Origin of the sequence: Acinetobacter sp. B51(2017) (genome assembly GCF_003711395.1) — a bacterium.
Taxonomy (GTDB): Bacteria; Pseudomonadota; Gammaproteobacteria; order Pseudomonadales; family Moraxellaceae; genus Acinetobacter.
Window position 1 is genome coordinate 1 of record NZ_PJRJ01000024.1, and the last position, 42,156, is coordinate 42,156.

The window sequence follows — 42,156 nt, forward strand, 5'->3', positions numbered from 1 at the left end:
GATTGGCTTCACGAATCCATTTGTCTAAAGTTGAATAACCCACACCTAATTTCTGGGCGATTGCAGCTATAGGTTCGTGGGAGTTTGAAAGTGCATAATCAATCGCTTGCTGTTTAAATTCAGGACTAAAACGTTTAGCCATTTCTTGAATCTCCAAAGATTAAAGTTACGTTATCTTTAGAGGGACGTGCTGTCCATTATTTTGGCTAGGATCAGCTGGCCACTGCTAATATGATGAGTGCTTTAGAGCGTATGATTTTAGAACAGTTCCCTGAAGCCTTAATTAGCTTTGGCGAACTCAATGTCCCACATGCCTCACGCAATACCATTCCACCTTATATCACTTGGAGTATTGATATTCGTCACCCTAATGATCAAGTGTTATTAGAGATTGAAAGCATAGCGCGACAGATCATGCAACAACAAGTCGAGCAACGCGGTGCAAGTATTGAAGTAAGTCGATTATGGCTCAGTCCTGCCTATCAATTTGATCCGCATAGCATCGAAAATGTACGTAGTTCCGCGATTGAGCTGGGCCTCACGCAACAAAATATCACCAGTGGCGCAGGTCATGATGCCTATTTAATGTCTCTACACTGTCCAACCGCTATGATTTTCATTCCCTGTGAAGGTGGCTTAAGCCATAACGAAGCCGAAAATATCACCCCACAACAAGCCGAACACGGCGCTTGTGTATTATTTAACAGTATTTTAAAAGCCGACCAACAACAGCATTTAGCACGCGTCAGCTAAACCCTAACATCTAGGCACAAGTGCTCGCTTGGGCACTTGCCCCAAAGACCGCAATAACAAGTAAAATCGGAGCGGCATATGCACACTACCTCATCGACATCAGAAACTTTAAATACAGATCTTTCTCAACGACAAGCGCCCCCAGTATCACAACGTAAAATTATTTTAGCGGGGAGTGTTGGCAATGCGGTGGAATGGTTTGACTGGACCATTTATGCCACCTTTGCCGTATTTTTTTCCAAACAATTCTTTGCCACCACCAGTACCACCTCAGCCATGCTCGCCACCTTTGCGATTTTTGCAGTGGGCTTTTTTATGCGGCCCTTAGGCGGCATCGTGATTGGCATTTTCTCTGACCGTTTTGGCCGTAAGGCCTCGTTAAGCTTAACAATTATTATGATGGCCGTAGGTTCATTAATGATTGGTCTAGCCCCCACCTATGAAAGCATTGGTGTCTTGGCCCCGATTATTTTAGTGATTGCGCGTTTATTACAAGGCATGTCTTTAGGCGGTGAATTTGCCTCCGCTGCTACTTATTTATCAGAAATGGCACCGCCTAAACGCCGTGGCTTTTTCTCCAGCTTTTTATTTTTAAGTGCCGCGTTTGGGATTTTAATGGCCTCTGGTATGGCATGGTTACTCACCTCCGTCTTAAGCGATGCACAAATGCACGACTATGGCTGGCGTATTCCATTTATTTTAGGGGCTATTGGCGGCTTAGTCGGGATTTGGATTCGTCGCTCTGTGCCTGACAGCGCCATGGCACATAAAGAGTCTAAAGTTAAAAATCCACTGAAATTTTTAATTAAATATCATCCTAAATCTTTATTACGCGTGGTGGGTATTTCGATTCTGACCACCTTCTCGTTTTATGTGTTTGTAATTTATGTACCCACGTATGCCATTAACGTGTTAGGTACACCACCTACTGTCGCGTTTGCTGCCAATACCATCGGTTTGGTGATTTTCATGCTGTGTCAGCCTTTATTTGGCATGCTGTCGGATCGTTTTGGGCGTCGTCCGCAACTGATTGTATTTGCATTAGGCTATCTTATTTTCTTTTATCCTGTAATTAAAGGCATGGATGGCTCATTTAGCTCAATCTTAATGGCAGAATTATTTGGCTTGCTGCTCTATGGTTTATATACCGCGATTGGCCCTGCGCTGCTGTCTGAGCAATTTCCAACTCAAGTTCGTGCTGTGGGGATTGGTGCGCCATATAACATTATGAATGCTTTATTAGGCGGTACCACGCCTTATGTGCTGACTTGGCTACAAAGTATTGGCAAACAAGATTATTATTACTTTATTATCTTAGTCGGTGCGGCACTGACCTTAATCACCTTCTTAACCATGCCAGAAACCTCAGGTAAAAAGCTTGACGAAATCACTTAAATCTTGAATATTAATTCTCATCCAGCCCACGGGCTGGATTTTTTTGGAGCGTTTTTTGCTTTAAGCCATAAGAATTAAAATGAAGATCACATATGCATGCACAAGTCTTGGTAGATAAATGTAATTGGGCCTTACTGAGAATTTTTCGGGTCATTGTTCAAGCAGGCAGTTTAAATAAAGCTGCTATTCAACTCTGCGTCACACAATCAGCCTTAAGTCAAAGCCTCAAGCGCTTAGAACAGCAAGTTGGCAGCTGCTTAATCTTACGCCAAAAAGGTCAATTTCAGCTCACCGCGGTGGGCGAGATTGTCTTTGAAGCCAGTCTGATGATCTATAACCAATTGAATGAAATTGAACAACGTTTAAAACAGCAACAAAACACCTTATCGGGCACCATTCGATTATTGGTGCTGAGTCGGGTACAATCGGCGCGCTTTGATCGCGTGTTGCATGATTTTCACCAAAAATATCCCTTGGTGGATTTTCAAGTTGATGTACATAAAAGTCCTGATATTCAACAGCTATTGCTACAAAAAGTTCCAGCCCTAGGCTTAGCCTTAAGCCCTAAGCATTCTGCAAAAATGCATTATCAACTGTTAATTCGCCAACATTATGCGCTGTTTTGTGGCCAAGGGCATGCCTTATATAGGCAAGACATTGAGCACCTCGAACAGATTTGTAATCACGGTTTTATTTCTTTTCATCAAGATCAGCTCGATGATATTAACTCGCACTTACATGATATTCGTGACAAGATTTTGCAGCAAAATAAGCTTCTTGTGACCACCAATAATTTAGATGAAGTGATGCGCTTTATTAAAAATGGTTTTGGCTTTGGCTTATTGCCTAAACATATTGTGGCCGCTAGTCCGCAGCCACACGCATTTAAACAATTACCACCTTTTCCAGATGTCGGGATCGCACCGATTTATTTACAATGGCATAAAGAGCGTGAATTGTCTTTAATTGAGCAATATTTTGTCCAAGAGCTGCGCGTCACTTTTGCAAGTCATTAAATCTGCTTAACACACCAATCAACAAGGGGCTTTAAAACCCCTTGATGGAATCAACTATTTCAACTTGGCCGCTTAGAGTAATACATTGTCATACAAGGCACGTAATTCTTTTTTCAGCATTTTTCCAGTACCGCTTAAAGGAATACTCTCAACAAAAATCACGCGATCAGGAATTTGCCATTTGGCAATCTTGTCTTGATAATACGCCAGCACATCTGTCTCAGTTAAGTTGCTATTTTCAGTCTTAATGGCAATCAGCACTGGACGTTCATCCCATTTAGGATGAATAGCAGCAATGGCTGCGGCCATTTTAATTTCAGGATGACCCATGGCAATATTTTCCAGTTCCACTGAGGAAATCCATTCTCCTCCTGATTTAATCAAGTCTTTGGCACGGTCACTAATCTGCATATAACCGTCTTGATCAAGGCTCGCAATATCGCCCGTATCAAACCAACCATCTGCGGTTAATGCCGATTGCGTTTTGCCATAATATTGATCAATAATCCAATGGCCTTGAATTTGTAAATTCCCAACGCTGTGACCATCATGCGCGACCGCTTGTGTACCTTGCTCATCTTTACATAGCCGTAAACTCACCCCAAATGGTGGACGACCTTGTGACAAACGGATGGCTGCACGTTGTTGTTCGGAAAGTGAACTGTGTTTGGCTTTAAGCTGATTAGATGAACCCAATGGACTGGTTTCAGTCATACCCCAAGCATGAATGGTTTCACATGCAAATTTTTCTTTAAAGGTTTGAATCATACTTGGCGGACAAGCTGAGCCACCTACCACATTACGGTTCATACTGGCCAGTGTGCTGCCCATTGCTGTGGCTGCGGCAATTAACCCTTGCCAAATGGTTGGTACACCCAAGGCTAACGTCACTTGGCAATCATCAATCATATTCACCAAACTTTGCCCATCTAACTGTGGACCCGGCAAGACTAAACTGGCGCCAATTGCCGCTGCAGCATAAGGGATGCCCCAAGCATTCACATGGAACATCGGTACTACAGGCATAATCACATCGCGCGCAGACAGATTCATCGAATCTGGCAAGCTAATCGCATAGCTATGTAAGACGGTCGAACGATGGCTATATAGAACGCCTTTTGGATTTCCTGTGGTACCTGAGGTATAACACAATGAGCTGGCGGTATTTTCATCAAAGCGCGGCCATTGCAATTGACCGTCTTGTGCACTGATCAATTGATCATAAAAGTAGACATTCGGTAGCGCATCAACAATACTTTGATCCTCAGCATCTAAGCAAATAAAATGCTGCACTGTAGGAATTTTGTCGAGGACAGCTTGCACTAAAGGCAAAAATGTTTTGTCAAAAATCAACACCTGATCTTCGGCATCATTGACAATAAACTCGACCTGTTCGGGAAATAAGCGCGGGTTAATGGTGTGGCAAACTAAACCTGTGCCAGAAATGGCATACCATGCTTCTAAATGACGATGATTGTTCCATGCAATGGTCGCCACACGTTGCCCGTGTGTAATCCCTAAAGCTGCCAACGCCTGTGCAAAACGTTTTGCATTATGGGCGATCTCGCCCCAACATGTATGGGTGATGCTGTGATCAGTATTTTTAGAAATCACGGCAGTATCTGCATGATAACGTTCAGCGTGTTCAATCATGCTACTAATTAGCAAGGGTTGAAACATCATTCGTCCTAACATAGGCATGTCCTTATGGGTTTGCTCACTTGATCCATATTATTGTCGCTTTTTGCCAAAATTGAGGCATTAAAACGTGTATTTGCTCAAAATCATAGCAAATACTTTTTTAAAAGACTATCAATTGAAAACCATATAAAATATTGTTTTTAATATACTTTTAAATTAATTTTGGGTAAAAAAATAACAGTTAAAAGTATGTCAAAATGTGTCTATTTGCACTAAAACTAAGCATTTTTTGTTAGGCTAAGTTTCCATCATGCTGAATTTTTATTGAAATTTATTCTATTTTTCTGTTCAGCAGTTTATGTTGTGCTGTATTTTTTACCGTTATTGCGACCGCTGTTATGTCTTTTGCTGATCTCCCACCCCTAGTGTTAACCGCTTTTGGTTTTATTTTATGTTTAATCTGTGTGTGGTTGTTTTTGCGAATCCGTGCCTATGTGGCGGTTAAACTGGTGCCTTTTAAAAAGGGACAGCGTTATTGGTGCAAAGTCATTGCCGTTAGTGATGGCGATACGATCACCTGCCAGCGTCTAAATTTGCGTCGTTCACAAAGTAAAATGCGCTTTGCTTATATTGATGCACCCGAATCTAAACAAGCCTATGGCAGTGAAGCGGCCAAATTGGTACGCAGCCTGGTTCTAAATAAATGGGTTCGGGTCGAAATTACCGACAATGATCGCTATGGCCGTCAGGTAGGTTTGGTCTATCGTCGGGGTAAAAATATTAACCACGAATTGGTCAAACGCGGTGCAGCATGGGTATATGAAGACTATATTCGTGATCAAGCATTAAAAAAGCAATTGCTCAGTTTACAAGCCACGGCCAAAGCAAAAAAGCGTGGGCTTTGGCAAGCCGCACGCCCTGTCAATCCAAGTATTTATCGTAAAACTAACTAATTAAATCGCCAGCTCCAAAGGTGGTTGTAACATATGTTCTGCCGATAAAGCATGATTGAGCACTTCTTCGGAGAGTAAACCTTCTTCGCGTACCAAAGCCAAGACACTTTTTCCAGTGCGATGTGCCTGTTGCGCCAAACGAGTCGTGGTTTCATAACCCAAATATGGATTCAGCGCAGTGATAATCCCAATTGAATGTTCCACATTATAGCGGCATTGTGCTACGTTGGCCTCGATGCCTTGAATGCACAATTGATTGAACATCTGCATCGCACGGCTTAAAAGATCTAAAGACTCAAATAGTTTAAATGCAATCAAAGGTTCCATGGCATTGAGCTGAAATTGCCCTGCATCCGCTGCTAAAGTAATCGTTAGATCATTGGCTATCACTTGAAATGCAGCCATATTCATCGCTTCAGGAATAACGGGGTTGACCTTTCCCGGCATGATCGAGCTACCCGGTTGGCGTGGTTCTAAATAAATTTCATTTAGACCCGCGCGTGGCCCACTGCTAAGTAAACGTAAATCATTGGCAATTTTAGATAGCTTGGTGGCAGTCCGTTTTAAATAACCTGACAGCAGCACAAAATCACCCATATCTGAAGTTGCAGCAATTAAATCTGTCGAACTTTGAATGCTGTTTTGGCTAATGCGGCTTAATGCAGCAATTGCCAATTCTTGATAATGCGCAGGTGCATTAATACCTGTACCAATGGCGGTTCCGCCTAAATTCACCTGTAGTAAAATCGCAGGTAGACCATCTAACAGTTTTAAATCTTGCTGTAAAATTGCAGCAAAAGCATGAAATTCTTGCCCTAATGTCATAGGCACCGCATCTTGTAATTGAGTGCGCCCCATTTTTAGCACATCATGTAAAGTCAAAGCTTTGGCATTTAAGCCCTCAATTAAATTACTGAGCTGTACCCGATAATCCTGAAGCGCGTGCAACGCAGCCAAACGAATCGCGGTCGGATACACATCATTGGTCGATTGTGACATATTGACATCATTATTAGGATGCAAATATTGATATTGACCTTTCTGATGCCCCATATATTCAAGAGCAATATTACAAATCACCTCATTGGCATTCATGTTGGTTGATGTACCCGCCCCGCCTTGTAACATATCGAGTGGAAATTGCTCTAAAAATTTCCCCTCCAGTAATTGTTGACAGGCATACACAATCGCTTGGTATTTGTCTTCAGCTAATAACTTCAATTGGTAATTGGCTTCGGCTGCTGCCATCTTCACCATTGCAAGAGATTGAATAAAATAAGGATATTGATTTAATTTATTTTGAGTTAAATCAAAATTTTCGACTGCGCGTAAGGTTTGAATACCATAATAATATTGATTATCCACCGTTTTACTGCCGAGCAAATCTGTTTCTAATCGAGCACTTACTTGTGTCATAGCCATATACATCTAAAAAGAGATTAAACTCATGCTAATGCCAAATACAAAGCGCGTGCCAATGCATTTCTTGCTTGTTATATGCATTTTTTGCATACTGATTATAATGATGCAAAAACAATAAAATGACAGTGATATGGATCAACTATGAGCCTAGAAATTCGTTGGATTGAAGATTTAATTGCCATAGAACAAACAGGTTCTTTGTCGCGTGCGGCCAGTTTACGCTGTGTTAGCCAACCTGCCTTTAGCCGCCGCATTCAGCAACTCGAACAGCAACTCGGCTTTGTTATTTTAGAACGCGATGCTAAGCAACTTCATTTTACCGAGGCTGGTTTAGTGTTGGTGAACAGTGCTAAAACCATCGCTAAGCAACTCAGTGAAACCATGGCGTTACTGCATAATATGCAAAAAGAAAATAATTTAAATATCCGATTTTCGGTCGCACACTCGCTGACCTCACAATTCTTTTCGCATTTTTTACAGTTTTTTCCAAATAATATCAGTCATTTTAAAATAGAGATGCAAGCCACCAATGTCTTTGAAGGCATTCAATTGCTTAAACAAGGCCTGTGTGATTTTATGCTGTGTTATGCCGATGACAAGCTGCTACAAGGCATTAGTCAAGGTATATTACAGTCGATTCAACTGGGTAGCACCGATATTGTGCCCGTGTGCTTGCTCAATTCACAAGCTCAACCCAAATTTAATATTCATGCTCACTTTCCACTGATTAGTTATAGTCCCAAAGCTTATTTACACCACTTGGTAAGTCAAATTTTAAGCCAACATAGCTTACAAGCCCAGCTGCTGTATGAAACAGACAATGCTAATAATATTAAAGACTTAGTATTACAGGGTCGGGGGATTGCTTGGCTGCCGCGTCTGACTATCGAAGCTGAATTACAACAAGGCTTGCTACAAATCTGTGATGCTGCTTTAAGTTATCAAGCACAGCAAATTTTTCTTTTAAAATTAAATTTAACCCAACGTGAATCTATCGAACAACTTTGGCAACATTTGCATATACCCAGCCGCCATTAATAGATAATAAGATCGTATTTTTAGATTTATTTTATAAATTTTATCGTTTTTACTTATTTTAGTGACTTAGTTATATTTGTTCTATACCAGGTAGCCAGCATAGTGCTCAAACTTTGCTGGCCTACCGACCAAATACTTTTTTCTCCCAACCTTCCCTCAGGTTGGGATTTTTTTGTGCTGTATATAACAACCGTGTAGCTTAAGTTGGCTCATCAGCTGATGCAGCGTATCTAATAACAGCGGCTCTTGACCTTTGAGCATAACCAGTTGTGCTGCAATGGGTTGCTGCTGGGCAGCATAGCCTATTGGAAAGCTACACGCAGGAACATCTAAATAATTAAATGGTCGTGAATAGGGGCCGATGGCTTGACAGCTCGTATCTTCGGCATTTAAGACTGGCGCCAAACTGGGCACGATCGGCAGCAATAGGCAAGCATGTTGCGGAAGTGAAGCTGCAAACTCGGTATAAATCGCCTCACGTTGCGCAATGACCTGTTGATAATGTGCTGTTGAAATATGGGCACCACGTTGAATACGCCGACGTACTACTGTCCACATTGGGGTATTCTCATCTTCAGCCCAATGTCCATGCTGTTGATAACCTTCATAAGCAATGATGTCAGAGCACCATTCCGAGAGCTGCTGAAAATTCAAATTGGCAGGCGGCTGCCATGGGACTAAGGCATAACCCTGTGCATGTAGTTGCTGTAAGTGATGTTGCCAAACTGCATGTACTTCAGGCTGTAACGGCTCAGGAAAATGCTGTTCCTGCAAATAAAATAAGGTCGTCTGCTGTGTTGTTGCGGCTAGGACAGGCGATTTTGGTTGCATTAAACGATACAGTTCATGTAAATCTGCAGTCGATTTTGCCATTAAACCCACACTGTCTAAGGAAGGGGCTAGAGGTACGTTGCCTTGCCCTCGCAGTCGCTCATGACTAGGTTTAAAGCCTAAAATCCCATTGAGCGCGGCAGGCACACGCACTGAGCCTCCCGTGTCGCCACCTATCGCCAACGGTGCTAGTCCCGCAGCAAGGGCAACAGCACAGCCAGAAGAAGAGCCACCTGGCGCTCGTTGGACCTCATCACTCAAGGGATAATACGGATTGCATGGCGTGCCTTGCATTGGATTTTGTCCAGATAAACCAAAAGCCAACTCGGTCATTTTGGCGCGTGCAATAACGACTAAGCCTAATGCTTCCAACTGGCAAATAATCGCCGCGTCTTGTTGTTCAAGTTGATTCAGATAGCGCGTGCCTGCCCAAGTAATTTCCCCTGCCACGGCAAAACTGTCTTTGACAATAATGGGCACCCCATGTAGCGAACTTAAATACACCCCCTGAGCAGCCAATTGATCCAAATGCGCCGCATAGTGCAAAGCACGCTCGCTTAAAACTTGGCTAATACAATTAAGTTCAGTATGCTCTTGAATACGCTGTAAAAAATATTGGCTCAGTTCAACAGCAGTGCTTTGGCCTGTTCGAATGGCTTGGCCTAAATCTAAGGCAGATAAATCAGAATAGTGCTTCATAAAAGACGGTAGTTTATTTTTTATCACAGCATACCGCCTTTTAGGTAGAAAAATATAGACCTTTTACATTTTTTAAAAGGCAGAACGATCGTAATTAATTGCTTCTAAATCATATACTTGATAGATACAATCAAATAAAGCTTTAATATCCTCGCTTTCATCCATACAACGTGTAGCCATAAAGATGGGGCTGACCGCATTTTCATCTAAGATGGGAATATAGTGTAAATGGGTAAGCTGTAACGTGCGCGCACTTTCTGGCACAATACACACCCCTTCACCTGCAGCCACCAAACCCAGTGCCAATTGAATCTCACGCACTTCACGGAATTTTTTAGGTTCTAAACTATATTCGGAAAATAAGTTGATAATTTGGCTAGAAAAATTAGGTTTAGGCTGCGCAGGATATAAGAACATCACTTCATCGACTAAGTCAGCCAAATACACCCCTTGTTTTTGCTGCGCTAAAAAATGGCTAGCATGAACTGCAAGCATTAAGCGTTCTTTACGCAGCAATACCCGACGAATCGCAGGATCAGATACCCGTAAGCGTCCAAAACCGACATCAATCCGACCTTCTTTTAAGGCAGGAATCTGATGGGTAGTAGTCATTTCAATCAACTCAATTTTAAGCTGTGGGTACCTTTGACGATATAGATATACAATACGTGATAATAAGCCATACAACAAAGAGCCAACAAAACCTATACGCACAGTACGTTCCACCATACCCACACGTTTGGTCATGGATTTAATTTCTTCGGCATTCGCCAATAATTTTACCGCATGCTGGTAAAAGAATTCTCCAGCTTCAGTCAGTTGCAGCGGGCGACTACCCCGTTCAAATAGCAATACCCCAAACTCATTTTCTAAATTCTGAATTTGCCGACTCAATGGCGGTTGAGCAATAAACAACTTTTCTGCCGCCTTGGTAAAACTTTGTTCTTCAGCCACAGTGACAAAGTATTTAAGATGGCGTAATTCCATAAGCCTTATCCATTTGAATTTAAAAAAAAAGCCTATTAAGGCTAAGCTAATTCTTTATAAAGTCCCATTAGCAAATGGTCGCACGCTTGTATAGATCGGCATACTCAAACATAAAAAAAAGGCTCCCCGAGGGGAACCTTCAAGGTGAGCACAAAAATTAATGCTCAAGGGGTTCTTTTAAAGTTGGCTTAACTTACCATTTCACTTCTACGCGACGGTTTTCTTCTAAGCATTTTAACAATTCTGGGCTCTTTTGAGCGCCTTCACAACGTTTAAATTGTTCAGTTGAACCTAAACCACCAAGTTTAATTTTCGCACCATCAACACCGTATTCTTGTAACAATTGAGTCACAGTAATCGCGCGTTTTTCAGATAGGCGTTTGTTATATGCAACGTTACCAAAACGGTCAGCATAACCTGCCACATAAACCACAGCAGGTTGATCTGCTAAGATTTGCTTCGCAAGTACACGTACGTCATCTACACCACCCACAATATTGCCTGCGTCTGAACGGTCAAAGTTAAACACCACATTTACGTGTTGTTTTGGTTCAGGCAATACAGTTTTCTCAACCACAACTGGTACATTGTTCACGATGGTTTGAGTTTTTACTGTATCAAGTGCAGCACAGCCTGCGCCTTTCCAATAATGGCTCTTCGCAATGTAATCGCCATCTTGCTTATCAAAATCTACACGTAATTGACAGATTTTGTAGTCTTGCGTGCCCGGTTGACGTAGAGCAAGTACATAGTTCCATGTACGTACGTTAAATAAGCCTTCTGAGAAGTTTGGATGACCAAAGATATGACGAATTTGATCTTTAGTTAAACCATTGCTCATTTGCAAAGCTTCGACAGCTTCATAACGGTGTACTTGGTCTAAGTAACTTTCTTTAATTTCAGGAAAATCGACTGCTTCTGCAGTGTTATTTGCTGTATAACCAGGGTAAACATGTACATCAGAACTTACTTCAGCGTTTGCTACACCAAAAGCAGTCATTAGGCCAACAAGTAATGCACTCTTTTTTAATAGATTCATGATGATTTCTCTTAATTTTGTAAACTGTATGCAATGTCGTTTGGGGAAGTTGATTAATCCCAAAGGGATTAATCAATGATTCCGCTTACACCAAGACGTACGCTTGGATCGCCTTCTGTACCCGCTGCAACACCACCAGTTAACGACCAGCGACCGTTATCTGCTGTTTTACGTAAAGTTACACCCAATGCTGCTTGACCATTGTGGTAAGCTGTTGCTGCTGCATATGTGTATTTACCTGGTACGTAAGGTGCTGTTTCTAAAGCCATTGCTGCTGCAATACCTGCACTCATACGGTCTTCAACGTCATCAATACGGTTATTGAACGATTGTTGAAGGTTGGTTACACGGTCACCTAAATCAATATCTGCTTGATTTAGAGCGCCCAATGCCTCGCCTACATTGTTATAAGAACCACCATTCACATTATATGTTGGTGCTTGAATTGAACCATCTGGGTTCACAGCTGCACCACCACCAAAGATATTGATTGTGCCTTTTAACTGATCTACATTGACAGCATCAGTACCTGCAGTACCTGCTGCAAGGTTATGGATTTGGTTACCACCAACGCTGACATTACCTTGTTGAATCGTAATTGCGTCGTTACCTTTACCTGCACCAATGGTTAAGCTACCTGCATCACCAGTTAAGTTAAGTTGATCATTGATATCAACCGTTACTTTCGCGCCATTTGGTGTAGTTTCAGTGGTTACAGTCGTGTTACCTGATGGACCTGCTACAAATTCAACAGTGTCATTTGGATTTACTTTTTCAGATACTGTGTTACCCGCTGCATCTGTACCAGTTAAATTCCAACCAGAGTTTGCAATAGATTCATCGATGTTTTTGTTGATGGTATTTTCTAAGCCACCCAGTTCATCTTTTAACTGACCTAAGTTGACCGCTTGATCATCTTGAGTTGCTGTACCTACATTATTAATCTGGTTACCAGCAAAGTTCACATTACCTTCTTGAATGGTAATATCGCCTACAGTTAAACCATTAGCGTCAACTACAGTATCACCTACAGTTAAACCGTTACCATTGAGTAGTGTGTCACCAATCGTCACTGAACCATCTTCACCTAAATTAAGGTTTGGATTAAGTTCAACTTTAACGTTGCTGCCTTCGTTGCTCACTTGGATATTACCGATATCATCGCCCGAGAAATCAACGGTTGTACTTGGTTTGATTTTTTCACCCTCAGCTGCAGCGACACCACCAGTAGTTAGCGTCCAACCAGAATCACCTACTGCTTTACCAATTTCGTCTTTTAATTGCGAAACGTTAACAGCATCGTCATCTGCAACACCAGCAGCAACGCCACCTAGCACATTACCACCAAAGTTTACATTACCTTGGTTAATGATAATTGGGTTATAATTTTTGCCACCTACTGTAGCACCAGCCAGTGTTAAACCTGCGTCATTAAGCAATGTATTACCAATCGTTAATGAACCATCTGCTGATAAATCAACGTCTTTGTCTAGTTCAACGGCAATAATAGTTTCAGAACCAACAACATTACCATCAGCATCAACTACGTCTTTTGAAGTTTGTGATACAGAGATGTTGTCATCGCCATTAAACTGTACAGAGCTGTTGTTCGCTGCTTTGTCACCGTTTACCGCATTTTCAGTTGTACCCGTTACATTACCAGCAGCATCTTTATCCTGAGTGATAACGTTCCAACCTGCAGATTGTAATTGGCTTACGTTTACAGCATCAGTTGGTGCCGTACCTGCCGCAATATTTTCTAGCTTGTTGCCACCAAGGTTGACGTTACCTTGTTGAATCACGATCGGTTGTTGACCTTGACCTGCACCAATGGTTAAACCGCCTTTATCAGTCAGTGCGATTTTATCAGCAAGCGCAAATTCAATTGAACTGCCATCTTGTTTTGCAACTAAGTTATTGTTTTCCTTAGTTACGGTAATATCAATTGTGTCGCCTGCTTGGATTTGCTCATCCGCAGCACCGCTTGCATTTGAAGAGGTTAAAGTAAAGCCTTGGTTTAATACGTCAATCGCATCACCAACAGTAGTTACAACTTGGTTACCAGTACCTACAGTGTAGCTAGGCGCTTTGATGGTACCGTCTGGATTAACAGTTGCACCACCACCTAAAGTATCAACAGCATCTTTTAACTGGCTAACGTTAACGCCATCAGTAAGCTCTGTACCTGCTGCAACATCTTTTAATTGGTTACCACCAAAGCTTACATTACCTTGTTGGATTGTAATTGCGCCGTTACCTGCTTGATAAACAGGATTACCATCTGCGTCTGTAACAGGATTACCATCTTGATCAACTACAGGTTGAGCTGGTGTCGCAGCAATGGTTAAACCACCTTTGTCAGTTAGAGCAATTTTATCAGCTAAATCAACAGTAACTGTCGCTTTGTCTACCAATACAGGTTGACCATTTGCGTCTAAAACCACTTGACCATTTTCATCGGTCAATTCAACTTTTTGTACTGTAGTATTGACTGTGACGTTATTAGAAGGACCTGCTTTGTGTTCAACTTGATCATCTGGGTTGATTTTTGCTGTCGTTACAGGTTGATTGTTCGCATCGGTAACAACATTACCATCAACATCTAATACAGTTGCATTCCCAAGACCCCAACCTGAACCTTTTAATTGGTCGACGTTTACCGCATCTGTACCTGCAACACCCGGTGCTACACCTGAGATTACATTACCGCCAAAGTTTACATTACCTTGGTTGATGGTGATTGGACCATTTCCTTGAGGTACACCAGCAATCGTTAAGCCACCGTTTTCAGTTAACTCAATTTGATCAGCCACTTCAACAGTAAGTTGTGTACCAATTGGCTTGCCAGTCGCATCTGTCAATACAGTTTGGCTAACTTCGGCATTTTTGCCACCTACAAAGTCAACAACATTGGTTTCACCACCAATGGTAGAGGCATTGGCAACATCACCACCTGTTGCAAGTTTCCAAGCTGAAGCTGCTGCTGCATCTACTGTAAGAACAGGATTGCCATCTTCACCAATAGTAACTTTTGCGCCTTGAATATTAAATGTATCGCCTAACTGAACTTGAGCTGATAAAGGACCTTTTTGTGTAACAGGATTTCCAGCTGCATCAAGTTGAACTTTACCATCAGCATCAAATACATACACGTCTCCAATAACTGGCTTACCATCTTGATCTACAGTAACAAAGTTAATTGGTTTAGCAGCATCGGCTTGTGCTTGTTTTGCTTCAGACAATACATAGTAAAGCTGTGAACCATTCACTGCATCTGTACTTAATGCTGTAATACGGCCCGCACCTACGTGTTGAATTTGACGTTCTGCTCCTTTAGCACCCACACTTACTGCACCGGCAGAATTTGTTGTGTGCATACCTTGGAAGACAATGCTAGGATCAATACTTTCTTCTTTAACTAAATTGCCTGCAGGGTCTCGATATTGGTAATCTACTTTAGAAACTACGTCTTGAGTATATACATTGGCTAAGGTAGATTGATTACCTAAAATGACGCTATTAACTAAAGTATTTACAGTACTTACTCTAGATCCTAGTACAAATGTATTTTCACCTCGTACAGTATTGGCAAAGCCTATACTTACAGAACCTGAGCCCGTGCTTTCAACTTTGCTTCCAGAACCTATGGCAATACTTTTTTCTGCCAATGCACTACCATTAATACCAATAGTTTGATTCTTAGCGGCTGTTACATTTTGACCGATTGCAATACTGCCCTCACCAGTTGCTTTAGCAGATGCGCCAATTGCTGTAGAATTTTTTCCAGCTTGGCTAGATGCACCAATTGTTGTTGCATTATCACCTTCTGCTTGAGCAGAAAAACCTAAACTTGTACTAGATTCCCCATTAGAATTAGCACTTTCACCAATCGCTATAGATTGTTTCTTTGAAGCATAAGCTGATGAACCAATTGCTATTGTCGATTCCTCAACTGCCTGCGCACTAGCCCCAATCGCAATATTACCACTAATTAAAGCCCGTGATTCTTTGCCAATAGAAACAGCATCAATGTCTAATGCTTGTGCACCCTCACCAATTGCTACAGCACCTTGCTGTTTTGCCTGCGCATCTGAGTTACCAGATGAAGAACCAATTGCTATAGAACCTGCTCCACTAACAGCACCATAACCATTGGTATAAGCGATTGCGCCTGTACTTGCTACAGCAGCAGCACCTACAACCACTGTTGCAACTGCATTTGCCGCTGCTTTCTTGAGTTTATTTGAACCTTTCTTTTGACCCGCTGCTGTTTCTGATACTGCAACCCATACCCCTAGAGATGCATTCCAAACAGTCTTAAATACTTTATTCATGTAAACCCCTGTTACCTTGTTTTTTAATGTAAATGGTCTGTAACCATTTTGGGGTAAATTCTACAAGTAAATGTTAATTGTGTCACTATTTCATAAACTTATACTTATTAATTATATTTTTTTGTTAAAAAAACTAAATAAAGTCTCATTTTTGTAAAAAAAAGTAGCCTATACCTATGCAAATATAATTGTTTATAGATATTTGTTAAGATTAATTTAATATTAAAAGTAATCAACGCCAGTATTTTGCATTAAAAATCGCTTAATAAATATCCTCTTTTTAAAATTCACTCTATTAAATTGTGTTTTTTTGTAAATGAAAGATGCTGATTTTAGATAGAAAATACCGATTTTTTGTTAAAATTCGCCCCAAATCATATTTTATGTGATGTTTATGTAAATTTTACTAATGTTTTATATTCTTATAAAAAAGATCAAATATTAGAGATTTAAAAACACTAATCACATTAAATTTACTTTTTTTAAGTGTAATTAGCTCTGTAACTATTTTAATCTGTTGCAATCACCTTGCTATGACAATGGATAAAACTCGAGCTACTGTATTACATAAGGCCAGATGCGCGTGCTCTAGCCTGTTGCTCAACCTAATAAGTCAATCAAGGTAGCTTGAGTAAAAGATAAGAGTAGATATTGGCAAATACTGCAATTGACGCTACTGTGTAGCTCATCGAGCGAATTAATACTGTACAAAAATAGGCTTTGATTTTGGAAGTTGGCAGCTTGGGCATGTAACGCTTGAAATCACGTTTTTAAACTCGGCTGTGTCGAGCTCAGATGGTATTGTAATATAGATAAACTATCGCGATGCATTCAACAAAATGGATAAATCGCCACACCATTTATTTCGACGTAAGCAACTTTGGCATGTAGCACCAGCATTTGGGAAATCGAGTGATTGCGGTGACTATTAATCCATACCTGTTTGCCCTGTGATTTAAAGCATTGATGCAATTTAATCAGTTGGATTTGATCATCGAAGTTTTGTAGCAATTTATTGATATCGTTCATCCGCCGCGCCTGACCACCAGCTAAAATGACCATATCAGTTGGGGGATGATTTAGATTTTGGATATTCATCGTGTTTTCTCGATATGACCAGCCACAATAAATTGCAGCTTAAGCGCTCAAATTTAAGGCAAACTTTCGCCTTCGCCTTTAATGAGTTAAATAGCAACGAGAAGGTGTTGTGCTCTGGTTAATTTTTTGTTGTTATGATCAGCTGGGCTACAGCAGGACTTACTCAAAATAAATAGTCTCTTGAGGCTCACTTCATAATCTTATTCAACATCCTTCCTAAATAAGCTCTCTATTTTTAATAAATAAAAGTTTTTGATTTCAATTGGTTAATTCAAAATTAAAGTAGTTAATTAAACTTGATCACTTCATGATGATGTAAGCTATAACGTACATAATTGTGAGATAATGTCCTCTGTACGGATAAAATTATTTTTTTTAATCTAAATACATAAGGAACAGATGGTTCTAGAACATAAAACAACAATGATAAGTTCTCAGATCTCATCTCGCTGACTAGCGTTATATCTCATACAGCCTCAATATGAAAAAGCCTAACTTAATGTTGGGCTTTTTTAAGTCTATCCATTCACTATAATCATTGTATAGCGACTTGATTTTGATCTGACCCACTCCATGTCGCAAGTATAAATCCAATTAAGCCGATTATTTCCATCTATAAACTCGCATAGACGGCTGAAAAAATTGCGCCTAAAATCCTCATAATCGGGCCATCTCAATAAGATGGTCTTTTTTATTGCTTATTTTTGCGCGAGATTTTTTCATGTTATCTCAACGTTTTGCGACTTGGTGCGGGATCAGCGCCATTTTAATGTGGGCAGCGATGCTCGGCTTAATTCGCCAAGTCACTGAACGTCTTGGGGCAGAATTGGGAATTACTTTAATTTATAGTTTAAGCACGCTGTTATTGTTGGCTATTTTTGGTTTACCTAATTTTAAACGCATGTCTAAAACTTATTTGCTCGTTGGCAGCACCTTATTTGTGGTGTATGAAATGTGCTATTCCTTTGCGATTGGTTATGCACAAACTGCCCAACAAGCGATTGAAGTGAGTGTGGTGAATTATTTATGGCCGAGTTTAACCATGCTGGCTTTGGTCGCTTTTAAACAGCTCAAATTTCATTGGATGCTCTTAGTGGGCATGAGTATTTCAATTTCAGGATTAGTCTACATTCAGCTTGGTGGTGAAGGCCTTAGCTTCGATCAGATATTTGCCAATGCAATGAGTAATCCATTGAGTTATGGTTTAGCCTTTATTGGTGCCTTGCTGTGGTCAATTTACTGTGCTTTTACACGGCGCTACGGCACGCAAGAAAATCCAATTGCATTTTTCTTTTGTTTAGTCAGTTTGGCACTTTGGATTAAGTTATTGCTTATAGGTTATGATTTGAGCACCATTTCATGGTCAGGCAGTAACGTATTCTATCTGATTGCCGCTGCATTAAGTTTAGGCTTAGGTTATGGTGCCTGGAATGTTGGCATGTTGCACGGCAATGTGGCGACACTGGTCGCGAGCTCTTATTTTAGCCCAGTCATTGCTGCCTTTATTGCGATGCTGATTTTGGGGCAAAGCCTGAGCGTTACTTTTTGGCAAGGAGCATGCCTTGTCACTTTAGGTTCAATCCTATGTTGGCTGACCAGTAATTGGTCAGCGATTGCACCTAAATTGTTCAAAAGCGATATAACACCCCAAAAAGACCACATTTAAGCAGTCTGTTTAGGTGTACGGAGGTTAACGAATACATCTACTTTAAGCTTGAGTAAGGCTTGAAAAGGCTCAGTGGCTTGATTGAGTTGATTAATCTTCTCATAAAATTGCTAGGCCGGATGAGCCTGACATTTTACTAACCAACCTTTTATGCAATGTGTAGTCTTGTCTTGCATATAAAAAAGGCAGCTTATGCTGCCTTTTTATCAATATGTTTAAGATGATTTTTTTAATTCGGCTTTAATTTGATGATCAGAATTAAATACTGTATAGCTTAAACGCTGTGGATGATCTTCTGTCAAAGGCTGAACTTGTTGTAACGTCGTTAAACAACGCTCAGCTAAACGGATATATTCTTGTGTACCTTTAGATTTCCACGCAATTTCTTTGGCATCCAGTTCACGAATCACCCGCGCAGGACTCCCAACCACCAAGTGATTGGCTGGAATGTCTGCTTTGGCTTTAACTGTACTATTAGCACCAATAATACAGTTTTCAGCAATTGAGGCCTCATCTAAAATCACGCTATTCATGCCCACCAAGACATTTTTACCAATTTGGCAACCATGTAAAATGGCACCATGACCAATATGACCATATTCAGCCACTTGCGTCACACTATTGGGAAAACCATGAATCACACAATTGTCTTGTACATTGGCATTTTTTTGAATATGAATACGCCCAAAATCGGCACGCAAACAGGCATTAGGGCCAATATATACGCCTTCCTCAATGATCACATCACCAATTAAAACCGCAGTTGGATGAACATAAGCCTTTGGGCTGACTACAGGAATCACCCCGTCAATCGCATAACATGGCATCACTTTACTCCTTTAAAGTGGCAAGGTTTTAGTCAGCAATCAGCTCTTGCTTGAGACCACCAAAACGTTTGTAAAATTGTGGATGTACAGGCGGCATATTACCGTCTGCGGTACGCGCATGTTCTAAGAAAAACTCATCTGCTGCGGCATACACAGTCTGATAAATATTGCTACTTAAATTGCGCGCAGTTAATGCTAGCCAATCTAAGGGTAATAATTCTTCAGGTAAATGAGGATCTTTGAGCAAAATACGACGATATTGATGAATCAATAAGATCCGTACTTGAAACGCTTGTACAGGATCAATCTCATCTTCTGCTTCAAAATAGCTAAAGAAGGTACGAAAATCCTGAATAAATTTTTGATAACGCTGTTGTAGATTGTCAATCGGCCAATTGATCGCTACCATACGTTTGACGGTTGGATACGATTCTTGCCACAAAGCTAAGGTTTCCGCCTTAAATAACACCACTTGATCGGTCATATTCAGGCTGAGTAATAGATTTTGTAGTTTTAAATGATCACAGCCCGGATAAGCCATGACATTTGTCGCAATATTGGCAAAACCTAACCATTCGAGTTCGCGTTTTAACAGTACTTTATTTTCGAGTTCAACTGAGCTTAATAAGACCAAATCCCATTTTTGATCCCATTCACGCTGTTCAAAACTATAAATTTTTTGATCAGCCATCACGAAGCGCTGGCGGCTGCTTTCAGTGATACGATAGTAGCTGGTTCGGCCAATTTTCTCAGAAATCAGCCAACCGTTTTGCACCAAGCGAAAGACTGCTGTGCGTATGGAACGTTCATTTAAACCAAAGACGTCCATCAATTGAATTAAGCTGGCAAGGCTCATCACCCCACCACGGTGATACACGCTATCACCAAAAACCGTCATAATCAGTGAGGTACCGCTGAGTGATTCATGAGCAATGAAATCATCAATCGCCTGTTTTAATTTATTATTGGTCACTGTGCATCTCGAATATCTTGGAGTGAATTATCTTACGATAAATCACCCCATTTGTTTAAGCCGACTTTCGGATATCGATCACACGTTGAGCTTTCCCCTCAGAACGTGGCAAACTTCCTTCCGGTAAAACCTCAACCGATATGCTAATACCGACCATCGTCTTGATTTGTGCCTTTAATTGCTGTGCCAGTTGATGTGCCATCACCTCATTGGTATCACGACGCATTTCGGTACGAATGTGCAAGGTATCAAGATGACCTTGTTTACAAATTTGAATTTGATAATTGGCTTCAAGTTGCGGGATATGCAAAATTTGCTCTTCAATTTGTGATGGGAATACATTCACCCCACGGATAATCATCATGTCATCACTGCGTCCCACAATTTTATCCATACGACGCATTGGACGCGCTGTACCTGGCAACAAACGGGTTAAATCGCGAGTACGATAACGAATCACTGGCATGCCTTCTTTGGTAATGGTGGTAAAAACTAACTCACCTAATTCACCATCTGGCAAGACTTCACCTGTTTCAGGGTTGATAATTTCTGGATAGAAATGGTCTTCCCAAATGGTTGGGCCATCTTTACTTTCTAAACATTCCATCGCCACACCCGGCCCCATCACCTCAGATAAGCCATAAATATCCAGTGCATTAATACCAAGACGCTCTTCAATTTCTTTACGCATTTCATTGGTCCAAGGCTCCGCACCAAATACACCTGTACGGATCGAGCAATCTTTGGCACTGCCAAATTTACGCTCTAAGGCTTCAATAATGTTTAAGCAATACGATGGCGTAACCATTAGCGCAGTCGGTTTAAAGTCATGAATGAGTTGTGCTTGTTTGTCGGTTTGCCCGCCAGACATCGGAATCACGGTCGCGCCTAAACGCTCAACGCCATAATGGGCACCTAAGCCACCAGTAAATAAACCATAACCATAAGAGACTTGAATGGTGTCTTTAGAGCTTAAACCTGCTGCACGTAGCGAGCGTGCCACCACATCCGACCAGATATTAATATCATTTTGGGTATAACCCACTACTGTCGGCTGACCTGTGGTACCCGATGAAGCATGCACACGTACAATCTGTTCTTGAGGTACACAAAACATGCCAAATGGATAGTTATCACGTAAATCTTGTTTGGTGGTAAACGGGAATTTGGCTAAATCTGCAAGGGTTTTTAAATCACTTGGATGCACACCTGCGGCATCAAATTTTTGTTTATAGACGGTACTATGATCATAAGCATGCTGTAAGGTTTTTTGCATACGTTGTAGTTGTAGACTGCGTAGTTCGTCAATAGACGCGCGTTCAATCGCTTCGATCGCATTCATATTCATGCTGTACTCCTTGTTGCCGTCATCCTGACAGCGCTTATTGTTATTACAATTTTTTGTTTACACGTTTTCTAAAATTAAAGCCACACCTTGACCGACGCCCACACACATACTGCACAGCGCATATTGACCATTACGGCGTTTAAGTTCTTTGGCAGCGGTAATCACTAAACGCGTACCACTCATACCCAGTGGATGACCCAGTGCAATCGCACCACCATTTGGATTAACCCGTGCATCGTCATCAGCCAGACCGAGTTCACGCGTTACGGCTAAAGCTTGTGCTGCAAAAGCCTCATTGAGCTCAATCACATCCATTTGATCTAAGCTTAAGCCCGTTTGTTTTAAGACTTTTTGAATCGCAGGCACAGGACCAATTCCCATATATTTGGCTTCGACCCCTGCACTGGCAATAGCCACTACGCGTGCAACTTTAGCTAAACCATGAGTTTGCGCAAATTCAGCATTGGCAAGTAGTACGCAAGCAGCACCGTCATTAACACCAGAAGCATTACCCGCAGTCACCGAGCCACCTTCTTTTTTAAATGGGGTTTTAAGTGCAGCTAAATCATCAAGTGTCGTGTCAGCACGCGGGTGCTCATCGTGTTCAACCAATAGTGTTTTCTTACGTTGTATAATTTCAACTGGCATAATTTCTTCAGCAAAAATATTGTTTTGCTGTGCCTTAGCCACTTTTTGCTGACTACGATAAGCAAATAAATCCTGATCTTGGCGGCTAATGTTGTATTTTGCTGCCACGTTTTCAGCAGTTTCTGGCATGCTGTCGGTGCCAAATTGCTGTTTAAATTTTGGATTGATAAAACGCCAGCCAATCGTGGTATCAAAAATTTCTGGGGTACGGCTAAAAGCAGCAGTGGGTTTCGATTGCACAAATGGCGCACGGCTCATGCTTTCTACACCACCAGCTAAAATAAATTGTGCTTCGCCAGCTTTAATAGCACGCGCACCTAAGCCCACCGCATCTAAGCCTGAAGCACACAAGCGATTAACGGTAATGGCAGGGACATCTTCACCTAAACCTGCCAATAAGCTTGCCATACGTGCCACATTGCGATTATCCTCACCTGCTTGGTTGGCACAACCTAAAATCACTTCATCGAGTTGTTGCCAAGGTAGATGCGGATGCTTGTTTTTTAAGTATTGGATCGGTAACGCTGCCAAGTCGTCGGTACGAATGCTGCTTAAGCCGCCAGCATAACGACCAATTGGGGTACGAATCATGTCACATACATATACATCTTGCATACTTTACATCCTGTTTTAGCCAGCTTGGCGATAATCCATTAATTTTTGTTGTTGTGCAGTTTCTAATGCCGCTTTCTTACGTAAATATAGACTTGGTCGATATTTTTCTTCTGCATAGATACGATACACATTTTCTAAAGTTTTTAAAATAGTGTTATATGAAATTTTTTCTGCCCATGCAAATGGTCCCATTGGGTAATTGACTCCATATTTCATTGCAGAATCAATGTCTTGTTCTGTCGCCACGCCATGTAATACCGTTTCACACGCTTCATTGACTAAACAAGCTATAGTACGTAAGCACAATAGACCTGCATGATCGTGCAACCAAACTGGTGTCACATTTATGCTTAAAAACAAGGCATTGACTTTGGCCAGATCAGTTTCATCACAAGCATAAGCGCTCAGTGCAATTGCTTTTGCTTTGTCCCAAGCATGATGCCAATCCATAAAGACACGTTTTTGACCATCCACCTGCAGTTGCAAACTTGAGCCATCCGTCAGCATAATTTGAATATCATCGACCACAATTGCATCTTGCTGGGCAGCACTGAACTCAAGCTTCAGGCTGCTCTGTTGTAAACGCGCAAGAAATTCGGGCTGTGCCAACCATGCGCCATGTACTTGAATCTGTTGCGGTGTAATACTTTGCAGCGCTATAGGCACATACTGCGGGCTCACTTCGGCTGCTTGATAGTTATAAAAGCCTTGACCAGTTTTACGCCCCAAGAACCCTGCATCGACTAATTCTTGTTGCACTAAAGAAGGACGATAGCGTGGTTCATCATAAAAGGCACGATACACACTTTGTGTGACAGAGAAATTAACGTCTTGCCCAATCAGGTCAGTCAACTGACATGGCCCCATAGCAAAACCACCACATTCACGTAAGACGTAATCGAGCACTTCTGGGCGGGTCACTTGTTCTTGCAAGGCACGTAGACCTTCGGCATAAAATGGACGTGCCACACGGTTGACAATAAAACCTGGGGTTGATTTAGCACTCACTGGCACTTTTTTCCATGCCAACATCAAACCATGCAAACTGCTCGCTAAAGTCGCTTCAGTTTGTAAACCGCAAATAATCTCCACCAATTTCATTACAGGTGCAGGATTAAAGAAATGCAAGCCAATCACACGCTCGGGCTGTGGCACTTTGGCTGCAATTGCAGTGATTGAGATGGATGAGGTATTCGAAGCAAGAATCGTATCTTCTGCACATACATTCGCCAACTGTGAAAATAAGGCTTGTTTGACCTCAAGTTTTTCTACAATCGCTTCAATCACCAGATCACGATCTGCCAATTGTTCAATGTGATCAACCACAACTAAATGAGCCAGCGTGGCATCATACTCAGCTTGGCTGATTTTGCCTTTGGCCACACGCGCAGCCAATTGCTGTCTTAAACCGTCTAATGCCGCTTGAGTACGTGTGGCATCGACATCATATAGATAAGTCGAATGACCATAGGTGGCTGCCAGTTGGGCTATACCAACCCCCATGGTCCCTGCGCCAATCACGGCGACTTTGGCTTGAGATAAGTCACGCATACTTAGCAGCCTTTATATTGCGGTGGACGTTTTTGCATAAAGGCTTGCACACCTTCACGGTAATCTTCTGAACGACCTGCCAAACGCTGTAAATCACGCTCTAAAATCAGTTGTTCGCTGAGATCATTGTCATAAGCGGCATGAATGGCTTTTTTAATTAACGATAAACCATAGGTCGGTTGCTTGGCTAAATGTTCCGCCAGTTTTTCTGCCTCGATCGTCAATTGATTATCGGCCACCACTTGCCAGATCATGCCGTATTCTTTGGCTTGTTGTGCAGATACTTTATCGCCCAATAACGCTAAACCCATCGCCTGTGCACGACCAACCAAACGCGGCAGGAACCATGTGCCACCTGAGTCTGGTACTAAACCTAAACGGCAAAAGGCTTGAATAAAGGATGCCGATTCTGCGGCAATAACAATATCGCATGCAAGCGCAATATTGGCGCCTGCACCCGCAGCCACACCATTGACTGCACAAATCACCGGTTTTGGCATTTCGGTAATGGTTTGAATCATTGGGTTATAATATTTTTCAATCGAGAGACCTAAATCAGGTGCAGCAGCATTTGGATCCACCACACGATCGTTTAAATCTTGACCAGCACAGAAACCACGCCCTGAACCCGACAACACTACTGCACGAATTTCTGGATCTTTAGCCCATACTTTTAAGGTTTTCGCCACTTCTTGATGCATCAGTTCATTAAAGCTATTCAGCTGCTGCGGACGGTTTAAAGTTAAGTAGCCGACGCCATTTTGTTGTTTGACAATAATTGTTTGATAGTCCATTACACACCTCTAAATTGCGGTTGGCGTTTTTCTAAAAATGCATGAATGCCTTCTTGGCGATCTTGGGTAGCTGCGAGCCAAACGAAATGTTGTCGTTCTAGTTTTAGACCTTGGCTTAAGCTCACTTCATGCACGGTTTTCAATGATTGTTTAATGACACGAATGGCAAGCGGTGCTTGCTTGGCAATTTTTTCTGCCAATTCAACTGCATATTGCACCGTTAAATCTTTTGGGCAAATTTGACTGGTGATGCCATGTTGTAAGGCAGTTTGCGCTGAGATTGGCGTACCGGTCATTGCCCAGCGCATAGTGAGCTGCTGACCCACTAAACGTGCTAGACGCTGCGTACCACCTGCTCCTGGCAACATGCCTAAGCTAATTTCAGGTAAGGCAAATTGCGCATTATCACCACAGAGAACAATGTCAGCATGTAATGCTAATTCAAATCCTGCACCAAAGGCATAACCATTCACCGCCATAATCAAAGGCTTAGAAAATTCGTCAATGAGTTTCCATAAGCTTGGACGTGGATCTTGTTGAATACTGACTACATCGAGTGTAGCCAATTCATTGAGATCGGCACCTGCAGCAAAACAACTGCTATTGCCCGTAAGGACAACTGTGCGAATCTCTGCGTTGTGTTCGGCTTCTTGCAGTGCATCCGCAATCGCCGTTAAAGTGGCATTATTCAGCGCATTACGTTTTTCAGGACGATTCAACTCAATCAGTAACACGCCTGCTTTGACGATTTGGGTTTTAATCAGCATAACCTGCTCCTTATTCATCAAAGCTTAAACGTACATCATCACTCAGTGGACGCGCTTGGCAGCTAAGTACATAGCCATTGTCAATTTCGTCTTGTTCAAGGCTGTAGTTAATCGCCATTTCGACTTCACCTTGCAGCACTTTACATTTACACGTTGCGCAGACTCCACCTTTACAAGCATATGGCAAGTCAGCACCAGCACGTAATGCCGCATCTAAGATACTGTCATCTTGTTTCGAGACTTCAACCACCAACTCACGACCATCTAAAATGACATGCACTTTTTCTTCGCTACGTAATTCGATTTGTTCTTTGCTGACTTTGGCTGCGCCAGTGTTAAAGCGTTCGGTATGAATCTTGTCACGCGCAATGCCATAACTTGGTAGAATCTCTTCGACCGCTTGCATCATCTCTTCTGGACCACAGGCAAAGCAATGATCAAAACGCTGATCGAGTAAATCCGCTTGAAAGAGCTGCTGTAATTTTTCTGCGTCAATACGGCCATTAAATAAAGCACTGTCATTCATTTCCCGCGAGAACACGTTAATCAGTTGAAAACGTTCTTTATAACGGTCTTTTAAATCCATAATTTGCTCAGCAAACATGGTTTGCTTCCAAGAACGATTGCCGTAAACCAAAGTAAATTCGGCGTGTTGTTCACGTTGTAACACCGATTTAACAATCGACAAGATAGGGGTAATGCCACTGCCCGCAGCAAAACCTAAATAACGCTGACCACCGACTTTCGCTGCTTTTTGGAAAAATACCCCTTGTGGTGGCATGACTTCGAGTACATCACCAGCTTTGACTTGTTCATTGGCCCAAGTTGAAAACACACCTTCAGGGATTTTTTTAATGGCAATACTGATGTCTTCATCTTGACCATAACTACAAATCGAGTAACAACGACGCAGCTCTTCGCCTTGATGCACATGACGGATGGTTAAATGCTGCCCCGGTTGATACTGGAATTGCTCGGCTAAATGGTCTTGTAAATCAAATGCAATACAAATAGCGCTATCGGTTTGTGGGGTCACTGATTTGACCACTAAAGGTACGAATTGGCTCATAAAAATCTCCCTATTTTTTAACTTTGACTGTGCTTGTTATTGGATGTATTTAAATGTTAGATACATTTAAAGTAGTCAAAGGGTTCTAAGCAGCTTTGGCAACGATATAAGGCTTTGCATGCTGTCGAACTAAATTCACTAAGTAATTGGGTGTCATGGCTCTGACAATGTGGACATTCAATGCCATCAGTTAATGCCATATGACTACCACAGCTATGTGCGTCCCCGCCTGGCGGTGCAATACCATAGGCTTTTAGTTTGGTTTTACCGCTGTCGCTCATCCAGTCGGTGCTCCATGCTTCAGACAAATCCACTACCACATTCACTGGGCTAAAGCCCGCGCCATGTAACGCTTCACTAATTTGTTGTTTTAATAAGTCTGTTGCAGGACAACCACTATAAGTCGGTGTCAGACGGACGACAATTTCCTCATCGGCATTGAGCTCAATGCCACGTACCATGCCTAAGTCTAAAATAGACAATACGGGTATTTCTGGGTCGGCCACGTTGGCTAAAATGTCCCAGCATTGGTCGGTACAATGTTTAATTAAATTCATCCGTCTCACTCCCTGTGATTGATGCTTACCACACCATATTTGGATAACTACGTTGCATGTATTGCAATTCTGCCAAGATATAACCTAAATGTTCGGTATGTAGACCTTGTTTAGCCCCTGTGCGATAAGCACCCAGCGCAGGTACAGTTAACTCAAAACGTTCTATGTCATTGAGCACAGTTTCGGTCCATAAGGTTTTTAACGCTGCCATATCTGGCAGTACATCTGCTTCAATTAAGGCTTGCTCATCTTCGGTGACGCTAAATAGTTCTTCGGTAAAGCGCCATAATTCATTTAACGCTGCTTGCGTTTTCTCATGTGCAAGCTCAGTACCTAAGCTTAAACGCGCCATCCATGTACTTGAAAAACGTACATGATATTTAGCTTCTTTGAGTGATTTCACCGCAAATGCTGCTAATTCTGGCTGTGGGCTTGCTGTTAAGGCATTGAATAAAATGCGGTGATAATGATCCATTAACCATTGACGTACCATGGTTTGGGCAAAGTCACCATTGGGTTGTTCAGTCAGCAATAAATTGCGATAGTCTCGCTCGTGGCGGAAATACGCCAATTGATCTTCATCTCGGCCTAAACCTTCTAGTTCACCTGCTAAGGTTAAGGCATTACGTGCTTGACCCAAGAGATCTAAACCAATATTCGCCAGTGCAATATCTAGCTCAAGTTCAGGGGCATGACCACACCACTGGGCCAAACGATGCGATAAAATCAGTTGACTGTCGCCAACATGTAATAAAAATTGTGCTAATCCAGCATTATTCATCATCATTCTCCCTTACATGTGCTCAATGCCATCTGGGATGGTATAAAAAGTTGGATGACGATAAACCTTATCTGAAGATGGGTCAAAAAACTCTGCTTTTTCATCAGGTTGAGATGAGGTAATCAGTTCAGATTTTACCACCCAAATGCTAATCCCTTCATTACGACGGGTATAGACATCACGCGCATTTTGCAATGCAACTTCGTCATCTGATGCACGTAAGCTGCCCACATGGCGGTGGCTTAAACCTTGTTTGCTACGTACAAATACTTCGTATAATGACCAGTTATTTTTATTGTCCATGATTCACTTCCCTATTGATCTTATTTAAGCAACTTTTTGTTCGGCATCTTTTTGCTGTTGTTTTTTTGCATAGACTGCAGCAGTTTCACGCACCCAAGCCCCACCTTCCCAAGCTTGTTTACGTGCTTGAATTCTTTCATGGTTACATGGGCCTTTGCCTGCCAATACCGCAAAAAACTCATCCCAATTCACTTCACCAAATGTATATTGGCCTTTTTCTTCATCCCATTTCAGGTCAGGATCAGGCACAGTCAAGCCAAGCTGTAACACTTGGGGTACAGTGTTATCCACAAATTTTTGGCGTAAATCATCATTGCTAAAACGCTTGATTTTCCAAGCCAGACTTTGTGCGCTGTTTGGTGAATTGTCATCATTTGGACCAAACATCATCAACGCTGGCCACCAGAAACGATTGACTGCATCTTGTGCCATTTGTTTTTGTTCAGGGGTACCTGCTGCCAATGCCATCATGGCTTCAAAACCTTGGCGTTGATGGAAACTTTCTTCTTTACAAATGCGTACCATGGCACGTGCATATGGTCCATACGAGGTACGACATAGCGCCACTTGGTTGACAATTGCCGCACCATCAACCAACCAACCAATCGCAGCGACATCTGCCCACGTTAAAGTTGGGTAGTTGAAAATTGATGAATATTTCATTTTGCCTGCAATCAGCTTATCCATCATGTCATCACGATCAGCACCTAAGGTTTCGGCTGCGCTATATAGGTATAAACCATGTCCTGCTTCATCTTGTACCTTAGCCAAGAGCACTGCTTTACGTTTTAAGCTTGGTGCACGGGTAATCCAGTTACCTTCAGGCAACATACCCACCACTTCTGAATGACCATGTTGACCAATTTGACGGATCAGGGTTTTTCGGTAGGCATCTGGCATCCAATCTTTGGGCTCGATGGAAACGTCCTGTTGTATTTTTTGTTCAAATAATGCGGCTGCAGTTGTCATGTTATTTTCCTCACTTATCCTAAGTGTGCTGCAATTAAGTTAAAACGATACATATTTAAAATCAATACATTTTTATTAGTATCATAAATTTATTGTAAATCAAATTAAATAAACTACTGTTTTTATTTAATTTTATTTTTTTATTTTTTTCAAAAAATACAATTTTATAAAAAACATGATTGACTTTTAGTTATTTAAGCAGCAAATTAGCACACAATAATTCAAACAAAACCATGGAATATAGGATAAGGAGTCAGTCATATGCTTGATCTTGAACAACAACAAGACACGCCCGCTACACATGAAAGCCAAGAGTCAATTAAAGTTTTAAGTTCGTTGGTCTATGGTGAACAGTACACCTCTACACAAAACCTACGCCCGGTGTATCATGCCATTAGCGGTCAACTGATCTATGAAGTCAGCAGCCATGGCATTGATACGCAAAAAATTGTGCAATATGCCAAGCAAAAAGGTCGTGCTTTAGCAACTCTCACCTTCCATGAACGTGCCAATGCCTTAAAAAATATCGCGCAATATTTAATGGAACGTAAGGAAGACTACTACCAGTTGGCTTATGCCACAGGTGTAACCCGTAAAGATGCTTGGATCGACATTGAAGGCGGAATTGGTACCTTATTTGCCTATTCAAGTTTAGTACGCCGTGAACTCAGCGATGAAAAAATTTGGGTAGAAGATGCTTGGTTACCGTTATCAAAACAAGGCAACTTTGGTGCAAAACACATTTTAACCCCGAAAGCGGGTGTGGCCGTGCATATTGATGCTTTTAACTTCCCAATTTGGGGCATGCTCGAAAAAATTGCGCCAACCCTCTTGGCAGGTGTCCCGTGTATTGTTAAGCCTGCAACTGAAGGTGCTGAGCTAACACATGCTGTGGTGCGTGACATTTTAGCCAGCAATTTGTTACCTGAAGGTGCTCTACAGCTGATTTGTGGTCAAACTTATGATTTATTTGAGCATTTAGGCCCACAAGATACCATTACCTTTACTGGTTCTGCAGCGACAGGGCAAAGTTTACGCCAACATCCACACTTAAATCGTCATTCGATTGCCTTTACCATGGAAGCAGATTCAGTCAACAGTGCCATTTTAGTTGAAGATGCCGATGACACTACGATTGATTTATTTGTACGTGAAGTTTTCCGTGAAATGACCACCAAAGCAGGACAAAAATGTACTGCCATTCGTCGTGCTTTTGTACCCCATACTTTGATCAATACTGTACAAGAGCGTTTGATTGCAAAACTTGCCAAAGTGGTGGTAGGTGATCCTGCGCGTGAAGGCGTGACCATGGGTGCCTTAGCCAGCAAAAAACAGCAACAAGATGTCACAGCCAAAGTAGAACAATTGGCAAGCCAAGCAGAGGTGGTCTTGGGTAGTCATTTACGCCAAGACTTTAGCATTGATGCCGCGCAACCACAGCAAGGCGCATTCTATCCACCGACTTTACTGCGCTGTGATCAACCCAACCAAGCGGATGTAGTGCATAACATAGAAGCCTTTGGCCCTGTGTGTACCTTAATGCCTTACCAAAATCTCGATGAGCTTGCAGATTTGGTTGCGCGTGGTGAAGGCAGTTTGGTTGCTTCGATTGTACGTACACCCAACAGCCAAGTCGAAGCCTTATTGGCTGCGATTGCACCGTGGCATGGTCGTGTACACATTTTAGATGAGCAAAATGCTAAAGAAAGTACAGGTCACGGTTCACCCCTGCCTTATTTAGTCCATGGTGGTCCAGGTCGTGCTGGCGGTGGCGAAGAACTTGGGGGGTTACGTGCCGTAAAACATTATATGCAACGTACTGCAATTCAAGGTTCACCAAATGCTTTAACCCAAGTTGGACACAGTTGGACGGCAGGCGCTGAATTCTTTGCTGACCGTGTGCATCCATTTAAAAAATCATTTGATGAGTTACGTATTGGTGAGCGTTTACTCACAGCACGCCGCACCATTACCGAAGCCGATATTGTCAGCTTTGCGGGTTTAAGTGGTGATTACTTCTATGCACACATGGATAAACTTGGTGCTGCTGAATCCCTATTTGGTGAACGTGTAGCGCATGGCTACTTTGTGGTATCTGCAGCAGCCGGCTTATTTGTTGACGCTGCGGTTGGCCCTGTGATTGCCAACTACGGTATGGACAATCTACGTTTTGTAGAGCCAGTGAAGATTGGCGATACCATTCAAGTCGAACTGACTTGTAAACAAAAGACCCCTAAAATCTTAAAAGACCCAACGCAAAAACCGCATGGCGTAGTGGTGTGGGATATTAAAGTCAAAAACCAACGTGATGAGCTGGTTGCGACTTATGATATTTTGACCTTAGTCGAACGTGATTAATCCGCTAACGCTGTTTTGATTGCAGGGCAAGTTCAAGGACTTGCCCTGTTTTAGCTTGATAAATCCATTGATGATCAAATAAGCCTAAATTCAAATGATCAAAACGGAAATTACCAATCGCCACAGCATAAAAGCCATGTCCATCTTGCTTGGCTGTTTCAATATTTTGCATCAAGTCTTCTGGTAAATATCCCATAATAAAATCGGACACGACAATCACATCAGCATTGCTAAAATCTGGTGCTTCTAGCATATCAATGGTATGGCTTAAAGCTGGAATAATATCGGTACCACCATAAAAAGATTGCCTTAAAAACTGCAATAAATCCTCAAGGCCTTGCGCTTTGGCCAACTGTAAAGTGGTCAACTGCGTCGAAAAGTTAATCAAATACATCGGACGCTGTTGTTTCATGGCTTGCATAGCTAAAAATAGGGTTAAAGCTTTGGCAATCAGTTCAGGCTGACCATGCATCGAACCGCTAGTATCTAAACACAGTACCATGGGTCCTTTTTGCCCCAATTGTTTCTTTTGCTGTTGTTGCCGATCAATGACTTTGGCTTGCGTTTGACCTTGCATGCTAAAGCTCATCAGATTTTCTTCTAAGTATTTTAAATCAAATAAAATTTCTAACTCAGGATCAGCAAGTAGAGCCAATTCATGCGGCAAGGTATTTTTTAAATCACGCGCCAATTGTATGCCAATTAATTCTTCTTGCACTTGATCGCTGTGCATAGCCACGTAAGCATCAGGAGGCAGTTGTAAAGAGGCGGCACGACGTGGAGATTGAGAGGGTTGGGCAGAACCTAAACTTTTAGCCAAGCGTAATAACTCAGGATCTTGCTCTAAATAGTCACACCATTGTTGAAATTGATCTAAATCTTGCGTGGTCAACTTGCCTTTGGAATAGTCAATAAAGATACCGGTATCTAAACCTAAAGTGTCTTTATGTTTGGCCATACGTTGTAAACTGGCCAAAAAATCTTTCATATCATCCAAAAAAGCATCGCGCTGCAACGCCAATTGCTCAAATTCCCATGCTGCTACAGCTTCAGTTAATTTACGCTGCCATTTATCACGTAATAACTGAAATTGTAGATCACGAAATATTGGATCTTGTAGACGTTGCAATTGTTGCGGCTGTTGCCAAAACTCAGCCAAATCCGACCAGCCCAACAATTGACTAAACACTTGATAATCCGCCAATAATTGCTGAAATTCTGCCACACTGACCTGTGTTAGTTGCAGCCAATCTTCAAGTTGTTGTTCTGCTTGTAAATACGGATGTTGCTGATCTAAATTTGATTTGGCTTGATAAGCCCATTCCTGCACTTTTTGTTCAACATGCTGCTGGACTTTATGATCACTTAAATAATGTTTGAGGCTAGAGTCAGCTAAGTTTTGCATTAATTGCTCAGTCGCCGCAGTTAATGCCGTAGCTGTATTTAAGCTTGGCATAACTGCTCCAAACGCACACAATCTTGCAACTGTAAGGCATAATATTGCAACTGCTGTTCAGTAGCTTGAATCAAACTTTGAATCTGCTGATCTGCCACAAAAATCGAAGTGAAATCTGCTTTTTGCGTGTTAAAACGTTGGCTTAAACTGTGCTGCTGCTGTAATAATTGTGCTTTAATTTCTGCCAGTTGCTGCTGTAATTGTTGCTGTTGTTCAGGTTTCAAATGCTGACGTAGGCTGCCTTTGGCATATTTAATACTTGGCGTCACCACTTCTTCTAAACCGTAATAGCCGCCTTTTAAAGTACATTGGCGCGTGCCATTAAAATTACACACAATGCCACGAATTTCTTCGCCTTGTGCATCAATGGCAAAAAAGTCTTTATTGGTCCCCATTTTATCTAAGGCCAAATACAGAGCTTGATCTTGATAATGATGATCTAAATTGGTGACGGCATGTAGATAATCCTGTCCCTTGATTAAATAGCTATAATAGACATCATCGGTATAATAAAAATAATTTAGAATTTCTTGTTCAAGCTGTTCTTTTTTATGAATTAAATCATCTAGCGCCAAATCATGGTAAAGCCCACGCAATAGCACTTGATCTAAAATTTGCTCCACAAATGCCACATCTTCAAGCTGATTCCATAAACAATGTTTTACAATAAATAAATCACTGATAATGACCATATCACGTCCATTTAAAAACGCGGCTGCTTTAATTAAATAGGCAATGCGCTGCCAGCGACGATCCGAAATATAAATCTGTTGATCAGCAAATTGTTGCTGCAATTGCGCACGAATTTGGCTAAATGCATAGAGTACATTGTCAGGCAGTACCACTTGATAAATTTGCTCTCGCCATGCCAATAATTCATCACGACTAATTTTTAAGTCTTCACTGACTTTAAGTTTACTGCTACTTGGAGCAGCCTTTAATAAGGCAAAGAAGTGCTGCTGTGCTTGAATAGGTTGCACCTGTAAACGCAAAATAAAGCGGTCATATAATGCATCAAGTCCTTGCTCGGCTTGTGGAATTTCATTAGAGGCGCTGATGAGTACTTTTAGCGGCACTTGTTGCAATACATCGCCATTTTTGAAGGTTTTTTCATTGAGCAGCGTAAGCAAGGTGTTTAAAATCGCGGGACTGGCTTTCCAAATTTCATCTAAAAAGGCAAATTCAGCTTTAGGTAAATAATGCTCGGTTTTACGGGTATATTGATCTAGCTTTAAGGCTTTTAATGACACTGGCCCAAATAATTCTTCTGGGGTGCTAAAGCGGTTCATTAAATATTCAAAATATTCAGAAACTTCAAAGCCTGCTGCTACACGACGTGAAATTAAACTTTTGGCTGTGCCGGGGGCACCATATAAAAAACTGTTAGCGCCTGCCACACCTGCCAATACACACAGCGCAATAGTTTGTTCACGTTCAAACATGTGCTCAGATAATGTTTGAATTAAATTACGCATTCGCTGTTGCATCATGACCGATCATCTTGTAGCAGAAAACTAGATTGTAACCATGAATTGGCTCAAAAATAAATCAAAGCTTTCATGTTTGCTGTTTTAAACAGCAATCGAGAACACACTTAACCACGCGAATACTTTGCTTAAAACTTGGCTAGGCGTATTTTGAGCAGATGAACTAAAGAAAGCGTAAGGACTCTCTCCTTCCCCTACGCTTTCTAATGGCAAAATAGTAACGTGATTTTTAAAGCAAGTAAAAACGATCTTTATTATTATAAAAATCATTTTTACCGATGGTTTAAAATTAAAACGCTAAATTTTAATCATTTACTGGAGTCAACATTGTCATCTAGTACGGTCAATCACTATCGTTTAAATGCAGTATCTTATTCTGTACGCATTAATGCAAATGTGGCCACTGCATGCGCAATCATGTCTGTATTACCGTCAGAATACATACTCATTTCAGCTGTGGCTAAATTTTTACCCGCTTTTAAAATTTTAGTATGCACAATAATCGCCTGATCTGCTGCTGCACGGCGCAAAAAATTAATATTTAAATTCGTAGTGAATGCACTCGGAATAATACCTTGATCGGCCATAATGCCTATATAAGCGGCAAAATCGGCAATTTGCATTAAGGTTGGTCCAGATACCGTCGCTCCAGGACGTAAATCTTCTTCTTGAATATGACGTTTTAAGATGGTGCGGTCGGGTAAAATTTGTTCAAGCTGAAATTTTTGCATAGCACGCGGAAAATGTGTGACTAAATGCTGTTGTAACTCAAGCAGTGCTAACATAATGGTCCTTGCTGTGATTTTTATTGTTGCCTTGAGCATAAAAAAACGCCAAAGTACATGCAAGTACTTTAGCGCTGTATTGTTGATAAAATGAAATTTTAGCGTGCTAGCTCTTGCAACACCGCTTGATTAAAAGCGGGGATATCATCAGGACAACGAGAAGTGATCAACACCCAATCCTGCATCGTACAACGTTGTACTTCCTGATCGACCCAGTTGCCTCCAGCATGTTGTAAATCTAAGCGAATACTGTGATAAGAGGTTAAGGTTTTGCCCTGAATACGTTCAGCATCAATCAATACCCAAGGCGAATGACAAATGGCAGCAATCGGACGGCCTTGATCGCTAAAATGCTGAATAATACGCTGCGCATCTGCATCAATACGTAGCTGATCGGCATTAACCGTACCACCTGGGATTAATAATAAAGCATAATCATCTACATTCACTGAACTTAAGCTGCTATCTGGCTCAAAATCAATGGCTGGCTTACTATCATGCTCTACGGTGCGTACAGCTTTATTTTCAATTGCAGCGTGAATGGCTTCTATACCTTTACTGCGTAAAAATTCCAGCGGTTGCTGTAATTCAGCCAGCTCGACTCCCGCATTTGAGGTCATGATAAGCACTTTTTTCTGACTCATACTCATTCCTTCTCATATTTTTTTGCGCCTCATTTACTGTAAAGCAAATCCAGTCAGATCAGGTTGAGTTATATAGTGCCTATGTATGTTTATGCAGGATTTCAGCAGCAGATTGTAAATTTGGATCAATTTGCTTGTATAAATTTTATAAGCTTATCTTTCAACCAAGGAGTATTGCGATGCGTAAATGTGCCAAACTCTTAGCGAAAAACCATTATTGTATTAGTTTTATTGAAAGTGCCACCTGTGGTTATCTAGCATATCGCTTTGGTTTAACCCCGCAGTCGGGAAAAATATTGGTGGGTGGTTTAGTCTGCTATGATTTAAAAGTTAAAAAGAATGTCTTGGGTGTGCCACATAAATTAGTCAAAAAACATAGTCCTGAATCCTTAGCCGTTACCGAAGCCTTAGCACGACGCGCTCCAAAGCTTTTTGCTTGTGACATTTATGTGGCATGTACAGGTTTACTCAAAAGAGGCGGTAGTGAAACCAAAGATAAACCTGTAGGTACCTTTTTTTATAGTATTTTATATCAAAATAAGATCTATAATCAGCGCTGTTACTGTACAGGAACACATCAAGAAAAATTAGACAAAGTGTTAAAAAAAATCTGTAAAACTCTCATTAAATTAATTAAAAAGCATTAGCGCAAGCGCTGTAAAGCTCGTTGCCGTTTGATTAAACCCAGCACCTGTTTACGGGCATTAATTTGTTCTTCACTAAAAGGTAAAACCTTTTGTAGCTGTACTATGCTTTGGTTGACATGCTCAATTAAGTAACAATCTTGCTCTACACTCCATGTCGCTGTAAGCGCCAGTGCAGCATGTCGTTTTAGACGCTTCATGAATCATCTCGATTTTTTCTTCTAGCATAAAATAGAATCTATGCAAAAATTTCAGACCAATGGCAAGCGAAAAAGCACAAGCATAGAATCGTAACAAGGTAACAGGGGTGTCAATTCATCTATGCTAGTGCAAGATTATTATTGATAGTAATCCCGACAAAATCAATCAAGATTACCAATTCACTGAAGATACTTTAAATAAACTTACAAATTGTGTGAAAAATAAGCTAATTTTACTGTTTTAGATCAATTAAATGTGCTGAATTTAACATTATGTAGTACATCTACATATATTGCATAAATTTAACTTAAAACAATGAATCATATAAACATAAGCTAAACAATGATCACTATTGTAATCATTTATTTAGGTAGGTTTTTTTAAAAAAATATACATAGACACTAGGCAAAGCTGATAAAAATTGCACAATAGCAGTATATTAAATATACTCATTATCAATTAAAAATAAGCGTATTTGATAACAATACTATAGTCGCTGATCTAGGATAGACCACCATGCCTTTAACACAAATTTTAAGCGTTAGCCGTCCCATTGCTTGGGGCGAAATGGATGCCTTTGGACATTTAAATAACGTACATTATTTTCGATATATTGAAGATGCACGCATTGCCTTTTTAGATGCATTGAATTTCTTTGAGTATCCTCTATATAGTGTGATTTTAAAAAATGAATGCAGCTATAAACAACCTGTTTTTTATCCAGATACGTTGACCACCAAAGCCTTAGTCACTCAGGTGGGACAAACAAGCTTTGTCATGCAATATGATATCTATAGCCAAGCACAAAATTGTTGCGTTGCTACAGCCAACAGTGTAATTGTGTTGGTTTGCAAAGATAGCTTTGCCAAACAGCAGCTTCCGCCTGAGATGAAAGCTGCGTTACTACGTTATATGCAGCATAGTGAGCAAGCGGCCTAAAAAAGCCATCTTAAGATGGCTTCTACACTTAAGAGACTTGGGCTAAATCATTATGATCTAAATCACGCGGTAATTCACGGCGCAATATTTTGCCGACCGCTGATTTAGGTAGCTCTTCTACAAATTGTAGATATTTGGGCACTTTATAGTTGGTTAGTTGTTGTTTTAAATAAAGCTGTACCTCCTCTTGGGTCAAACTTGGCTCTTTTCTGACAATAAAGGCCTTTGGCACTTGGCCTGATTTTTCATCTTCAACAGCAATGACCGCACTTTCCAATATTTTAGGATGCAAGGACAAGACATATTCAATCTCATTTGGATAGACATTAAACCCAGACACCAAAATCATGTCTTTTTTACGATCTAAAATCGTAATATAGCCCTGCTCATCCATACAACCAATATCACCACTTAAGAAAAAACCATCTTGAGTAAAGACTTTTTGGGTCGCTTCTGGTTGCCGCCAATAACTTTTCATCACCTGTGGGCCACGAATCGCAATCTCACCCGCTTGATTAAAGCCCAGTGGCTGACCTTGTTCATCTAAAATTAAAATTTCTGTACCAGCAATGGGTAGACCAATCGTTTCATTAAAACGCTCACTAAGCGGTGGATTAAATGTCGCAGTTGGCGAGGTTTCCGACAAGCCATAGCCTTCATAGATATAGCGCCCAGTCACCGCATGCCAACGGTCTGCGGTAGCTTTTAAAATTTTGGCGCCTCCGCCTGTCGTGGTTTTTAGATGACTATGATCTAAGCGAGCAAAACGAGGATGATGCGCTAAGGCATTAAATAAAGTATTCACGGCAGGAAAAACCGTAGGACGATACTGCTGATATTGATCAATTAAACTGTCTAAATCGCGTGGATTTGGAATTAAAATATTAGCAAAACCACGCGCTAAACCATAACTAAATAAACAAATGGTAAAGCCATAAATATGATACAACGGTAAAGCACACAGCACCGACTCACCTTCTTCTGCGACTCGGTCACCAAAATGACTATTAAAGACCGTGCTGTTTTGTGCCACATTAAACAAAATATTGGCATGGGTCAGCTCAGCACCTTTAGATAAACCCGTTGTACCGCCTGTGTATTGTAAAATTACGGTATCTTGTTGTTTTTGTTGCAGGGATCTTAATACCGATCTTGGCGTATTTAAAAGAATTTCAAAGAAATCAAACGCCTGAACCTGTTGTGATAATGCAGGAATTTTGGGTTGTGATGTGCTTTGTAACACCACATCTGTTGCGGTAGTGGCAATAATATGTGTAAGCTCAGGACACTGCTGCAAATCTTGTAGTTTTTCCAAGGTCGAATTTAACGCAATCAGCACCTGTGCACCTGAATCTTGTAACTGATGATACAGTTCACGCTGCGTATACAGTGGATTGACATTCACTAAAATATAACCCGCTCTTAAAATCGCAAAGCTGGCAATTGGATATTGAATAATATTAGGTAACATTACTGCAATTCGACTGCCAGCTGGAATACCCTGCTGTTGCAGAAAATAAGCTAATTGATGACTAAATTCATCGACTTGCCTAAAACTAAACTTTTGATTAAGAAAAATAAAGGCTGTTTTATCTGCAAATAAGCTTAATTTTTCATTGATAACCTGTGCCAAAGTTGCATCAGGATGAGGGGGGACAAACGCTGGATTAACATTCCATTTTTGATATTCAGCGATCCATGGTTGTTGTGGCATGACACACTCCTGTGACCTATTCTTATAGTTTTGTATAATGAAACTTTATTTTAAATCGTCTTAAATCATAATAGATAGTTTCATGTAAAAGCAATATCAACCCTGTACACATTCGTATTTTTACATTTTTTTGAGATTATTAGGCAATTTAACCCTACAAAAGTACAAAAAATGTGCTAAACATATTATTCCGTTAAGCGGAATTTAATTCCTAAATAATTAAAATTTCAGCCCGATTCAAAAATAACAACGCGAAAAAAAGGATATGCTCAATGACGGATCAAGTAGCAGAAGCATTGCCTGCCGAACAGGCCGAGGTCAAACCCAAGAAAGTATGGCTTACAGCCTTCATATTATGTTTTTTTATTTTATTAGCAGATGGAATTGATATTGCCTTTTTGGCCTATAGTTTAACCAGTTTAAAAGCTGAATTTAACCTCACCACAGTACAAGTTGGAGCAATTGGCAGTTGGAGCTTAGTCGGTGGTGTCATTGGCGGCTTGGTGGGTGGATGGGCATGTGACCGATTTGGCCGAGTTAAAGTCATTGTATTTTATATGATTTTAGCATCCACGCTATCATGCACTTTAGGCTTTGTTGATTCCTACTATCAGTTTATTATCATTCGTAGTATTGCAGCGATTGGCTTAGGCTCATTGTATATTGCCTGTAATACCTTGATGTCTGAATATGTACCCACCAAATACCGCACCACCGTTTTAGCCACGCTTATGACAGGGTTTACCCTTGGCTCTTTATGTGCCACTTTATTAGCAGGTTGGATTATTCCAGAATATGGCTGGCGTATGCTGTATTGGATTACCATTCTTCCGATTGTACTGGCTTTTTTATTGTATTTTTTAGTACCAGAGCCAGATTCTTGGCAGCGCTCACGCGAACTCAAACGTCAACAAACTTTAAACCCTAGCTCTCAGGTTAAAAAACAGAACCCCTATATGGTGATTTTACGTGATAAAAATCATCGTTGGATGTTTATGTTATGGATTCTAAGTGCAGGTGCACTTCAGTTTGGCTATGCAGGCTTAAGTAACTGGCTCCCTGCCTATTTAGAATCTGATTTAGGAATTAAATTTAAAGAAATGACGACCTATATGGTGGGCACGTTTTTAATCATGATTTTTGCTAAAGTGGTGGCAGGTGTACTGGCCGATCGCTTTGGACGTCGCGCTTTATTTGCTTTTGGTACGATTGGAACGGCGTTGTTTTTACCGATTGTAATTTATTTCAATACTCCAACCAATATCCTCTGGCTGATGCTCATATTTGGCTTTTTATATGGGATGCCATTTGCGATTAATGCCACCTATATGACCGAAAGTTTCCCAACTTCCATCCGCGGTACCGCGGTGAGTGGTGCCTTTAATATTGGTCGAATTGGGGCAGTTTTTGCACCATTGACGATTGGTTATTTTGCACATGGTGGTTCGATTGGTACAGGGTTATTGGTCATGGCAGTCGCCTATTTTGTCTGTGGTGTCATTCCAGCCTTACTCATTAAAGATCGTTTATATGATCCACAAAAAGTCGATTAATCAATGCTTTAAAAGACCCAGTCTTGGGTCTTTTTTGCTACCTTTATATGGGCTATGGCTCAGTCTGATATACATTACGGTATAGGCGCGAAAAATAATTGCGATAATCTATGGGTAACAGAATTGATCTTTAACACATCCTTATATACACTCAATTTAAAGATGCTTAACTTGAATTGTAGTGGTCAACAAATATTGGACACAGTTTTAAGTTCATTTTCAGCCTGACAAGGACTGATACCATCGTTAAATCGATGAGGTCGTATCTGATTGTAGTATTCCATCAGATACAGACCAACAT

Annotated in this window: 35 protein-coding genes and 1 pseudogene; 10 read left to right on the plus strand and 26 right to left on the minus strand. The window is 41.1% G+C overall.

Translation table 11 applies throughout. The annotated features are described in order from the left end of the window. Window positions 1–142, minus strand: a 142-nt coding sequence (locus CYK47_RS11300) for a transposase (protein WP_016165541.1), incomplete at its 3' end; no start/stop codon positions are given. 89 nt (window positions 143–231) lie between these two features. Between CYK47_RS11300 and CYK47_RS11305 the strand changes: the two genes are divergently transcribed. The 3 genes from CYK47_RS11305 to CYK47_RS11315 all read left to right on the plus strand — a co-directional run bounded on the left by CYK47_RS11305 (window position 232) and on the right by CYK47_RS11315 (window position 3,164). Further along, window positions 232–753: a M20/M25/M40 family metallo-hydrolase gene (locus CYK47_RS11305; protein WP_122901833.1), complete on the plus strand. Its 522-nt coding sequence runs from the start codon at window positions 232–234 to the stop codon at window positions 751–753. Between the two features lie 78 nt (window positions 754–831). Then, window positions 832–2,148 (plus strand): MFS transporter, encoded by a 1,317-nt coding sequence (locus tag CYK47_RS11310; RefSeq protein ID WP_122901835.1) that lies wholly within the window; start codon window positions 832–834, stop codon window positions 2,146–2,148. Window positions 2,149–2,240: 92 nt separating this feature from the next. After that, on the plus strand, window positions 2,241–3,164 hold the full coding sequence (locus CYK47_RS11315) for a LysR family transcriptional regulator (protein ID WP_122901837.1): 924 nt from the start codon (window positions 2,241–2,243) through the stop codon (window positions 3,162–3,164). A gap of 72 nt (window positions 3,165–3,236) precedes the next feature. On the opposite strand, the gene CYK47_RS11320 is transcribed toward CYK47_RS11315, so the two are convergent. Next, the gene (locus CYK47_RS11320) at window positions 3,237–4,859 is read right to left on the minus strand and encodes a long-chain-fatty-acid--CoA ligase (RefSeq protein ID WP_122901839.1); all 1,623 of its coding nucleotides are present in this window, start codon (window positions 4,857–4,859) and stop codon (window positions 3,237–3,239) included. 344 nt (window positions 4,860–5,203) lie between these two features. Between CYK47_RS11320 and CYK47_RS11325 the strand changes: the two genes are divergently transcribed. Beyond that, window positions 5,204–5,758: a thermonuclease family protein gene (locus tag CYK47_RS11325; RefSeq protein WP_122901841.1), complete on the plus strand. Its 555-nt coding sequence runs from the start codon at window positions 5,204–5,206 to the stop codon at window positions 5,756–5,758. Here CYK47_RS11325 and CYK47_RS11330 read toward each other — a convergent pair whose 3' ends face one another. Beyond that, entirely contained in the window at window positions 5,759–7,180 is a 1,422-nt protein-coding gene (locus CYK47_RS11330; RefSeq protein ID WP_122901843.1) for an aspartate ammonia-lyase, read from the minus strand. A 141-nt stretch (window positions 7,181–7,321) separates the two neighbouring features. On the opposite strand from CYK47_RS11330, the gene CYK47_RS11335 reads away from it, so the two are divergent. Beyond that, the gene (locus CYK47_RS11335; protein ID WP_122901845.1) at window positions 7,322–8,218 is read left to right on the plus strand and encodes a LysR substrate-binding domain-containing protein; all 897 of its coding nucleotides are present in this window, start codon (window positions 7,322–7,324) and stop codon (window positions 8,216–8,218) included. A 156-nt stretch (window positions 8,219–8,374) separates the two neighbouring features. Here CYK47_RS11335 and CYK47_RS11340 read toward each other — a convergent pair whose 3' ends face one another. The 5 genes and pseudogenes from CYK47_RS11340 to CYK47_RS11360 all read right to left on the minus strand — a co-directional run bounded on the left by CYK47_RS11340 (window position 8,375) and on the right by CYK47_RS11360 (window position 17,206). Then, window positions 8,375–9,775 carry an amidase gene (locus CYK47_RS11340; protein WP_164709189.1) on the minus strand — a complete coding sequence of 467 codons (1,401 nt, stop codon included), beginning with the start codon at window positions 9,773–9,775 and terminating at the stop codon, window positions 8,375–8,377. 45 nt (window positions 9,776–9,820) lie between these two features. Next, complete coding sequence (locus CYK47_RS11345) at window positions 9,821–10,735, minus strand: LysR family transcriptional regulator (protein WP_122901849.1); 915 nt, start codon at window positions 10,733–10,735, stop codon at window positions 9,821–9,823. 193 nt (window positions 10,736–10,928) lie between these two features. Beyond that, a complete protein-coding gene (locus CYK47_RS11350; RefSeq protein ID WP_122901851.1) occupies window positions 10,929–11,774 on the minus strand; it encodes an OmpA family protein in 846 nt (281 codons plus the stop codon). Between the two features lie 68 nt (window positions 11,775–11,842). Next, on the minus strand, window positions 11,843–16,108 hold the full coding sequence (locus CYK47_RS11355; protein WP_122901853.1) for an ESPR-type extended signal peptide-containing protein: 4,266 nt from the start codon (window positions 16,106–16,108) through the stop codon (window positions 11,843–11,845). A gap of 600 nt (window positions 16,109–16,708) precedes the next feature. Then, window positions 16,709–17,206, minus strand: a pseudogene (locus CYK47_RS11360) (NTP transferase domain-containing protein). A gap of 721 nt (window positions 17,207–17,927) precedes the next feature. On the opposite strand from CYK47_RS11360, the gene yddG reads away from it, so the two are divergent. After that, window positions 17,928–18,872, plus strand: a complete 945-nt coding sequence (yddG, locus tag CYK47_RS11365) for an aromatic amino acid DMT transporter YddG (protein ID WP_122901855.1) — start codon at window positions 17,928–17,930, stop codon at window positions 18,870–18,872. A 215-nt stretch (window positions 18,873–19,087) separates the two neighbouring features. On the opposite strand, the gene CYK47_RS11370 is transcribed toward yddG, so the two are convergent. Genes CYK47_RS11370 through paaA form a run of 12 tightly spaced genes read right to left on the minus strand, consistent with a single transcriptional unit; the run spans window position 19,088 to window position 30,074 of the window. Continuing rightward, window positions 19,088–19,699, minus strand: coding sequence for a DapH/DapD/GlmU-related protein (locus CYK47_RS11370; protein WP_122901857.1), 612 nt, complete (start codon window positions 19,697–19,699; stop codon window positions 19,088–19,090). 28 nt (window positions 19,700–19,727) lie between these two features. Then, on the minus strand, window positions 19,728–20,672 hold the full coding sequence (gene paaX, locus CYK47_RS11375; protein WP_122901859.1) for a phenylacetic acid degradation operon negative regulatory protein PaaX: 945 nt from the start codon (window positions 20,670–20,672) through the stop codon (window positions 19,728–19,730). A gap of 55 nt (window positions 20,673–20,727) precedes the next feature. Further along, complete coding sequence (paaK, locus tag CYK47_RS11380; protein ID WP_122901861.1) at window positions 20,728–22,020, minus strand: phenylacetate--CoA ligase PaaK; 1,293 nt, start codon at window positions 22,018–22,020, stop codon at window positions 20,728–20,730. 57 nt (window positions 22,021–22,077) lie between these two features. Then, on the minus strand, window positions 22,078–23,283 hold the full coding sequence (gene pcaF / locus CYK47_RS11385; protein ID WP_122901862.1) for a 3-oxoadipyl-CoA thiolase: 1,206 nt from the start codon (window positions 23,281–23,283) through the stop codon (window positions 22,078–22,080). Window positions 23,284–23,298: 15 nt separating this feature from the next. Then, window positions 23,299–24,834, minus strand: coding sequence for a 3-hydroxyacyl-CoA dehydrogenase (locus tag CYK47_RS11390; RefSeq protein ID WP_122901864.1), 1,536 nt, complete (start codon window positions 24,832–24,834; stop codon window positions 23,299–23,301). Window positions 24,835–24,836: 2 nt separating this feature from the next. Continuing rightward, window positions 24,837–25,628 (minus strand): 2-(1,2-epoxy-1,2-dihydrophenyl)acetyl-CoA isomerase PaaG, encoded by a 792-nt coding sequence (paaG, locus tag CYK47_RS11395; RefSeq protein WP_122901866.1) that lies wholly within the window; start codon window positions 25,626–25,628, stop codon window positions 24,837–24,839. Then, window positions 25,628–26,395: an enoyl-CoA hydratase-related protein gene (locus CYK47_RS11400; protein ID WP_122901868.1), complete on the minus strand. Its 768-nt coding sequence runs from the start codon at window positions 26,393–26,395 to the stop codon at window positions 25,628–25,630. Before CYK47_RS11400 ends, paaG begins: the two co-directional genes overlap by 1 nt. A gap of 10 nt (window positions 26,396–26,405) precedes the next feature. Beyond that, on the minus strand, window positions 26,406–27,464 hold the full coding sequence (gene paaE / locus CYK47_RS11405) for a 1,2-phenylacetyl-CoA epoxidase subunit PaaE (RefSeq protein ID WP_122901870.1): 1,059 nt from the start codon (window positions 27,462–27,464) through the stop codon (window positions 26,406–26,408). A gap of 56 nt (window positions 27,465–27,520) precedes the next feature. Further along, window positions 27,521–28,021, minus strand: a complete 501-nt coding sequence (gene paaD / locus CYK47_RS11410; RefSeq protein ID WP_122901872.1) for a 1,2-phenylacetyl-CoA epoxidase subunit PaaD — start codon at window positions 28,019–28,021, stop codon at window positions 27,521–27,523. A gap of 25 nt (window positions 28,022–28,046) precedes the next feature. Beyond that, window positions 28,047–28,802, minus strand: coding sequence for a 1,2-phenylacetyl-CoA epoxidase subunit PaaC (paaC, locus tag CYK47_RS11415; protein WP_122901874.1), 756 nt, complete (start codon window positions 28,800–28,802; stop codon window positions 28,047–28,049). Window positions 28,803–28,814: 12 nt separating this feature from the next. Continuing rightward, the gene (paaB, locus tag CYK47_RS11420; protein WP_122901876.1) at window positions 28,815–29,105 is read right to left on the minus strand and encodes a 1,2-phenylacetyl-CoA epoxidase subunit PaaB; all 291 of its coding nucleotides are present in this window, start codon (window positions 29,103–29,105) and stop codon (window positions 28,815–28,817) included. Between the two features lie 24 nt (window positions 29,106–29,129). Continuing rightward, on the minus strand, window positions 29,130–30,074 hold the full coding sequence (paaA, locus tag CYK47_RS11425; RefSeq protein ID WP_122901878.1) for a 1,2-phenylacetyl-CoA epoxidase subunit PaaA: 945 nt from the start codon (window positions 30,072–30,074) through the stop codon (window positions 29,130–29,132). A gap of 261 nt (window positions 30,075–30,335) precedes the next feature. Here paaA and paaZ point away from each other — a divergent pair, with 261 nt between their 5' ends. Next, window positions 30,336–32,432 (plus strand): phenylacetic acid degradation bifunctional protein PaaZ, encoded by a 2,097-nt coding sequence (gene paaZ / locus CYK47_RS11430; protein ID WP_122901880.1) that lies wholly within the window; start codon window positions 30,336–30,338, stop codon window positions 32,430–32,432. Window positions 32,433–32,436: 4 nt separating this feature from the next. On the opposite strand, the gene CYK47_RS11435 is transcribed toward paaZ, so the two are convergent. The 4 genes from CYK47_RS11435 to CYK47_RS11450 form a co-directional block, all read right to left on the minus strand. Then, window positions 32,437–33,888: a VWA domain-containing protein gene (locus tag CYK47_RS11435; RefSeq protein ID WP_122901882.1), complete on the minus strand. Its 1,452-nt coding sequence runs from the start codon at window positions 33,886–33,888 to the stop codon at window positions 32,437–32,439. After that, a complete protein-coding gene (locus tag CYK47_RS11440; RefSeq protein WP_228722478.1) occupies window positions 33,876–35,378 on the minus strand; it encodes an AAA family ATPase in 1,503 nt (500 codons plus the stop codon). Before CYK47_RS11440 ends, CYK47_RS11435 begins: the two co-directional genes overlap by 13 nt. Before the next feature lie 368 nt (window positions 35,379–35,746). Next, the gene (locus tag CYK47_RS11445; RefSeq protein ID WP_164709190.1) at window positions 35,747–36,160 is read right to left on the minus strand and encodes a PaaI family thioesterase; all 414 of its coding nucleotides are present in this window, start codon (window positions 36,158–36,160) and stop codon (window positions 35,747–35,749) included. Between the two features lie 98 nt (window positions 36,161–36,258). Next, window positions 36,259–36,804, minus strand: a complete 546-nt coding sequence (locus CYK47_RS11450) for a type 1 glutamine amidotransferase domain-containing protein (protein WP_122901886.1) — start codon at window positions 36,802–36,804, stop codon at window positions 36,259–36,261. A gap of 179 nt (window positions 36,805–36,983) precedes the next feature. On the opposite strand from CYK47_RS11450, the gene CYK47_RS11455 reads away from it, so the two are divergent. Continuing rightward, on the plus strand, window positions 36,984–37,451 hold the full coding sequence (locus CYK47_RS11455; protein ID WP_122901888.1) for a CinA family protein: 468 nt from the start codon (window positions 36,984–36,986) through the stop codon (window positions 37,449–37,451). Here the strand turns inward: CYK47_RS11455 and CYK47_RS11460 are convergent. After that, window positions 37,448–37,648, minus strand: coding sequence for a hypothetical protein (locus CYK47_RS11460; RefSeq protein ID WP_122901889.1), 201 nt, complete (start codon window positions 37,646–37,648; stop codon window positions 37,448–37,450). The genes CYK47_RS11455 and CYK47_RS11460 overlap by 4 nt on opposite strands. Before the next feature lie 517 nt (window positions 37,649–38,165). On the opposite strand from CYK47_RS11460, the gene CYK47_RS11465 reads away from it, so the two are divergent. Continuing rightward, on the plus strand, window positions 38,166–38,588 hold the full coding sequence (locus tag CYK47_RS11465) for an acyl-CoA thioesterase (protein ID WP_122901890.1): 423 nt from the start codon (window positions 38,166–38,168) through the stop codon (window positions 38,586–38,588). A 28-nt stretch (window positions 38,589–38,616) separates the two neighbouring features. On the opposite strand, the gene CYK47_RS11470 is transcribed toward CYK47_RS11465, so the two are convergent. Further along, window positions 38,617–40,302 (minus strand): AMP-binding protein, encoded by a 1,686-nt coding sequence (locus CYK47_RS11470; protein WP_122901891.1) that lies wholly within the window; start codon window positions 40,300–40,302, stop codon window positions 38,617–38,619. 272 nt (window positions 40,303–40,574) lie between these two features. On the opposite strand from CYK47_RS11470, the gene CYK47_RS11475 reads away from it, so the two are divergent. Continuing rightward, complete coding sequence (locus CYK47_RS11475) at window positions 40,575–41,855, plus strand: MFS transporter (RefSeq protein ID WP_122901892.1); 1,281 nt, start codon at window positions 40,575–40,577, stop codon at window positions 41,853–41,855. Window positions 41,856–42,156: the final 301 nt, after the last annotated feature.

Excerpts from the sequence above, each read along its gene's own strand:
- paaE (WP_122901870.1), bottom strand. The coding sequence starts at position 27,464 with ATGAGCCAATTCGTACCTTTAGTGGTCAAATCAGTGACCCCACAAACC.
- CYK47_RS11445 (WP_164709190.1), bottom strand. The coding sequence starts at position 36,160 with ATGTTAGCACTGCTTGAGTTACAACAGCATTTAGTCACACATTTTCCG.
- CYK47_RS11450 (WP_122901886.1), bottom strand. The coding sequence starts at position 36,804 with ATGAGTCAGAAAAAAGTGCTTATCATGACCTCAAATGCGGGAGTCGAG.
- CYK47_RS11435 (WP_122901882.1), bottom strand. The coding sequence starts at position 33,888 with ATGCCAAGCTTAAATACAGCTACGGCATTAACTGCGGCGACTGAGCAA.
- CYK47_RS11310 (WP_122901835.1), top strand. The coding sequence starts at position 832 with ATGCACACTACCTCATCGACATCAGAAACTTTAAATACAGATCTTTCT.
- CYK47_RS11345 (WP_122901849.1), bottom strand. The coding sequence starts at position 10,735 with ATGGAATTACGCCATCTTAAATACTTTGTCACTGTGGCTGAAGAACAA.
- paaA (WP_122901878.1), bottom strand. The coding sequence starts at position 30,074 with ATGACAACTGCAGCCGCATTATTTGAACAAAAAATACAACAGGACGTT.
- CYK47_RS11315 (WP_122901837.1), top strand. The coding sequence starts at position 2,241 with ATGCATGCACAAGTCTTGGTAGATAAATGTAATTGGGCCTTACTGAGA.
- paaB (WP_122901876.1), bottom strand. The coding sequence starts at position 29,105 with ATGGACAATAAAAATAACTGGTCATTATACGAAGTATTTGTACGTAGC.
- CYK47_RS11370 (WP_122901857.1), bottom strand. The coding sequence starts at position 19,699 with ATGCCATGTTATGCGATTGACGGGGTGATTCCTGTAGTCAGCCCAAAG.
- pcaF (WP_122901862.1), bottom strand. The coding sequence starts at position 23,283 with ATGCAAGATGTATATGTATGTGACATGATTCGTACCCCAATTGGTCGT.
- paaK (WP_122901861.1), bottom strand. The coding sequence starts at position 22,020 with ATGAATATGAATGCGATCGAAGCGATTGAACGCGCGTCTATTGACGAA.
- CYK47_RS11355 (WP_122901853.1), bottom strand. The coding sequence starts at position 16,108 with ATGAATAAAGTATTTAAGACTGTTTGGAATGCATCTCTAGGGGTATGG.
- CYK47_RS11390 (WP_122901864.1), bottom strand. The coding sequence starts at position 24,834 with ATGCGTGACTTATCTCAAGCCAAAGTCGCCGTGATTGGCGCAGGGACC.
- CYK47_RS11335 (WP_122901845.1), top strand. The coding sequence starts at position 7,322 with ATGAGCCTAGAAATTCGTTGGATTGAAGATTTAATTGCCATAGAACAA.
- CYK47_RS11305 (WP_122901833.1), top strand. The coding sequence starts at position 232 with ATGATGAGTGCTTTAGAGCGTATGATTTTAGAACAGTTCCCTGAAGCC.
- CYK47_RS11330 (WP_122901843.1), bottom strand. The coding sequence starts at position 7,180 with ATGGCTATGACACAAGTAAGTGCTCGATTAGAAACAGATTTGCTCGGC.
- CYK47_RS11350 (WP_122901851.1), bottom strand. The coding sequence starts at position 11,774 with ATGAATCTATTAAAAAAGAGTGCATTACTTGTTGGCCTAATGACTGCT.
- CYK47_RS11400 (WP_122901868.1), bottom strand. The coding sequence starts at position 26,395 with ATGCTGATTAAAACCCAAATCGTCAAAGCAGGCGTGTTACTGATTGAG.
- CYK47_RS11325 (WP_122901841.1), top strand. The coding sequence starts at position 5,204 with ATGTCTTTTGCTGATCTCCCACCCCTAGTGTTAACCGCTTTTGGTTTT.
- CYK47_RS11465 (WP_122901890.1), top strand. The coding sequence starts at position 38,166 with ATGCCTTTAACACAAATTTTAAGCGTTAGCCGTCCCATTGCTTGGGGC.
- paaD (WP_122901872.1), bottom strand. The coding sequence starts at position 28,021 with ATGAATTTAATTAAACATTGTACCGACCAATGCTGGGACATTTTAGCC.
- yddG (WP_122901855.1), top strand. The coding sequence starts at position 17,928 with ATGTTATCTCAACGTTTTGCGACTTGGTGCGGGATCAGCGCCATTTTA.
- CYK47_RS11470 (WP_122901891.1), bottom strand. The coding sequence starts at position 40,302 with ATGCCACAACAACCATGGATCGCTGAATATCAAAAATGGAATGTTAAT.
- CYK47_RS11460 (WP_122901889.1), bottom strand. The coding sequence starts at position 37,648 with ATGAAGCGTCTAAAACGACATGCTGCACTGGCGCTTACAGCGACATGG.
- CYK47_RS11455 (WP_122901888.1), top strand. The coding sequence starts at position 36,984 with ATGCGTAAATGTGCCAAACTCTTAGCGAAAAACCATTATTGTATTAGT.
- CYK47_RS11475 (WP_122901892.1), top strand. The coding sequence starts at position 40,575 with ATGACGGATCAAGTAGCAGAAGCATTGCCTGCCGAACAGGCCGAGGTC.
- CYK47_RS11320 (WP_122901839.1), bottom strand. The coding sequence starts at position 4,859 with ATGTTAGGACGAATGATGTTTCAACCCTTGCTAATTAGTAGCATGATT.
- paaC (WP_122901874.1), bottom strand. The coding sequence starts at position 28,802 with ATGAATAATGCTGGATTAGCACAATTTTTATTACATGTTGGCGACAGT.
- paaG (WP_122901866.1), bottom strand. The coding sequence starts at position 25,628 with ATGGACTATCAAACAATTATTGTCAAACAACAAAATGGCGTCGGCTAC.
- CYK47_RS11440 (WP_228722478.1), bottom strand. The coding sequence starts at position 35,378 with ATGATGCAACAGCGAATGCGTAATTTAATTCAAACATTATCTGAGCAC.
- paaZ (WP_122901880.1), top strand. The coding sequence starts at position 30,336 with ATGCTTGATCTTGAACAACAACAAGACACGCCCGCTACACATGAAAGC.